Origin of the sequence: Type-D symbiont of Plautia stali (assembly GCF_001485335.1) — a bacterium.
GTDB lineage: Bacteria > Pseudomonadota > Gammaproteobacteria > Enterobacterales > Enterobacteriaceae > Pantoea > Pantoea vagans_C.
In genome coordinates this window covers 1-47,122 of the sequence record NZ_BBOC01000041.1, presented here as the reverse complement: position 1 = coordinate 47,122, position 47,122 = coordinate 1, and the positions used below count along the sequence as shown (strand labels likewise).

The following is a 47,122-nucleotide window of genomic DNA, read 5'->3' as shown; positions in this document are numbered from 1 at the left end:
ATGGCGCTCGATGGTGGCTTCAGTGCCGGAGTTGACCATGCGCACCATATCCATGCTTGGCACCAGCTCACACACCAACTCTGCCATTTTGACTTCCATCTCGGTCGGCGCACCGAAGCTCAGGCCGCGTGATGCCGCTTCAATCACCGCAGTGCGGATGGTGGCATTGTTGTGCCCGAGCACCATCGGTCCCCATGAACCGACATAGTCGATATAGGCTTTGCCATCGGCGTCAAACAGATACGCACCGTCGGCGCGTTCGATGAACAGCGGCACGCCGCCCACACCGGTAAAGGCTCGTACCGGGGAGTTCACACCGCCAGGGATCAGGCGTTGCGCTTCGGCATACAGGTTTTCTGACTTACTCATTGATCGGCTCCTGCTGTTCTGGAAAAAAATTCTGGCGCCATTCTAAGGAAGAACGGCCTGCGGCGAAAGGCGCTCCGGTGCTAAAGCCCTGAGTCACGCTATACTTTAACGCAGCGCAGGCGGCACACAGTGTCAAGCACGGCACTTGATTGCACTGGGCGGCTGGCAGATAATAGTGGCATTGAGGTTGTTTTCTGACCTGGACGTTTACCCGGAGTATAAGATGAGTGACGACGTAGCAGCACTGCCTTTGCAATTCACGGAAGCAGCAGCGAAAAAAGTAAAAAACCTGATTGCGGATGAAGAGAATCCAGAGCTGAAACTGCGCGTGTACATCACTGGCGGCGGTTGCAGTGGTTTCCAGTACGGTTTTACTTTTGACGATCAAATGAATGACGGCGACATGACCATTGAGAAACAGGGTGTGGCGCTGGTGGTGGACCCAATGAGCCTGCAATATCTGGTAGGCGGCTCTGTGGATTACACCGAAGGTCTGGAGGGATCGCGTTTTATAGTGACCAATCCCAATGCAAAAACCACCTGTGGTTGTGGCTCTTCCTTCAGCATCTGATACCGCTTCTGGCCGCCGTTCTGGCGGTCAGACACTACCATTCAACGGTCACTAATCGTGACGCCACCTGCTGTTTAGCTCTCTTTTTCAATATGCTTTCTGTGACGCGCGGCTGTGTACTGAAATGTCGCCCGCAATCGATCGATGGCAACGTTTGCTCATTCTGACGCGAAATATCGCAACGAGAGAACAAGGTCAGCGTGACGGCAATAGAACCGGTTGACGTCGCCGCACCAACAGGTACAGCCATCACGAGTCCTATGGCCAGCAGCAGGGCTCTGGTCATGTCTAATTCCTGGTGAAGTCAAAGTTGCGCTTAGCGCAAAAAGGGCACAGAGCATACGTGGCTGCCGTGCCTTGTATTTTGATTTTCGACAATTTTTGCCGAATCTTTAGTCTTAATTGGTGTTATTTTCACCGGATGTAAATCCTGGCACAGCTGTTTTGCTGCCAGCAAGATACGTGGACCCGGCCGACTGAGCCAGTCATCGTTAATCGCCAATACCGGAACCGTCAGTTGAGGCTGCCAAAACTTCACGATATTCGCGGCCTGAGTCTTGCCACCGCCAATCACTATCGCCTGCGGATGACGAGCCAGCACCTGCTCACGACTCACCTGCGGCCAACTCACGCTGCTATCGGCGAAGATATTCTTGCCGCCGCATAAGGTGATCACGTCGTTTTGCAGGGTATTCCGCGCAGCGGTAAACAGCGGCTGCTGACCAAACTGCATAAACAGCGGCGTAGGTGCCTGGCGCTGATACTGTTTGCGCAGGGCGTTCTCCTGCTCGCGCAGTGCTTGCGCGGCGGAGACAGCCTGATTGGGGTGCGGGCTCCACTGCTGTAACGCGGCCAGCGCATCGATCATTTGATCAATGGTTTGTGGATCAATCCACTCGACTTTAATGCCCAAACGTTGCAGTTGTTCGATTTGCCGTTGCGGGTTGCCACCACGCCATGCCAACACCACATCCGGCTTCAGTTGCAGGATGCGTTCCACCTTAATCCCTTGCCAGTTCGCCACCTGCTCAAGCGAAGTGGCTTGGGCGGGGTAATCCGAATACGCACTGACCGCAACGGGTGTTATACCTGCGGCAAAAGCGAGTTCAGTAAGATGTGGGGCGAGGGTAATAACGCGAGGAACTGCGGCAAGCAGGCTATTGCCAATCAGCAATAGCCCGAGCAGCCAATACTTAGCCACGCGCCAGCTGTGCCAGCAGATTTTCTACCATCAGGGAAGATTGCTTCGCCGCCACGACCAGGAACTCATCGAAGCTCAGGTGGGACTCTTTATCTGCCACGTCTGAAATTGCGCGCACCACCACAAATGGTACCTTGAACTGGTGGCAAACATGGCCAATTGCCGTGGCTTCCATCTCTACCGCAATCGCCTGCGGGAAAGTATGACGAATGCGCGCCAACGGCTCAGCACCGTTGATAAAGGCATCACCGCTAACCACTAAACCGCGCACGGCGTTGAGGTCCAACTGTTTAATGACCTGTTCAGCAGCAGCAATTAACTTCTCGTCAGCGGCGAATGCCGCAGGGCAACCCGCCATCTGGCCCGGTTCGTATCCGAATGCGGTGACATCGGCATCGTGATAACGCACTTCATCTGATACCACGATATCGCCCACTTTCAGTGTTGGCGCTAAACCGCCCGCTGAACCGGTGTTGATGATGAAATCCGGTTTGCACAGCTGCAGCAGCAGAGTCGTGCCGAGTGCGGCTGCGGTTTTACCAATACCTGACTTCAGCAGAGCCACCTCAACACCGTTCAGCGTACCGGTGTAAATTTCGCAGCCGGCGAGCGTCAGGGTCTGACGGTTTTCGATTTTGTCACGCAGCAGGGTAACTTCCTGCTCCATCGCGCCAATAATGCCTGCTTTCATAAAGAATCTCGCTGTAATGATGGATGTAAACCTCAAAAGTGAGGCATAGTCTACCATGGCTGACTGAGGATGAATTCACCAAAAAATAAGGGGTCATGATGGCAACGATCAATTTCAGGAAGAAGATCAGTTTTACCCGCCCTTATACCAGTCGCAAAGATCCGGAAGGCGAATACTTTATTACGCGTCACTTTGAAAGCGACCGCGGGCGCATTATTAACTCTGCGGCTATTCGCCGCCTGCAACAAAAAACCCAGGTATTTCCCCTGGAGCGCAATGCCGCCGTGCGTTCGCGTTTGACTCACTCGCTGGAAGTACAGCAAACCGGGCGCTACATCACTAAAGAGATTCTGCAAGCCCTGAAGACTCAAGGCGGTGGGTTGGCAAAATATGGTCTGGATGAGTTTGAAGGGGCATTTGAAAGCCTGATAGAGATGGCTTGCCTGCTTCATGACGTCGGTAACCCGCCATTTGGTCACTTCGGCGAAGCGGCGATTAATGACTGGTTCGATGATAACCTGCCTGCTGAACTGGTGGATCCGCTGGTGGCGGGCGTTGCCGATGATAGTCAGCGGACAGATTTTGACCAGCTGAATGCAATGATTCGTCAGGATTTGTGCCACTTCGAAGGTAATGCACAAGCGATTCGTCTGGTGCATACGCTGCTGCAACTTAATCTGAGCTATGCCCAGGTCGCCTGCATCCTGAAATATACCGCCCCCGCATGGTGGCAGGGCGATAAGCCGGCTGAATTTAGCGTATTAATGAAGAAGCCGGGTTTCTATTTATCTGAACGCGAATATGTTGCCGATCTGCGTGCGGCAACCAATATGGCTGAACATCATCGCTTCCCACTGACGTGGATAATGGAAGCCGCCGATGATATCTCCTATTGCATTGCCGATCTGGATGATGCCGTTGAGAAAGATATTTTTGATGTTGAAATCCTGTATAAATATTTGCTCAACGCCTGGGGCCCGGTAAATAGTGGCGATGCCTTTAGTCGCACGGTCGGTGAAGCCTGGAAAGAAGCGAATCAGAAAAAACGCCGCAGTATCAGCGATCAGTTTTTTATGTCGTTACGCGTTAATGTCCAAAATGTCTTGGTGAGTCATGCGGTTCGCCGCTTTGTGGATAATTTGCCTGCTATTTACGAGGGCAGCTTTAACCACGCTTTGCTGGAAGATGATGGCGATGAAGGCCGATTGTTGAAGCTATTTAAAACTGTGGCACGTCAGCAAGTCTTTAATCACCCTGAAGTTGAGCAGCTGGAATTACAGGGTTATCGCGTGATTAAAGGGCTGCTGGAAATATATCAGTCATTGATGTTGCTGGATTACGAGCAGTTTACCACGCTGATGAACGATGATTTTCTCCCTAAGCATCCTATCGAGACGCGACTGTTTCATAAACTCTCCGGAAAACATCGCAAAGCGTATCAACAGCAGATGCGCGCGCTTATCGTCGAACATAAATATCAACGCTTGTTATGGGAACGCTATTATCGTTCGCGGCTGATTCAGGACTATATCAGCGGTATGACAGATAATTATGCGTGGGATGAATATCGTCGTTTAATGGCGGTGGAATAATCCGAGTTTTGTAAAGATGAAGAATAAATTTTTACCTTTGCCCAAAACTTCATTAGGAACTTCGCGCTAAAAACTTAATCTCACCATCACGACCACAGCAATGGTCTGGCCGTAAATCTTAGAGAGACACAGACAAATGAAAAAAAGCACCTTAATGTTAAGTGCGCTGGCGCTTAGTCTGGGCATGGCATTGAGCCCTGTGAGTGTTTTCGCGGCGGAATCTGCTTCCTCCTCGAGCCAACAGTTGCCAAGCCTGGCACCGATGCTGGAAAAAGTGATGCCTTCCGTGGTGAGTATCAGCGTTGAAGGCAGTACCACCGTGAAAACTCCGCGGATGCCGCAACAATTCCAGCAATTCTTTGGTGATAATTCGCCATTCTGCCAGGACGGTTCGCCATTCCAAAGCTCGCCAATGTGCCAGAGCGGCGGTGATGGCAGCCAGGGTGGTGGTGACGGCGGAGCCAATACGCAGCAGCAGAAATTCCGTGCCCTGGGTTCGGGCGTAGTCATCAACGCGGATAAAGGCTATGTGGTGACCAACAACCACGTAGTCGACAACGCCACCAAAATTCAGGTGCAGTTGAGTGATGGCCGTCGTTATGACGCCAAAGTGATTGGTAAAGATCCGCAATCGGATATCGCACTGATCCAGCTGCAGGATGCCAAGAACCTGACCGCCATTAAGATCGCCGATTCTGACGATCTGCGCGTAGGCGATTACACCGTAGCGATCGGTAACCCGTACGGACTCGGTGAAACGGTAACCTCAGGCATTGTGTCGGCATTGGGCCGTAGCGGCTTGAACGTCGAAAATTATGAAAACTTTATCCAGACCGATGCGGCGATCAACCGCGGTAACTCCGGTGGCGCGCTGGTGAATCTGAACGGTGAATTGATCGGGATTAACACCGCGATCCTCGCACCGGATGGCGGTAACATCGGTATCGGCTTCGCGATCCCAAGTGCGATGGTGAAAAACCTCACCGCACAGATGATCGAGTACGGCCAGGTGAAACGCGGTGAACTGGGTATCATGGGCACCGAGCTGAACTCCGAACTGGCGAAAGCGATGAAAGTCGATGCGCAGCGCGGTGCTTTCGTCAGCCAGGTGTTGCCAAACTCTGCGGCAGCAAAAGCGGGTGTGAAAGCCGGTGATGTTGTGGTGTCGATGAATGGTAAACCGTTGACCAGCTTTGCGGCGCTGCGTGCCGAAGTCGGTTCACTGCCAGTGGGAACCAAACTGCAACTGGGCCTGCTGCGTGATGGCAAACCCGTGAATATCACGGTAGAACTCCAGCAGAGCTCGCAGGAAAAAGTGCAGTCGGCCACCATTTACACCGGTATTGAAGGTGCCGACCTGAGCAATGTCGATAGCAATGGTCAGAAGGGCGTGCGAGTCGATAACGTGAAGGCGGGCAGTGCGGCGGCGCGAATTGGTCTGAAGAAAGGTGACGTGATTATGGGCGTCAACCAGCAGGCCATCGCGAACCTCGGTGAACTGCGCAAAATCCTCGATACCAAGCCATCCGTGCTGGCATTGAACGTGCAGCGCGGCGACAGCAGCCTTTATCTGCTGATGCAGTAAGGTTTTACGTTGTTAATCACAGGCGAGCTTCGGCTCGCCTTTTTTCGTTATGATCCCGCCCCGCGGTTAGCATTAGTACCACGATGCTTTGTATCAAATTGTGCAGATGTCCGTGTCGCAATGTGACGCTCGCCTCAATTCCCGCATTATCCATCCGGCTATGTGCAGTTGCACAATGTCAGGCGTGGTGGGGATGCGTATTCTGTCAGTTCCTCTTTATCTTTGGAGCTATTGATGGCCACCTATCATCTCGATGCGCGACTGGCTCAGGATATTGTTGCCCGCACCATGCAAATTATTGACAGCAATGTCAATGTGATGGACGCGCGCGGCCGCATTATTGGCAGCGGCGATCGCGAGCGTATTGGCGAATTGCACGAAGGTGCGCTGCTGGTGCTATCACAGGGAAGGGTGGTGGACATCGACGAAGCCGTGGCTAAACATCTGCACGGCGTGCGACCGGGTATTAATCTGCCTCTGCGTATCGATGGCGGCATTGTCGGCGTGATTGGTTTGACCGGGCAACCCGCGGCGCTACGTCACTACGGTGAACTGGTGTGTATGACGGCAGAAATGATGCTGGAACAAGCGCGATTGCTGCATATGCTGGCGCAAGATAGCCGCCTGCGTGAGGAGTTAGTGCTCAACCTGATTCGCAGTGAGACGCTCTCGCCCGCGTTAAACGAGTGGGCGCAGCGTTTGGGGATCGATCTCAATCAACCGCGTGTGGTGGCGGTGGTGGAAGTGGACAGCGGCCAGCTCGGCGTTGATAGTGCGATGTCCGAATTGCAGCAGTTGCAAACGCTGCTCACCACGCCCGATCGTGACAATCTCATTGCCATCGTCTCACTCACCGAGATGGTGGTACTGAAACCGGCGCTAAATGCGCATGGGCGCTACGATCAGGACGATCATCGGCGGCGTGTCGATCAACTGCTGCAACGGATGAAAGAGAGCGGCCAGGTGCGGATGCGCATCGCGCTGGGTAATTTTTTCACCGGCCCTGGCAGCATTGCTCGCTCTTACCGCACCGCGCGCACCACCATGATGGTGGGCAAGCAGCGTATGCCGGAACAGCGCAGCTTTTTCTATCAGGATTTGGTATTACCCGTGTTGTTGGATAGTTTACGTGGCGGATGGCAAGCTAACGAACTGGCGCGGCCGCTGGCGAAGCTGAAAACCAATGACAACAATGGATTGCTGCGCCGCACCCTGGTGGCGTGGTTCAACCATAATGTGCAACCCAGTGCCACTGCGCGGGCGCTGTTTATTCATCGCAACACGCTGGAATATCGCCTCAACCGTATTTCCGAGCTGACCGGGTTGAATCTGGGTAATTTCGACGATCGTTTATTGCTGTACGTTGCATTGCAACTGGATGAGCAAAGCTAGTAATAGCAGCGGTTGGGAGAGGGTGATGCATGCATTGATGTCGCGGACGCTTTGGTTACTGCTGGGTTTGACGATCGCGGTGTCTTGCCGGGCACAGACGCCGGTGCTGGCATTCTTATCAGGCGAGCAGCTGCAGCAGGCGCGAGAAGCACTGCACAGCAAAAGCGCGGCTCCTCAGACCGCAGCCGCGTGGCAGCAGTTGCAGCACGCGGCCGACCGCGCCCTGGACCAGTCGAACCCCTCCGTTACGCAAAAAGGGATGTTGCCGCCCAGCGGATCGCGGCATGATTATCTCAGCCTGAGTGCTTACTGGTGGCCGGATCCGGCGAAGGAGGCGGGCTTACCCTGGATTCGCCATGACGGAGAGGTGAATCCTGCCAGTAAAAACGATCAAAGCGATGGCGTTCGTCTGGCGCGCTTTACTGCCGATCTGCAGGCCCTCACCCTGGCCTGGTATTTTTCCGGTGAAACGCGTTATGCGGCAAAAGCCCAATCCATGGCGCGGACATGGTTTATCGATCCTGCGACCCGCATGAACCCCAACCTCAATTATGCGCAGGGTGTGCCGGGCAGAGCACAAGGCAGGCACACCGGCGTGCTGGATGGGCGCTATTTCGCCACGCGCGTGGTGGATGCGCTGTTGCTGCTGCAAGATTCCCCCGGCTGGCGAGCGCAGGATCAGGCCGCACTGCACGCCTGGTTTCGTGATTATCTGCACTGGCTGCAGCACAGCAAACTGGCACAGGGCGAACGCGATGCGCCCAACAATCACGGAAGTTGGTACGCTGCGCAGGTCGCCGGTATTGCCTGGTATTTGCAGCAGCCTGAGGTGTTTAAGCAGATGGCTGCACTGACACGGCAAAAAATTGATGGGCAGATCCGTGCGGACGGCACCCAGCCATTTGAACTGGCGCGCACGCGCTCTTTCCATTACAGCTATTTCAATCTGCAAGCGTTGACCAGTGTGGCGCAGCTGGTGCAGCGAAGTGGGGCGGGAGATTTGTGGCATTACCATCAGCAGGGCGGTTCACTGATCGATGCACTGGATTACATGGCACCCTACAGCGATGACCGTAAACCCTGGCCGTGGAAAAATCGTGAGCGGGTGAGCGTCAGGATGATTCCGCTGTTGTCGCTGGCGGATAACAGTCTGAAGAGCCATCGTTACCAACGCTGGATCGACCACGCAAGCTGGTCGCTTCCCGAAACATCCACTTCAAAGGGTGCGGTGATGCAGGCGCAGCGTGACACCTGGCTATTGTCGTTGCCGCGGCAGCCTTAAGAGGTGGGCGTGCGTGGGCTGTGAAGCATTAAAACGGTGGACGCTTGCTGGGCGGCATCGGCATCACCCATCATGATCGCCTCATAGATTTTGCGGTGCTCATCGAGAAAGATCTCTTGTGCGCTGGTCGGCCAGGTGAAGAAACACTTGAAGGTGGTCGCCAGCAAATTGCCGAACGGCGTAAAGAAGCAATTATCCGTGGCGTGGAAAATAAGACGATGAAAGGCACTGTCTGCTTCCAGCCAGCGCACCAGGTCAAAAGGTTGGGCGGCGCAAATCGCGCTCATTTCGCGGAACAAATGCGATAACTCAACACGTTGATCATGCGTGGCGTGTAGGGCAGCCAGCCGCGTTGCCTGTGGTTCGATAACCTGGCGAAATGCTAAAAACTGCTGATACATCTCTTCCGTCGATTCAATCCCTTCCATCCACTCCAGCAACTGCACATCGAGTAAATTCCAATGGGCGCGCTCTCGCACGCGCGTGCCGAGTTTGGGGCGAGATTCCAGTAAACCTTTGGACGAGAGCAGTTTAAGTGCTTCTCGCAGCGCAGTGCGGCTAACGCCAAACCGACCGCATAACTCGACTTCGCTGGGAAGGACATCACCGACTTTCAGTGTCCCAGACAAGATTTTGCGCGCGAGGTCACTGGCAATATGGATATCAAGGCCGCGTTGGCCGGAGGTGATAGCTGCAAATTGCATGGTCATTGTCATACCGGAAGTCAGACATAGACCAATAGTAACCAGGCATCAGGGATTCAGAAAGCGCGGGGAGACTAAGAAGAGACTGATTTCAGCAAACAAAAAGGCCAGCATAGGCTGGCCTTGATAATCGTGGCAGGAATTAACGACCGTTACGGGTTAATTCATCAAGATCTGACTCGATTTCAGCGATTTTATTCGACACCACGTTTTCCAGGTGGCGCAGATCCGCGAGAATTTTGCGTTTCAGATCCACTTCAACCTGGTCACGCTGGCAAATCTGATCCAACTCGTCGATCACATAGCGCAGGTTCGGGCTGATTTCCTGAACTTCTTTATAACCCTGGCTGGTGTGGTCAGCGACAACAGTTTTACGTTGACGTGGGTATTTGAATTTCACGCTTTTGGCGAAGAATTCACCTTTGTCTTTGCGGAAGTAGATTTTCAGAATGTCGTTGCTGGCTTCCTGACGCAGGCTGTAACGGTCGATGTCGTCAGGGTTGCTGATACCTAAGCTTTTCAGGTTGTCGTACATAGCGTTTATATTCCATCTAAGAGTGGGTGAGCGCGCAGGACTATCATCATCATTCGGGATGCAGCAAAAAACGCGGCAACCGGAACGCTTACGGCATACTTAATCAACTGTAGACACAAAAACCGGGATGAACAGTGCGCGACCGGAGTTAACTGGCGCGGATTATGAACTGTTTGAAAAATAAACGCACCTGTTAATTCGCGTCGCGAAACAGGTAATTGTCATCTGAGTGTAAACAAAAAATTACGGGCCCGAATACGGACCCGTTGGCAGGAGGTTATACCTGTGCGAACGCTTAGTCGATGGTACGCAGCAACTCGTTGATGCCGGTTTTTGCCAAGGTTTTCGCGTCCACTTTCTTCACGATCACGGCGCAGTACAGGCTGTAGCTGCCGTCTTTTGATGGCAGGTTACCTGAAACCACCACAGAACCTGCTGGTACGCGACCGTAATGCACTTCGCCGGTTTCGCGATCGTAGATTTTGGTGCTCTGGCCGATGTATACGCCCATTGAGATCACTGAACCTTCTTCGACGATAACGCCTTCAACGATTTCAGAACGTGCACCGATGAAGCAGTTATCTTCGATGATGGTTGGGTTAGCCTGCAATGGCTCCAGTACGCCGCCGATGCCCACGCCGCCAGACAGGTGAACGTTTTTACCGATCTGGGCACAGGAACCCACGGTTGCCCATGTATCCACCATGGTGCCTTCATCAACGTAAGCGCCGATGTTGACGTAAGAAGGCATCAGTACGGTATTACGTGCAATGAAGGCGCCCTGACGCACGGCTGCTGGAGGAACGACACGGAAGCCGGCATTTTTGAAGCGAGCTTCATCCCAGTTGGCGAACTTCATTGGCACTTTGTCGTAGAAACGGGTTTCAGCGCCATCAATGACCTGGTTATCATTGATGCGGAAAGACAGCAGCACTGCTTTCTTCAGCCACTGATGCGTTACCCACTCGCCGTTGATCTTTTCAGACACGCGCAGCTCACCGCTATCCAGCAGGCCAATCACCTGTTCGATGGCTTCACGGGTCGCGCTGTCTACGCTGGCAGGCGTGATGTCGGCGCGGCGCTCAAAGGCAGATTCGATAACGCTCTGTAACTGTTGCATATTTAATTCCTGAGTCTGTCATAGCGGAATGTCCGTAAATTCGGACATGAGTAATTTATTGCCTACCCTAAATCATTCAGGCTGTAGGAAGGCGGCCACGCAGCGAGTGCCTGGGAGCATACATCAGTATGTGACCAGGCCGAGCGAGGAGAGCCAACGCGCCTACAGTTTGAATGATGACGGGTAGGTCACAGTTTATCGTTTGGATTAAGGGCCTCTGTCAACCTCTCTTTCAGCACATTGCGCATTTCTACATCAAGTGCGCGTCGCTCGCTGTCCGCCAGGATGAAAAGATCCTCAACCCGTTCGCCAATCGTACTGATGCGCGCACCGTGCAGTGACACGCCCAGATCGGCAAACACTTCACCCACACGCGCCAGCAAACCTGGCTGATCCAGCGCCACCAATTCCAGATAACTCCGCCGGTCGGTGTGCGTTGGCAGGAAATTCACTTCGGTATCCACACTGAAGTGCTTGAGGCGTGCCGACTGGCGACGTGTACGCGGTGGTACCCATTCAGTTTGGGTGATCGCCTGCTCCAGCGCCTGCATGATCATCGGATGGCGGTCGGCGGCCAGCGGGCTGCCGTCGGGCTCTAATACAATAAAGGTGTCCATGGCCATGCCATCACGGCTGGTGAAGATTTGTGCGTCATGCACGCTTAAATTGCGGCGATCGAGTTCGCCTGCCACCGCGGCAAACAGATGAGGGCGATCAGGGCTCCAGATAAAGATTTCAGTGCCCCCGCGTGTGGCCTGCGGGCTGACCAGCACCATCGGTTTACTGAGGTCATGATCGATTAAATGGCGCGCATGCCATGCCAGCTGATTCGGTGTATGACGCAGGAAATAGTCCGCACGGCAGCGGCTCCAGATATGATGCAGCCGCTCTTCGTCGAGGTTTTCCATGCGCAGTAACGCCAGTGCCTGCAAGCGGTGATGGCGGACACGCTCACGCAAATCGGGGCTGTTTTCCATACCGCGACGTAGCTGCTTTTCGGTGGCAAAGAACAACTCACGCAGCAGACTTTGTTTCCAGCTGTTCCACAAACTCTCGTTGGTGGCGCAGATGTCCGCAACGGTCAGGCACACCAAATAACGCAGGCGGTTTTCATTTTGCATCACTTCCGCAAATTGCTGAATGACTGTGGGGTCCTGAATGTCGCGGCGCTGAGCCGTCACCGACATCAGCAGATGGTGGCGCACCAGCCAGGCCACCAACTGCATTTCACGAGAATTAAGGCCATGCAGTTCGGCAAACTCCAGCGCATCTTGCGCGCCGAGAATGGAGTGATCGCCACCGCGTCCTTTAGCGATATCGTGCAATAGGGCTGCCATCAACAGCAACTCGGGCTGCGGCAGGCGCGGCCACAGTTCCACACACAGAGGATGCATCGGGCGCGTGGCTTCATTGGCAAAGCTCTCAAGCTTTTGCAGCACGCGGATGGTGTGTTCATCAACGGTATAGGCGTGGAACAGATCGAATTGCATCTGGCCGACAATATTGCCCCACAGCGGCGTGTAGGCCCACAGAACGCTATGGCGATGCATTGGCACCAGTGCGCGCTTCACCGCGCCGGGGTGGCGCAGGATCGCCATAAAGGTTTCGCGTGCTTCCGGAATTTGACACAGCGGTTGTTTCAGGTGGCGTCGCGCGTAGCGCAACTGGCGCAGCGTGGTGGAATAGATGCCGGTGATGTTTTCGTTACGCACCATCACGTAAAACATTCGCAGAATCGCCTGCGGCTCGCGCTCAAACAGGGTGGCATCGCGCAGGTCGATCAAATTCCCGCGCAGTTGAAAGTCATCATCAATACTGCGTGGTTTTTCGGTGGTGGAGAGGGCAAGAATCGCTTCGTCAAACAGCTGCAGGAGCATCTGATTGAGTTCGCCGATACGACGCGTCACACGGTAGAAATCCTTCATCATGCGCTCAACCGGTTCATTGCCTTCGCCCAGATAGTTGAGCCGCTGGGCAACGGTGAGCTGGCGATCAAACAGCAGGCGATTGTCGTAGCGCGTCAGGGTCAGATGAAGGGCGAAGCGAATGCGCCAGAGGAATGTCTGACACTCATTGATTTCGTTGCGTTCGGCTTCGGTGATAAAGCCAAATCCGACCATCTCATCCATAGTGGTGGCACCGAAATGGCGCCGCGCCACCCACTGCAAGGTATGAATGTCGCGCAGGCCGCCGGGGCTGCTTTTGATATCCGGTTCGAGGTTATAACTGGTGCCGTGATAGCGATGATGGCGCTCTTGCTGCTCTTCTATTTTGGCCGCGAAGAAGCGCGCAGATGGCCAGAAGCCATCACTGAAAATGTTCTTTTGCAGTTCAAGGAACAGCGCTACATCGCCGGTGAGCATGCGCGATTCAATCAGATTGGTCGCTACCGTCAGGTCTGATAAGCCTTCCAGCAAACACTCTTCCAGCGTGCGCACGCTGTGACCGACTTCGAGCTTTAAATCCCACATCAGCGTTAACAGCTCGCTGGTGCGCTGCGCGGTGGCGTCATCTAATGGCTGACGACTGAGGATCAACACATCAATGTCGGAGAGCGGATGCAGTTCGCCGCGACCATAGCCACCCACCGCGACCAGGGCGATCTCTTTTAATTTATCGAATCCATAGAAGCGCCACAGTCGGCGTAGCAAGCGATCGATAAACAGCGTACGGACATCAATCAGCGATTCCACATCCGTTCCCGCATCAAAGGCCACGCCCAGATGCTGCTGGAATTGCTCAAGATAGAGTTTTAGTTTGTCACGGGTCAGGGCTTCATCTGGCCAGCTGGCGGGGGAATCGGTCAGGCCTTTGTGTACTGCTTCGGTCACGCTACCACTCATCGACATGCCTCAATCTGCGCCATAAAAAAAGCCGACTCTAAACCTGATACCCATCACTTGCGCGAGGGGTAACAGGCTATTGGCCGGCTTGGTACTGTGTTGGAGAATTTTACGCGTTGTTTTCAAGCACCGCAGGAAGGGTGTCATCGCTACGCAGCGTTAGAATCTCACAGCCGTTTTCTGTCACCACAATAGTATGCTCATACTGCGCGGACAAGCTGCGATCTTTGGTTTTTACGGTCCAGCCGTCCTTCATGGTACGGATGCGGTAATCACCCGCATTCACCATCGGCTCAACGGTAAAGGTCATACCAGCCTGCAACACCACGCCGCCGTCATCCGCATCGTAGTGCAGCACCTGTGGCTCTTCATGGAAGCCTTTACCGATGCCGTGTCCGCAATATTCACGCACCACGGAGAAATCCTGTGCTTCAACGTACTGTTGAATCGCACGGCCCAGCTCGCGTAAGCGAATGCCCGGCTTCACCAGGCGCAAGGCGATATACAGGCTTTCCTGGGTCACACGACACAGACGCTCACCCTGGATGGTGGGTTTGCCCACAATGAACATTTTCGAGGTGTCGCCGTGATACTCGTCTTTGATCACTGTGACATCAACGTTCACTACGTCGCCATCTTTCAATACGCGATCGTCACTGGGGATACCGTGGCATACCACTTCGTTAACCGAAATACATACCGATTTCGGGAAGCCGTGATAGCCCAGACAAGCCGAGATGGCCTGCTGCTTATTGGTGATGTGATCGTGGCAGATGCGGTCGAGTTCACCGGTGGTCACGCCAGGCACAACGTGCGGTGCGATCATTTCCAGCACCTCAGCTGCCAGACGGCCTGCCACACGCATTTTTTCGATTTCTTCAGGGGTTTTGATTGAAATGGCCATTAAATAATCCGCAATCGCCGAAATTTTCGACAATAATGAGTTCTGTGGCAGTCATGTTAGCAGCCAGCAATTAGGCTGCCAAATCGGGATTGTTCACGCCTGACGCCGCGAACTTCTGTTGGCGTATTCCTGCGCATTATGGTATAAAGCGCGCCGACGATTCTCTGTCACCTTCGTGGTTGGCGAGAAACGCATAAAACTCACTTTGTGTACTAAAACACACATGTATCGACACATACGCCGGGGTGCCTTGAAAGAGGTCGGTTGTATGGGATACATGGAGGCCCAACCCCAATCATACTTTAGAGGTAATCATGGCAACTGTTTCAATGCGCGACATGCTCAAGGCTGGTGTTCACTTTGGTCACCAAACCCGTTACTGGAACCCGAAAATGAAGCCATTCATCTTCGGCGCTCGTAACAAAGTTCACATCATCAACCTTGAGAAAACTGTACCAATGTTCAACGAAGCTCTGGCTGAGTTGCAGAAGATCTCTTCACGTAAAGGCAAAATCCTTTTCGTTGGTACTAAGCGCGCTGCTGCCGAAGCGGTAAAAGAGTCAGCTCTGAGCTGCGACCAGTTCTTCGTTAACCACCGCTGGTTGGGTGGCATGCTGACTAACTGGAAAACTGTTCGCCAGTCAATCAAACGTCTGAAAGACCTGGAAACTCAGTCTCAGGACGGTACTTTCGACAAACTGACCAAGAAAGAAGCACTGATGCGTGCTCGTGAACTGGCCAAGCTGGAAAACAGCCTGGGCGGTATCAAAGATATGGGCGGTCTGCCGGATGCACTGTTCGTCGTTGACGCTGATCACGAACACATTGCTATCAAAGAAGCAAACAACCTGGGTATCCCAGTATTTGCTATCGTTGATACCAACTCTGATCCAGACGGCGTTGATTTCGTTATCCCAGGTAACGACGATGCAATCCGTGCTGTAAGCCTGTACCTGACTGCTGTTGCGACTACCGTGCGCGAAGGCCGTTCACAGGATCTGGCTGAGCAGGCAGAAGAAGCTGCTGAAGCTTAATAAGGTTCGCTCTTTCTGAGAGCCCTTAGACATCAGATGTTTTATCCAAAATAGTTCGCGTTGCAGGAAGGCGGCAACCGAGAGAAGCCCACTGAGCTGACTTGAGTCAGTGATGTGGGTGAACGAGAGCAGCCAACGCATCTGCCATGCGAAATATGCTGGATATATCTGTTAAGGGGGCCGCACAGGCCCCTTTTATTTATCTAAGTTTGTCACGCTTCCTTTGGGTAAGCGGGGCAGAGTAAATTTTCCGCAACAAGTTTCTGACAGTGTGAACGCACACAGAGACGAATCGAGGATTCTGGAATGGCTGAAATTACCGCTGCATTGGTAAAAGAACTGCGTGAGCGTACTGGCGCAGGCATGATGGATTGCAAAAAAGCGCTGACCGAAGCAAACGGCGACATCGAGCTGGCGATTGAGAACATGCGTAAATCTGGCGCGATCAAAGCCGCTAAGAAAGCAGGCAACGTTGCTGCTGATGGCGTGATCAAAACTAAAATCGCTGACGGTTACGCGATGATTCTGGAAGTTAACTGCCAGACTGACTTCGTTGCTAAAGATGCTGGTTTCCAGGCTTTCGCTGACAAAGTACTGGATGCAGCCACTGCAGGTAAAGTGACTGATGTTGAAGCTCTGAAAGCGCAGTTCGAAGAAGAACGCGTAGCGCTGGTTACTAAAATCGGTGAGAACATCAACATCCGTCGTGTTGCTATCCTGGAAGGTGCTCAGCTGAACAGCTACCAGCACGGTGCACGTATCGGCGTTGTGGTTTCAACCACCGGTGCTGATGAAGAGCTGAGCAAGCAAGTTGCTATGCACGTTGCTGCAAGCAAGCCAGAGTTCGTTAAGCCAGAAGACGTGTCTGCTGACGTGGTAGAGAAAGAGTACCAGGTACAGCTGGACATCGCCATGCAGTCTGGCAAGCCAAAAGAAATCGCAGAGAAAATGGTTGATGGCCGTATGAAGAAATTCACCGGCGAAGTGTCTCTGACCGGTCAGGCTTTCGTTATCGATCCAAGCAAAACCGTTGGCCAGGCTCTGAAAGAGAAAGGCGCAGACGTCATCAACTTCATCCGCTTCGAAGTGGGTGAAGGCATTGAAAAAGTTGAAGCTGACTTCGCAGCAGAAGTTGCTGCAATGTCCAAACAGTCTTAATGTTCCGAAAGAACCGCCGGAAGGCGGTTCTTTTTTGTCTGCGTTTTGCGTGGACCACTTTTCAGTCTCATCCCAATAGCTTTTCTCGCTTGCTAAGCGGATGATCGATCAGATTTAACTTCTCATTCATCATATCTTCCAGGAAGAATTGACCATGGCGACCAACGCAAAACCTGTATATCAACGTATCCTGCTAAAACTGAGTGGCGAAGCACTGCAAGGTGCCGAAGGTTTTGGTATTGACGCGAGCGTGCTTGACCGTATGGCGCAAGAGGTGAAAGAGCTGGTTGAGCTGGGCATCCAGGTGGGTGTGGTTATTGGTGGCGGTAACCTGTTCCGTGGCGCTGGCCTGGCACAGGCAGGTATGAACCGTGTGGTCGGTGACCATATGGGTATGCTGGCAACCGTGATGAACGGCCTGGCAATGCGTGATGCATTGCACCGTGCGTATGTGAACGCACGACTGATGTCCGCGATTCCGCTGAATGGCGTGTGTGATAACTACAGCTGGGCAGAAGCCATCAGCCTGTTGCGTAACAACCGTGTGGTGATCTTCGCCGCGGGTACGGGCAACCCGTTCTTTACTACCGACTCTGCTGCTTGCCTGCGCGGCATTGAAATCGAAGCGGATGTGGTGTTGAAAGCCACTAAAGTCGATGGTGTTTACTCGGATGATCCGGTGAAAAACCCGGATGCTACGCTGTACGAGCAGCTGTCTTATGGCGAAGTACTGGATAAAGAGCTGAAAGTGATGGATCTGGCCGCCTTTACACTGGCGCGCGACCATCAGCTGCCGATCCGTGTCTTCAATATGAACAAGCCTGGCGCGCTGCGTCGCGTGGTGATGGGTGAAAAAGAAGGCACCCTGATTACGCATTAATACCCGACGCAGGATAAAATAAGGTATATTCTGTGGGCGCGATGCTGGGTCACCGCGCCATTACTTCACATAATTTCAGTGTCAACAATGCGTTTGCAGCTCGAATTATGGTGGGTAACAGGATGATCGATGTTTATCGATACCACTTCTGGAACGCCGGATGTGGCCAGGTCAAACCGAATCCAAGGGTTTTAACGTGATTAACGACATTAAAAAAGATGCTGACACGCGCATGGAAAAATGTGTGGATGCATTTAAAAACCAAATCAGCAAAGTACGCACCGGTCGTGCTTCGCCTTCACTGCTCGACGGCATTATGGTGCCTTACTACGGTACTCCTACGCCACTGCGTCAGCTGGCGAGCGTCACGGTAGAAGATTCTCGTACGCTGAAAATCAACGTGTTTGATCGTTCATTGGGCGCAGCCGTTGAGAAAGCCATTATGGCATCTGACTTGGGGCTTAACCCGAGCTCAGCAGGCAGCGATATTCGTGTGCCACTGCCAGCGCTGACGGAAGAGCGTCGTAAAGATCTGATCAAGATCGTGCGCGGTGAAGCGGAGCAGGGCCGTGTTTCTGTCCGTAATGTGCGCCGTGATGCCAACGATAAGATCAAAGCACTACTGAAAGACAAAGAGATCAGCGAAGACGACGAACGTCGCTCGCAGGATGAGATCCAGAAAATGACCGATGCATACATCAAACACGTTGATGCAGCACTGGCCGACAAAGAAAAGGAACTGATGGATTTCTAATTCCATCAAGTTATCTATACCCGAAATGGTATGAGTCGCAGCCAATCTGGATGTGATTTTTACTATGACGGGTATAAAACGCCGTTCAGAGACGTTGTGCGACTCTGGCGGCGTTTTACATTGTGCCCGGCGCAGTTGCGGGCACGGTTCACAACCTCACAGGGATAGCATGATGAAGCGATTAACTTTGCTGGGTTCCACGGGTTCGATTGGCACCAGCACGCTGGCAGTGGTGGCGGCAAATCCAGACCTGTATCAGGTCACCGCGCTGGTTGCCGGCCAGAATGTGGCGCTGATGGCAGAACAGTGTCAGCAATTTAAGCCGCGTTATGCCACGATGTCGGATGAGACCTCGGCACAGGCCCTGCGTGAGCGACTGAGAGCACTGAACCTTCAAACTGAAGTGCTCTCCGGCGTTCAGGCAGCCTGCGAACTGGCTGCGTTGGATGAGGTCGATCAGGTGATGGCGGCGATTGTTGGCGCCTCGGGTCTCCAGCCGACACTGGCCGCGATTCGTGCCAGCAAAACGGTGCTGCTTGCCAATAAAGAATCCCTTGTCACATGCGGCCGTCTGTTTATGGAGGCGGTGCGCCATCATCAGGCTCAATTGCTGCCGGTCGACAGCGAGCACAACGCCATTTTTCAGAGTTTACCCGCTTCCATACAGCATCAGTTGGGGTACGCTGATCTGCGGGGAAATGGCATTGATTCCATTCTCCTTACGGGATCGGGTGGTCCTTTTCGTGACACTCCATTAGCCGATTTGGCGGCCATGACGCCAGACCAGGCATGTGCACATCCGAACTGGTCAATGGGGCGTAAAATCTCTGTTGATTCGGCCACCATGATGAATAAAGGTCTTGAATACATTGAAGCCCGCTGGCTGTTTAATGCCACTGACGCACAAATGGAAGTTATCCTGCATCCGCAATCGGTGATTCACTCTATGGTGCGTTACTGCGATGGCAGTGTGCTGGCGCAGTTAGGTTCGCCCGATATGCGAACGCCGATAGCGCACAGCATGGCATGGCCAGCGCGTATCTCAGCCGGTGTCACGCCGCTTGATTTCACCCGAATGAAGGCGTTGACGTTTGATGAACCGGATTATGCGCGCTACCCCTGCCTGAAGCTGGCCATTGATGCGTGCTCAACAGGGCAGGCGGCGACGACAACGCTGAACGCGGCGAATGAAGTGGCCGTGGCGGCATTTTTACAGCATCAGATTCGTTTTACCGATATTGCAGCCATGAATAGCGAAGTGCTGGCCTCTCTGCAGTGCCAGGAACCGAGCAACATTGATGATGTGATGGAAATCGATCGGTTAGCCCGAATCTGTGCCAATGAATTGCTACCACGCTTTCGTTTAGCAGGTTGATACTTACCGCTATTTGTTCGCTCAAGGTGAAAATGGTATAGTCGCTCGCTCGCGTTTCATGGCCCGACATTGTTTCGATGTCATCCGGCAGAATGGCTGGAGTTTGCCGCAGGCGCAATGTATTCAGAAACCACAGCATTTCTGATGAAAGGAATTATTACGCGTTATGTCGTCCAACAATCACAACACAATCGATGACGAGTCGTACTGTACGCCACGTCACGTGGCCATCATTATGGATGGTAATGGTCGCTGGGCAAAAAATCAGGGCAAACTGCGTATTTCAGGCCACAAAGCCGGGGTAAAATCAGTACGCCGGGCTGTCAGCTTTGCGGTTAGCCACAAGCTGGAAGCGCTCACGCTTTATGCGTTTAGCAGTGAAAACTGGAGCCGACCAGTACAGGAAGTGACGGCATTAATGGAGTTGTTTGTTTGGGCGCTCGACAGCGAAGTCAAAAGCCTGCACAAACACAACGTGCGTCTGCGCGTCATTGGCGATATCAGTCGTTTTAACAATCGTATTCAGGAACGCATTCGCCGCGCCGAAGAACTGACTCAGCAAAATAATGGACTGACCCTCAACATTGCTGCCAACTATGGTGGACGTTGGGATATTATCCAGGGTGCCAGAAAACTGGCTGAACAGGTTCAGGAAGGTTTGTTACGTCCTGACCAAATAACCGAAGAAAGCTTAGCTCCTTATCTGTGTATGCAGGAGTTGGCGCCGGTGGATTTAGTGATAAGGACCGGGGGAGAGCATCGGATTAGCAACTTCCTGCTGTGGCAGATCGCCTATGCTGAGTTTTGGTTTACCGATGTTCTTTGGCCTGATTTTGATGAACACGTTTTTGAAGGTGCACTGAATGCATTCTCTACGCGGGAGCGACGCTACGGCGGCGCTGCACCAGGTGGCGCCTGAGCAATCTGGGGGTAACCTTTGCTGAAGTCTCGTCTGATTACCGCGTTTATTTTAATTCCGCTGGTGATCGCTGCACTGTTTTGGTTACCGCTGTCTGGTTTTGCGATTATAACGATCATCATCTGCATGCTGGCCGCCTGGGAATGGGGGCAGTTTGCCGGTATGGCATCGCGTCAGCAACGTATCTGGCTGGCGGTGCTTTGCGGCCTGTTATTGGCGGCGATGCTGTTTACCCTGCAACCCTACCAACGTAATCTGCATCAATACCAGATGGAAGGCTCGCTATGGGTTTCTCTGGGCTGGTGGATCGTCGCCTTGGTTCTGGTGCTTTTCTATCCTGCTTCGGCTGCACTGTGGCGCCATTCGCGCCCGCTGCGCCTCATCTTTGGTCTCCTCACGGTTATCCCCTTCTTCTGGGGCATGATGGCGTTGCGTCAATATCACTATGATACTGACCACTTCGCGGGTGCATGGTGGCTGCTGTTCGTGATGTTCATCGTATGGGGGGCTGATTCCGGCGCCTACATGTTTGGGCGTCTGTTCGGCAAACACAAACTGGCACCGAAAGTCTCACCGGGAAAAACCTGGGAAGGCTTCTTTGGTGGCCTGCTCTCCTCCGCTATTATTGCCTGGCTGTTTGCGATGCTAGCGCCGCTGACGGTGGCGCCAGGCACGCTGGTCATCTGCGCCGTGATTGCCACGCTGGCTTCGGTATTGGGTGACCTGACCGAAAGCATGTTTAAACGTGAAGCGGGTATCAAAGACAGCGGTAACTTGATTCCGGGGCACGGTGGTATCCTCGATCGTATCGATAGCCTGACAGCTGCGGTGCCGGTGTTTGCCTGCTTGCTGCTGCTGGTGTTCCGCACCCTCTGAGGATTAGCAACCATGTTGAGCATACTCTGGAGTTTTGTCGCCTTTATCGTGGCGCTTGGCGTGCTGATTACCGTTCACGAATTCGGCCATTTTTGGGTGGCCCGCCGCTGCGGCGTGAAAGTCGAACGCTTCTCTATTGGCTTTGGTAAGGCGCTATGGCGCCGCAGCGATCGCCAGGGAACGGAATACGTCATTGCGCTTATCCCACTTGGCGGCTATGTCAAAATGCTCGACGAACGTGTCGAGAGCGTCCCTGCCGAGCTACGTCATCAGGCTTTCAACAACAAAACCGTGCTGCAACGCGCTTCCATTATTGCCGCCGGTCCTGTCGCCAACTTCATCTTTGCCGTTTTCGCCTACTGGGTGGTATTCATCCACGGTGTACCTGGCGTACGTCCTGTTGTTGGCGAAATTCTGAACGGTTCGGTGGCTGCAGAAGCGCAAATTACCTCCGGGATGGAACTTAAAGCAGTAGATGGTATCGAAACGCCTGATTGGGATGCTGTGCGTATGGCGCTGATCGGTAAAATCGGCGACAACAATGCCACGCTTACCGTCTCGCAATTTGGTGAAGATGCCACGCAGCAAAAGCAGTTGGATTTGCGCGACTGGCAATTTGAGCCCGATAAGCAGGACCCGGTCGTGGCGTTAGGTATTCGTCCACGTGGGCCGCAGATTGAAACGACCTTAGCGGAAGTTCAGGCAAACTCACCGGCAAGCGATGCCGGTTTGCAAGCAGGCGACAGGATCGTTAAAGTCGATGGTCAGCCGTTAACGCAATGGCAGGCTTTCGCGGCACAGGTACGTGACAATCCGCGTAAAAACATGGCGCTGGAAGTCGAACGAAACGGCGAATCGGTGGCGTTGACGTTAACGCCGGAAGCGAAACCGGGTAATGAGGCGGAAGGTTTTGCGGGGGTCATCCCACGCGTGATCCCGTTGCCAGACGAGTACAAAACGGTAAGGCAGTATGGACCTTTTGCCGCCATCGGTGAAGCCAGTGTCAAAACCTGGCAGCTGATGAAGTTAACGGTCTCGATGCTGGGCAAGTTGATAACCGGGGATGTGAAGCTGAATAATCTGAGCGGGCCAATTTCGATTGCGCAAGGTGCTGGGTTATCCGCTGAGTACGGGGTGATTTACTATCTGATGTTCCTGGCGCTGATCAGCGTCAATCTGGGCATCATCAACCTGTTCCCTCTGCCGGTATTAGATGGTGGACATCTGCTCTTTCTGGCGATCGAAAAGATCAAAGGTGGACCGGTGTCCGAGCGAGTTCAGGACTTCAGTTATCGCATTGGCTCAATTCTGCTGGTGTTATTAATGGGGCTTGCACTTTTCAATGATTTCTCTCGTCTGTAATAGCTGGAACGCAGACAGGCGTGGGATGTGTTAGGAAAACGCATAACAACGATGGCGATGAAAAAGTTGCTCATAGCGTCGCTGCTGTTTAGCAGCGCCACCGTGTACGGTGCAGACGATTTCGTAGTGAAGGACATTCATTTCGAAGGTCTCCAGCGAGTCGCCGTCGGCGCGGCTCTGCTCAGCATGCCGGTACGTGTCGGTGATACGGTTTCTGATGACGATGTCAGAAACACCATTCGTTCACTGTTCGCCACCGGCAACTTTGAAGATGTCCAGGTTCTGCGTGACGGAAATACCCTGATTGTTCAGGTGAAAGAGCGTCCGACCATTGCCAGCATCACTTTCTCCGGTAACAAAGCGGTGAAAGAAGATCAGCTGAAGCAGAACCTTGAAGCCTCCGGTGTGCGTGTCGGCGAAGCACTTGACCGCACGACGCTCTCTTCTATTGAGAAGGGTCTGGAAGATTTCTACTACAGCGTCGGTAAATACACCGCCAGCGTCAAAGCCATTGCGACGCCGCTGCCACGTAACCGCGTGGACTTGAAATTTGTCTTCCAGGAAGGCGTATCTGCACAGATCCAGCAGATCAATATTGTCGGTAACAAGGCATTTAGCTCCGACGAATTGATCTCGCGCTTCTCACTGCGTGATGAAGTGCCGTGGTGGAACGTGGTAGGCGATCGTAAATACCAGAAACAGAAATTGGCTGGAGATCTTGAGACCTTACGCAGCTTCTATCTGGATCGTGGTTATGCGCGCTTCAACATCGATTCAACACAAGTGAGCCTGACGCCGGATAAAAAAGGTATCTACATCACTGTTAACGTGACCGAAGGCGATCAGTACAAGATTGCTGGCGTGGTGGTGAACGGTAGCATGGCGGGTCATTCGGCTGAAATCGAAAAAATGACGCGTATTCCATCGGGTGAGCTGTATAACGGCACCAAAGTGACCCAGATGGAAGATGACATCAAAAAACTGTTGGGTCGCTACGGTTACGCCTATCCGCGTGTGGTGACACAGCCAGAAATTAACGATGCGGACAAAACCGTTAAGCTGCACATCAACGTTGATGCAGGTAACCGTTACTACGTGCGTAAAGTACGCTTTGAAGGTAATGACACCTCCAAAGATGCGGTTCTGCGTCGTGAAATGCGCCAGATGGAAGGTGCTTGGTTAGGCAGCGACCTGGTTGACCAAGGGAAAGAGCGTCTGAACCGTACGGGTTACTTTGAAACGGTTGATGTAGATACTCAGCGCGTACCAGGCTCTCCAGACCAGGTTGACGTGGTGTACAAGGTCAAAGAGCGTAACACCGGTACGTTTAACTTTGGTGTTGGTTACGGTACTGAAAGTGGCGTCAGCTTCCAGGTGGGTGTGACCCAGGAAAACTGGCTGGGCACCGGTAATACCGTTGGCATCAGCGGGACGAAAAACGATTACCAAACCTATGCGGAATTTTCACTGACCGATCCGTACTTTACGGTCGACGGTGTGAGCTTGGGTGGTCGCGTATTCTATAACGACTTTAAAGCCGATGATGCGGACCTGTCAGACTACACCAACAAAAGTTATGGTGTAGACGGTACGCTGGGCTTCCCAGTTAACGAAAACAACACCTTGCGTGTTGGCTTAGGATATGTACATAACGATCTGTCCAATATGCAGCCGCAGGTTGCGATGTGGCGTTATCTTGACTCGGTAGGTCGTCATCAGGGTCTGAATGATGACGGTGACTTCTCAGCAGATGACTTCACCTTCAACTACGGTTGGACGTACAACACGTTGGACCGCGGTTTCTTCCCTACCAAGGGTAACCGCACCAACCTGAACGGCAAAGTGACGATTCCGGGTTCTGACAACGCCTTCTACAAAGCAACGTTGGATTCTCAACAGTACGTGCCGTTGAACCGTGACGGTACTTGGGTAGTACTGGGTCGTGGCCGTGTCGGATATGGTGACGGACTCGGTGGAAAAGAGATGCCGTTCTATGAGAACTTCTACGGCGGTGGTTCAAGTACGGTTCGTGGCTTCCAGTCCAACACCATTGGTCCTAAAGCTGCGTACCTGAACGATCACTCATCCACCTGTAATCTGACGGATCCTAACGGTATCTGTAAGTCAGATGATGCGGTGGGCGGTAACGCCATGGCGATTGCCAGCCTCGAGCTGATCACGCCTACGCCGTTCCTGAGCGAGAAGTATGCTAACTCAGTACGTACCTCGGTGTTTATGGATGCCGGTACGGTCTGGGATACGAAATGGCAGAATACCGCAGAAACACGTGCGGCTGGCATTCCGGACTACAGCGATCCGAATAATATTCGCGTCTCTGCAGGTGTTGCCCTGCAATGGATGTCGCCGTTAGGTCCGCTGGTATTCTCATATGCCCAGCCGATGAAGAAAGTCGAGGGAGACAAGTCAGAGCAGTTCCAGTTTAACATTGGTAAAACCTGGTAAAGCTCTGAGCAAGGAAGTGAAAATACCGTCTTGCACCCGTGTCGCGCTGACGCGTGACACGCTGCAAACACACACGTTGAGGTAAGGAGTTTATAGTGAAAAAGTTGTTCTGTGCTGCTGCTCTGGGTGTTGCATTAGCTGCTTCTGCGGGTGCCCAAGCGGCCGATAAAATCGCCGTTGTGAACCTGAGCCAGGTTTTCCAGCAGTCTCCGCAGCGTGCCGCTGTTGCTAAGCAGCTTGAGGGTGAGTTCTCAGGCCGTGCTTCTGACCTCCAGGCGCAGCAGCAGAAAATCCAGGGCGAAATCCAGGATCTGCAGCGTAATGCGTCAACCATGAAGGCAAGCGACCGCACCAAGAAAGAGAAGCAGATTGCTTCTGAGCGTGCTGCCTTTGAACAGAAAGCGCAGGCTTTCGACAAAGACAACCAGTCTCGTCAGATGCAGGAGCGTAACAAGCTGCTGGCTAAAATCCAGACCGCTGTTCAGTCTGTAGCGAAAAGCGAAGGTTACGACCTGGTGCTGGACTCTCAGGCTGTGCTGTACTCTTCTGCTGATGCTAAAGACATCACTGCTGACGTTGTAAAACAGGTTAAATAATTGATGTCTTCAATTCGACTGGCTGATTTAGCCCAGCAGTTGGATGCAGAATTGCACGGAGATGGCGATATCGCCATCTCCGGCATTGCTTCTATGCAATCCGCCACCACTGGTCAAATCACTTTTCTTGCAAACAGCCGCTACCGCGAGCAGCTCGCTCTTGTCCAGGCTTCAGCCGTGGTGCTGACGGAAGCGGATCTGGAGTGGTGTAAAACGGCCGCCCTGGTGGTGAAAAATCCTTACCTGACCTATGCCCGTATGGCACAACTACTGGACACAACGCCACAGCCCGCGCAAAATATCGCGCCTAGTGCGGTAATCGATCCCACTGCGAAGCTGGGTAAGAACGTGTCGGTGGGTGCAAATGCGGTGATCGAATCCGGCGTTGAGCTGGGTGACGACGTCGTGATTGGCGCAGGATGTTTTGTTGGTAAGCAGACGCGTATCGGCCGTGGCTCCCGTTTGTGGGCTAACGTCACGATCTACCATGAAATCCAAGTGGGTCAGGATTGTCTGATTCAGTCCGGTACCGTGATCGGTGCTGATGGTTTCGGGTATGCTAACGACCGTGGCAATTGGGTGAAAATTCCGCAGTTGGGTACCGTTGTGATAGGTGATCGGGTAGAAATTGGTGCCTGTACTACCATTGATCGCGGCGCTCTGGATAACACTCTGATCGGCAATGGTGTTATCATAGATAACCAGTGTCAGATTGCACACAACGTTGTGATTGGTGATAACACTGCCGTTGCTGGTGGTGTGATCATGGCGGGTAGTCTGAAGATTGGTCGTTATTGTATGATTGGCGGCGCCAGCGTCATTAACGGCCATATGGAAATCTGTGACAAAGTGACCGTTACCGGTATGGGCATGGTGATGCGCCCAATCACAGAACCAGGGGTTTACTCTTCGGGTATTCCACTGCAACCCAACAAAACCTGGCGTAAAACGGCAGCGCTGGTGATGAACATCGATGAAATGAGCAAACGCTTAAAAGCCATCGAACGTAAGGTCGGCAAAGACGACTAAACGCATCTCCGCGACCCGCTTTCATAATAAAGCAGCGTACTTTGTCTCTTCATCGGCTTAACCCGAACGAAGCAACAAGTCTCTCAAGAAAGCGTTACGCCAACGAACTGATTTGCGGCCTGCGGAGGATCATTTTGATCTGTGCAGGCCGTGTTATTATTGCCATCAGATTTTTTAGGACAGGAAGAGTATTTTGACAACTGAAACGCATACTCTGAAAATCGAAGAGATTTTAGAACTGCTGCCGCACCGCTATCCGTTCTTGCTGGTTGACCGCGTGCTGGAATTTGAAGAGCATAAATACCTGCGTGCGGTGAAGAACGTTTCTGTTAATGAACCGTTTTTCCAGGGACATTTCCCTGGTAAGCCGATTTTCCCAGGCGTTCTGATTCTGGAAGCTATGGCGCAGGCAACAGGCATTCTGGCGTTTAAAAGCGTTGGGAAACTGGAACCCGGCGAGCTGTATTACTTCGCCGGTATCGACGAAGCCCGCTTCAAGCGTCCGGTCGTTCCGGGCGATCAGATGATCATGGAAGTGACCTTCGAGAAAACTCGTCGTGGTCTGACACGCTTCAAAGGCGTGGCAACAGTAGACGGCAAGATTGTCTGTGAAGCGACCATGATGTGTGCCCGTAGCCGGGAGGCATAATTAGTGATTGATTCAACCGCCAGTATTCATCCCAGTTCTGTTATTGAAGAGGGTGCCGTGATTGGCGCCAATGTTCACATCGGCCCGTTTTGCTTTATCGGTGCTAACGTGGAGATTGGTGAAGGTACGGTGCTCAAATCGCACGTGGTGGTGAATGGCCATACGCGTATCGGTAAAGACAATCAGATCTATCAGTTTGCTTCAATTGGCGAAGTGAATCAGGACCTGAAATATGCCGGTGAGCCAACCCGTGTTGAAATCGGCGATCGCAACCGTATCCGCGAAAGCGTCACCATTCATCGTGGCACCACGCAAGGTGGCAACCTGACTAAAATTGGCAGCGACAACCTGCTAATGGTCAATGCGCACATTGCTCATGACTGTGTGATTGGTAACCGCTGCATCTTCGCCAACAACGCGACTTTGGGCGGCCACGTGACGGTTGATGATTTTGCAATTATCGGCGGCATGACGGCCGTGCATCAGTGGTGCACCATTGGTGCGCACGTGATGGTCGGCGGTTGTTCAGGCGTGGCGCAGGATGTCCCGCCGTATGTTATCGCGCAGGGTAACCACGCGACACCGTTCGGCATTAACATCGAAGGGCTTAAGCGTCGTGGCTTTAGCAAAGAAGCCCTGCACGCGATTCGTAATGCGTACAAATTACTGTACCGCAGCGGCAAAACGCTGGATGAAGTGAAACCAGAGATCGAAGAACTGGCGAAACAACATAGCGAAGTGCAGCCTTTCTACGACTTCTTTGCCCGTTCAACGCGTGGATTGATTCGTTAATCCATGTCAGTGCGTCCCTTAACGATTGCCTTGGTCGCCGGAGAAACCTCCGGCGATATTCTTGGTGCAGGTCTTATTCGTGCGTTGAAAGCGCGCCATCCCGATGCCCGCTTTGTCGGCGTTGCCGGCCCATTGATGCAAGCCGAAGGCTGTGAAGCCTGGTATGAGATGGAAGAGCTGGCGGTCATGGGCATTGTCGAAGTGCTCGGCCGTTTGCGCCGCTTGCTAAAAATTCGCAAAGATTTAACGCAGCGCTTCACCGAACTCAAACCTGATGTGTTCGTCGGCATTGATGCACCGGATTTCAACATTACGTTGGAAGGTAGCCTCAAGCGCGCGGGTATTCGCACCATTCATTACGTCAGTCCGTCAGTTTGGGCATGGCGGCAAAAACGCGTATTCAAGATTGGCCGTAACACCAATCTGGTGCTGGCGTTCCTGCCGTTCGAAAAAGCGTTTTACGATCGCTTCAACGTACCGTGCCGGTTTATTGGCCACACCATGGCGGATGCGATGCCACTGCAGCCCGATAAGTCTGCAGCACGCCGTGAGTTAGGTATTGCTGATGATGCTATTTGCCTTGGTTTGCTGCCTGGTAGCCGCGGTGCGGAAGTGGAAATGCTCAGCGCTGATTTCCTGCGTGCGGCGCAGTTGCTGCGCCAACGATATCCGACGTTGGAAATTGTCGTGCCGCTGGTGAATGCCAAGCGTCGTGAGCAGTTTGAGCATATCAAAGCCGAGGTTGCGCCAGAGCTACCGATGCATTTGCTGGATGGCAAAGGTCGCCAGGCGATGATCGCCAGCGATGCTGCAATTTTGGCATCGGGGACGGCCGCCCTGGAGTGCATGCTGGCGAAGTGTCCGATGGTGGTGGGCTATCGCATGAAGCCGTTCACCTTCTGGTTGGCAAAGCGGTTGGTAAAAACACCCTACGTATCATTGCCTAATCTGCTGGCGGGCCGTGAGCTGGTCAAAGAGTTGCTGCAGGATGAGTGTCAGCCGAAATCGCTGGCCGCAGCACTGGAACCTCTGCTTCATGCAGGGCCAGAGCGTGATGCACTGATGCACACCTTCAATGAATTACACCAACAGATTCGCTGGAACGCCGATGAGCAGGCCGCGGATGCCGTGCTGGAGATCGCCAATGGCTGAGTTTATCTATCCCAACGCACAATGTATTGCGGGCGTTGATGAAGTCGGACGCGGTCCACTGGTTGGTGCGGTGGTTACGGCTGCCGTGATCCTCGATCCCGCTAACCCAATCGTGGGTTTGGCCGATTCAAAAAAGCTTTCTGAGAAACGTCGTCTGGCTTTGTATGACGAGATCAAAGAAAAGGCGCTGGCCTGGAGTCTTGGCCGTGCCGAGCCTGAAGAGATTGATCAGCTGAATATTTTGCACGCTACCATGCTGGCGATGCAGCGTGCCGTTGCAGGCTTGTCTGTCACGCCAGATTTTGTGTTGATCGATGGGAACCGTTGCCCCGCGCTGCCGATGCCCTCTCAGGCAGTGGTGAAGGGCGATAGCCTGGTGCAAGAGATCAGCGCTGCATCGATTATCGCCAAAGTGACGCGTGACCGTGAAATGGCCGAGTTGGATCAGCTGTTCCCGGAATATGGGTTTGCCCAACATAAAGGCTATCCGACCGCGTTGCACATGGAAAAACTGGCGCAGTTTGGTGCCACGCCTCATCACCGTCGCAGCTTTGCGCCGGTGCGTAATGCTTTGATTGATGCTGATGTGCTGGCCGCGCGTCAGCCTACTACGCTTTAATAGCCTGACGCTGTTTTAACCGGAAACTGATATGGCTGAACCTCGTTTTATACATCTGCGCGTCCATAGCGACTACTCCATGGTGGATGGCCTGGCGAAAACCAAGCCGCTGGTCAAAAAGGCGGCTGCGCTCGGCATGCCGGCGATTGCCATCACCGATTACATCAACCTCTGTGGTTTGGTGCGATTCTACGGTAGCGCGCACGATGCAGGGGTAAAACCGATCGTCGGTGCGGACTTCCACGTTGCCAGTGAATTGATGGGTGATGAGCTGACCCAACTGACGGTACTTGCCGCCAATAATACCGGTTACCAAAATCTGACGCTGTTGATTTCACGAGCCTATCAACGTGGCTATGGCATCGCAGGGCCGATTATCGATCGTGACTGGCTGGTTGAGTTAGGTGAAGGGCTCATCTTGCTCTCCGGCGGGCGTCGTGGTGATGTTGGTCGGAGTCTGCTACGCGGTAACAGCGCGCTGGTCGCGCAATGTCTCAGTTTTTATCAGGAACATTTTCCTAACCGCTACTACCTTGAATTGACGCGCACCGGGCGCGCCGATGAAGAGACTTATCTGCACGCTGCCGTTGAGTTGGCGATTGCCGAAGGTGTGCCGGTGGTGGCCACCAATGAAGTCTGTTTCCTCAACGAGGAAGACTTTGACGCGCATGAAATTCGCGTTGCCATCCACGATGGCTATACGCTGGACGATCCCAAGCGTCCGCGCCATTACAGTCCTCAGCAATATATGCGCAGTGAAGAGGAGATGTGTGAGCTGTTCTCGGACATCCCAGAAGCACTGGAAAACAGCGTAGAGATTGCTAAGCGTTGTAACGTCACGGTACGCCTTGGTGAGTACTTCTTGCCACAGTTCCCGACCGGTGAAATGAGTACCGAAGACTTCCTGGTGATGAAATCGCGCGAGGGGCTGGAAGAGCGTCTGGAATTTCTGTTCCCGGATGACAAACTGCGTGCTGAAAAGCGACCCGAATACGATGAACGTCTGGAGATTGAACTTAACGTTATCAACCAGATGGGCTTCCCAGGCTACTTCCTGATCGTGATGGAGTTTATCCAGTGGTCGAAGGATAACGGCATTCCAGTGGGGCCGGGCCGTGGTTCAGGTGCGGGTTCACTGGTGGCCTATGCGCTGAAAATCACTGACCTTGATCCGCTGGAGTTTGACCTGCTGTTCGAACGTTTCCTGAATCCAGAGCGTGTGTCGATGCCTGACTTCGACGTCGATTTCTGCATGGAGAAGCGCGACCAGGTCATCGATCACGTTGCTGAGATGTATGGCCGTGAAGCAGTATCACAGATCATCACCTTCGGTACCATGGCGGCGAAAGCGGTTATCCGCGACGTAGGGCGTGTGCTCGGTCATCCGTATGGTTTTGTCGATCGTATCTCCAAGCTGATCCCACCCGATCCCGGCATGACGCTGGAAAAAGCCTTTGAAGCGGAACCGCAACTGCCGGAAATCTACGAGGCAGATGAAGAGGTCAAAGCGCTGATTGATATGGCGCGTAAGCTGGAAGGTGTCACGCGTAACGCCGGTAAACACGCCGGTGGTGTGGTGATCGCGCCAACCAAAATCACCGACTTCGCCCCGCTTTACTGCGATGAAAACGGCCAGTTCCCGGTCACCCAGTTTGATAAGAATGATGTGGAATATGCCGGGCTGGTGAAGTTTGACTTCCTTGGCCTGCGCACGCTCACCATCATTGACTGGGCGCTGAAGATGATTAACCCGCGCCGCGCCAAAGAGGGGCTGGAGCCGATCGATATCGCCGCCATCCCGCTGGATGACAAGAAAAGCTTCGATATGCTGCAGCGTTCGGAAACCACGGCGGTATTCCAGCTTGAATCGCGCGGCATGAAAGACTTGATCAAACGTCTTAAGCCGGACTGCTTTGAAGATATGATCGCACTGGTGGCACTGTTCCGTCCGGGGCCGCTGCAATCAGGCATGGTAGATAACTTCATTGACCGTAAGCACGGTCGTGAAGAGATATCCTATCCGGATATTCAGTGGCAGCACGAAACCCTGAAGCCGGTGCTGGAACCGACCTACGGCATCATTCTGTATCAGGAACAGGTGATGCAGATCGCCCAGGTGCTGTCGGGTTATACCCTGGGCGGTGCGGATATGCTGCGCCGTGCTATGGGTAAAAAGAAACCCGAAGAGATGGCCAAGCAGCGTTCGGTGTTCCAGGACGGTGCCGAGAGCATGGGTGTTAATGGCGAACTCTCGATGAAGATCTTCGATCTGGTAGAGAAATTCGCCGGTTATGGCTTTAACAAGTCGCACTCGGCAGCCTATGCTTTGGTGTCATATCAAACGCTATGGCTAAAAGCGCACTATCCCGCCGAGTTTATGGCGGCGGTGATGACCGCGGATATGGATAACACCGAGAAGGTGGTTGGTCTGGTGGATGAATGCTGGCGCATGGGGTTGAAAGTGTTGCCGCCAGACATTAACTCCGGCTTGTATCCGTTCCACGTCAATGATGAAGGTGAGATCGTTTACGGCATCGGTGCGATTAAAGGCGTGGGTGAAGGGCCGATCGAAGCGATCATTGAAGCGCGAAACGAAGGCGGCTACTTCAAAGAGCTGTTTGATCTCTGTGCGCGCACCGATACCAAGAAGATCAACCGACGTGTGATGGAAAAGCTGATCATGTCGGGCGCATTCGATCGTCTGGGCCCGCATCGTGCCGCCTTGATGAGTGCGCTCAGCGATGCGCTTAAAGCTGCGGACCAGCACGCGAAAGCGGAAGCCACAGGTCAGGCGGATATGTTTGGCGTGCTGGCAGAAGAGCCAGAGCAGGTTGAGAAGTCCTATACCAATATTACGCCCTGGCCTGAACAAATTCAGTTGGATGGCGAACGTGAGACGCTCGGGCTGTACCTCACGGGTCATCCCATCAATCAGTATTTGAAAGAGATCGATCGCTACGTTGGCGGCATGCGCCTGAAGGACATGCATCCAACGGATCGTGGTAAAGTAACCATCGCCGCGGGGCTGGTGATTGCCGCCCGCGTGATGGTCACCAAGCGCGGCAACCGAATTGGTATTTGTACTCTCGACGATCGTTCTGGTCGTCTGGAAGTGATGTTATTTACCGATGCGTTAGATAAATACCAGCAGTTGCTGGAGAAAGACCGTATCCTGATCGTCAGTGGACAGGTCAGCTTTGATGACTTTAGCGGTGGCCTTAAAATGACCGCTCGAGAAGTGATGGACATCGACGAAGCGCGGGAAAAATACGCGCGCGGACTTGCTATCTCGCTGACGGACAGGCAAATTGATGACCAGCTTTTAAACCGTCTCCGCCAGTCTCTGGAGCCTCATCGTTCCGGGACCATTCCGGTGCATCTCTATTATCAGAGAGCAGATGCGCGGGCGAAGCTGCGCTTTGGTGCAGCGTGGCGAATTTCGCCCAGCGATCGTTTACTCAACGATTTGCGGTCGTTAGTAGGATCGGAGCAGGTGGAACTGGAGTTTGACTAAAACAGGAACATTATGAGTCTTAATTACCTGGATTTTGAACAGCCAATCGCAGAACTGGAAGCGAAAATCGACTCGCTGAAGTCAATTGGCCGTTCAGATGAGAAACACGATATTAATCTGGATGAAGAAGTGCAGCGTCTGCGTGAAAAAAGCGTTGAGCTGACCCGTAAAATCTTCTCCGATTTAGGTGCCTGGCAGGTTGCGCAGCTCGCGCGTCACCCGCTGCGCCCTTACACGCTGGACTATGTCCGCAACGCGTTTGATGATTTCGATGAGTTGGCAGGCGACCGCGCCTATGCCGATGACAAAGCGATTGTCGGCGGTATTGCCCGTCTTGATGGTCGTCCAGTGATGGTGATTGGCCATCAGAAAGGTCGTGAAACCAAAGAGAAGATCCGTCGTAACTTTGGTATGCCCGCTCCAGAAGGCTATCGTAAAGCGTTGCGACTGATGGAGATGGCTGAACGCTTCAAGATGCCACTGATTACCTTCATCGACACGCCAGGTGCATATCCGGGCGTGGGCGCAGAAGAGCGCGGTCAGTCCGAAGCTATCGCGCGTAATCTGCGTGAGATGTCTGGACTGAAAATCCCGGTCATCTGTACCGTGATTGGTGAAGGCGGTTCCGGTGGTGCGCTGGCGATTGGCGTGGGCGATAAAGTGAACATGCTGCAGTACAGCACCTACTCGGTGATCTCACCGGAAGGTTGTGCGTCGATTCTGTGGAAAAGTGCCGATAAAGCGCCACTGGCTGCGGAAGCGATGGGCATCACTGCCGATCGTCTGAAAGAGTTGAAGCTGATTGACTCAATCATTCCAGAGCCACTGGGCGGCGCGCATCGTCATCCAGTCGACATGGCTGGTGCGTTGAAGAAACAACTGTTGGCCGATCTGGCCGATCTCGACGTGCTGAGCACTGAAGAGTTGCTTAACCGTCGTTATCAGCGTCTGATGAGCTACGGCTACGCATAAGCAAGCTGTGAAGAGTGAAGAGAAGCGGACTTTGGTCCGCTTTTTTTATGTCTTTAAGTAGGAAGGGCTTTGCTGTGGGCCCATTGCGTGGTCCAGTAAAGGCCAGTCCGAAGTGCAAGGCGTCCATTTACTCCTTGAACTGTCCTCAATAATGAGGAGCTCAAACAGACGACTGTGGATTGGTCAGCAATAACAATCTAACCGGCCTTATCTGGACCTTGCACTCGACTTACAGCGAAACCTCTCATTAACAGCACACCTTTCCAGAACATTCACCCGCCAGTTTTCGCTATCCTTATTCAGTGCCATAACACCACAGGAGGTGAGCATTGAATATTATTGCGATCATGGGACCGCACGGCGCGTTCTACAAAGATGAACCGATTCGCGAACTGGACGCAGCGCTCAAATTACAAGGCTTCCAGACCGTTTATCCCAACAATGCCAGCGACCTGCTAAAGCTGATTGAACACAACCCGCGCATCTGTGGCGTGATTTTTGACTGGGACGATTACAGTCTGGCGCTGTGTAGCGACATCAATCAGCTCAATGAATATTTGCCGCTCTACGCCTTTATCAACACCCATTCGCAAATGGATGTCAGCATCAATGAAATGCGCATGGCGTTGCAGTTCTTCGAGTACGCGCTCAATGCGGCTGACGATATCGCCTTGCATATCCGCCAATACACCGATGAATACATCGACAAAATCATGCCGCCGCTGACCAAGGCGCTGTTCACCTATGTGAAAGAAGGCAAATACACCTTCTGCACACCTGGCCACATGGGCGGTACCGCGTTCCAGAAAAGCCCGGTGGGCAGTCTGTTTTATGATTTCTTTGGTGCCAATACGCTCAAGGCGGATGTGTCGATCTCAGTAACGGAACTCGGTTCGCTGCTCGACCACACCGGTCCGCATCTTGAGGCTGAAGAGTATGTGGCGCGAACTTTCGGCGCAGAACAAAGCTACATGGTGACCAACGGTACATCGACGTCGAACAAAATTGTGGGGATGTATGCCGCGCCAGCGGGTAGCACAGTACTCATTGACCGCAACTGCCATAAATCACTCACGCATTTGCTGATGATGAGCGACATCATTCCGATTTGGCTCAAACCGACCCGCAATGCGCTCGGTATTCTCGGCGGCATTCCACAGCATGAGTTCACCCGTGACAGCATTCAGCAAAAGGTAAACAACACGCCACGCGCCAGCTGGCCGGTGCATGCGGTGATTACCAACTCTACTTATGATGGGCTGCTGTACAACACGCAGTACATCAAAAAAACGCTGGATGTCCCATCGATCCACTTCGACTCTGCGTGGGTGCCCTATACCAATTTCCATCCGATTTACGCCGGTAAAAGTGGCATGAGCGGGGATCGCATTCCCGGTAAGGTGATTTATGAGACCCAATCAACACACAAATTGCTGGCCGCCTTTTCACAGGCTTCGCTGATTCACATCAAAGGCGATTACGATCACGACACCTTTAACGAAGCCTACATGATGCACACCACGACATCGCCGAGTTACGCGATAGTCTCATCCATCGAAACCGCAGCGGCGATGCTGCGTGGCAATCCGGGCAAACGACTGATTAATCGCTCGGTAGAGCGAGCACTGCATTTCCGGCGTGAAATACAGCGTCTACGTGAAGAGTGTGACGGCTGGTTCTTTGATATCTGGCAACCGGAACAGATTGATGAAGCCGAGTGTTGGCCGATCCAGCCGGGCGAAGAGGACTGGCACGGCTTTACGCATGCCGATCGCGATCATATGTATCTCGATCCGATTAAAGTCACCATTCTGACTCCGGGCATGAGTGAACTGGGCCACATGGCGGAAGAGGGCATCCCGGCCTCGCTGGTGGCGAAATTCCTCGATCAACGTGGGGTGGTGGTAGAGAAAACGGGACCATACAATTTATTGTTCCTGTTCAGTATTGGCATCGATAAAACCAAGGCCATGAGCGTGTTGCGCGGTTTGACAGAGTTTAAGCGCGCCTACGATCTCAACCTGCGGGTGAAAAACATGTTGCCGGATCTGTATGCGGAAGATCCCGACTTCTACCGTAACATGCGTATTCAGACCCTGGCGCAGGGCATTCACCAACTGATCCTGCAACACGATCTGCCGCGCCTGATGCTCAAAGCGTTCGATGTGTTGCCAGAATCGAAGATGACACCTCACCAGGCGTTTCAGCGTCAGGTGCAAGGATTAGTTGAAACGGTGGATATCCGCGAGCTGGTGGGACGTATTTCCGCCAATATGATTCTGCCTTATCCTCCGGGTGTGCCGCTGGTGATGCCAGGGGAAATGGTCACCGAGGAGAGCCGGGCCGTGCTCGATTTCCTGTTGATGCTCTGCACTATCGGGCGGCACTATCCTGGATTTGAAACCGATATTCATGGGGCAACGCTTACCGAAGATGGCCGTTACCTGGTTCGCGTGCTACGGGAGGAGAACCTTGACTAAGTTCGGATAATTGCCTCTTTTCAGCGCCGCGCAGAGCACGTAGGGTATGCGGCTAACGTGAAAACCGGAGCCGCTATGCTGCAGATAAAACAGATCCACCACATTGCCATTATTGCCACCGATTATCAGCGCAGTAAGGCGTTTTACTGTGACGTGTTAGGCTTTGAATTGTTGGGCGAATACTACCGAGCCGAGCGCGACTCGTGGAAAGGGGACCTGGGGCTGAATGGCGTATACACCATTGAACTGTTCTCGTTCCCCACTCCTCCCGCGCGTGTCAGTGGCCCGGAAGCCTGTGGCCTGCGCCATCTGGCTTTTTGTGTTGAGGACGTGGGGCAGTCGATTGCTGCCCTCGCGGAGAAAGGCGTGGTGTGCGAACCGATCCGTATTGATGCCTTAACCGGTAAAGCCTGCACGTTCTTCCCCGATCCAGACGGTTTGCCGCTGGAGCTGTATCAGGCGTAAACTAGCGTCCGCTGTGGGTCGCAATCAGGCGGCCCGCTTTGATGGAACGCGCTATGTCTTTTTCCCATCTTGCTTCGTTGCTGACACCCGACGCCCGCTGTGTGCTGGCGTTCAGTGGCGGACTGGACTCCACGGTCTTGCTGCATCAGTTGGTCAGTTGGCAACGCCAGCTGCCGCAGCTTTACGTGCGTGCGTTACATGTTCACCACGGATTAAGCCCGAATGCCGATAGTTGGGCCGCGCACTGCCTGCAGATCTGCCAGCAGTGGCGCATTCCCTGCGAAGTGCTGCATGTACAGGTTGACGGTTCCGCTAAGGGTATCGAGGCTGCAGCGCGTAAGGCGCGCTATCAAATCCTGTTTCAACAGCTGCAACCCGGTGAGTACTTACTGACTGCTCAGCACCTCGACGATCAATGCGAAACGCTGCTGCTGGCACTCAAACGTGGCAGTGGTCCGGCTGGATTAGCCGCGATGCCGGTGCAGCGCGAAATCGATGGGCATCTCCATCTGCGCCCGCTACTGGATGTAAGCCGCCAGCAGCTCGAAACCTATGCGGCAGAACACCAGTTACACTGGATTGAAGACGAAAGTAACGCAGACAGCCGTTATGACCGCAACTTTTTGCGTCAACAGATTCTGCCGTTGTTACATGCTCGTTGGCCGCATTTCAGTGCCGCCAGCGCGCGCAGTGCTGCCCTTTGTGGCGAGCAAGAGCAGTTGCTGGATGAATTGCTGGCGGAGCAGGTAACGCATCTTACTGACGCCCAAGGCGCACTGCATTTTCCTCCGCTGCTAACAATGAGCGAAGCGCGACGGCATGTGCTGCTGCGGCGTTGGATTGCATCGCAGGGCGGCACAATGCCTTCACGTTCAGCGTTAAAACGTATTACCGACGAAGCGATGCTCAGCCGTGAAGATGCAAATCCTTGCCTGCGTTTTGGCCTGTTTGAACTTCATCGTTATCGTGAACGACTCTATTGGCTCACTTCACAGCCATCGCTAAGTCAGCACTCGCTAACCTGGCATGACCGCAGCTACTCGCTGCCATTACCCGGTGGTATAGGAGAATTGCAGGCCGATACGGCAATGGCCCTTTTACGACAACCTTCCGCAGACGAATCGATCAACATTCGTTTTCAGGCGCGCGGCTATTATCATCTGCAAGGGCGTGCAGGTGGCCGCGACATGAAAAAACTGTGGCAGGAATTAGGTGTGCCGCCGTGGCAGCGTGAACGTATCCCCTTGATTTATTACAACCAGACGCTGATTTGCGCACCGGGAATCTTTGTTACCCGTGAAGGTGCTGCCAGCAATGAGCAAGGCTGGCAAGCGATCTGGACAAAACAACAATAAGATGGAGAGCAATGATGAAATACTGGATGGCAACCGCGTTGCTGGCTGCTGCGTTGCCGGTTTTTGCCGACGGCGATGTGAATGCGGGGGCGCAGAAAGCGGCCACTTGTCTGGCGTGCCATGGCGCGGAAGGGAAAAGTGCGGTGCCACTGTATCCTAATCTCGCGGGACAACATGCGCCCTATCTACTGCATTCGTTGCAAGCCTATAAAAAGGGCGAGCGCAGTGGCGGACAGGCCGAAGTGATGAAAGCTTTTGTTGCGGGACTGAGCGATCAGGATATGGAAGATTTGGCGGCTTACTATGGGTCGTTAAAGCCTTAAATGAGGAGGGCGGGAGGTGCTCCCGCCCAGATACAGGGGATTACTCGTCTTCGCTGACGATGACGGTGCCCAGTTCGGGATGGCTAAAGCTGGCGATGTGATCCAGCCGAAGTTCGCGGATTTCACCGGAAAGGTCGACTGTCAGGTACTCCACGTTTTTACGTGAGACCATGTCCACGGCTTTCGCTTTGAGCTGATCGCCGCTTTTTAACTCCAAAGACAGCGTCCAGTGTTTGGTGCAGGCGAGTTCGAGGCTATCGTAGTCATCGCAGTTGATGGGTTTGTAGGCTTCATTCGTCAACATAGTCGCTCACCAATAAGTTTGCAGCAGCGTAAGCTGCTTGTTCCCTGACAGAAGAGTTTAGCGCAGAATTAGCGGCAATATCGTTGAGTGCGTTTAGCGCGCAACCTATCGCGTCTGGCACATACCCCAGGTCGCCACTACCAATTTCGGCATACTTCTGGCGAACTAACTCACAATACTTTTGCACATACACCTCCTCAGCAGAGCTTAAATACTCTGGTTGATACGCGACTATATCACAGGATTTTCATGGAAATCAGCCTGGGAGGCGCGGGATGTTTGCAAAGAAAAGTGTAAAAGTGACAGATAGCGCTGGTCTTAAGCATTTAGACGGCGCACAAAAGGTTAAGTTGATGAACAGGTTATTACACGGCACAACGTCGTACTTAAACGCAGGTGACAGATGATCGTGCTGTCTCGAACGGTTTCACTTGCGGATAATGAAGTCGAGCTCAGTGCCATCCGCGCACAGGGCGCGGGCGGCCAGCATGTGAATAAAACATCCACCGCCATTCATCTACGTTTCGACATTCACGCATCGTCGTTGCCGCCGTTTTACAAGGAGCGGCTCCTTGCGGCAAGCCACCATTTGATTACCGCAGAGGGCGTGGTGATTATCAAAGCTCAGGAATATCGCAGCCAGGAAATGAACCGCGAGGCGGCCCTGCAGCGGTTAATCAATCTGATTCGTGAACTTACTACGGTTGAAAAGGCTCGGCGGGCAACGCGTCCGACACGCGCATCAAAAGAGCGCAGGTTGGAGAGTAAAACACGACGCAGTAACGTGAAGGCGATGCGTGGGAAGGTGCAATAAAAACGCCTCCCGAAGGAGGCGTTCAGTGTTACTTATTCAGGGCTGCAGCCAGGAAGTTGACGATGTCGTGTTGCTTGATCATCTGTTTCTCGCTGGCTGAACGCGATTTGTACTCGATCTCTTGATTATCAAGGTTACGATCGCCAATCACGATAGTGTGCGGCACGCCAATCAGTTCCATATCAGCGAACATCACGCCAGGGCGCTCTTTGCGATCGTCCAGAATCACATCGATGCCTTTAGCACGCAGTTCGTTGTACAGCTCTTCCGCCAGCTCTTTCACGCGGAAAGATTTGTGCATGTTCATTGGCAGAATCGCGACTTCGAACGGTGCCAGTGCCGCTGGCCAGATGATACCGCGCTCGTCATGGTTCTGCTCAATGGCTGCCGCGACGACGCGGGTGATGCCGATACCATAGCAACCCATGGTCATAATTTGATTACGGCCATCTTCACCTTGTACCGCCGCTTTCATCGCATCTGAGTACTTGGTACCCAACTGGAAGATGTGACCGACTTCGATACCACGCTTGATCTGTAGCGTGCCTTTACCATCTGGGCTTGGATCGCCTTCCACCACGTTACGAATATCTTCCACGCGTGCTTCTGGTAAATCACGTACCCAGTTGATGCCGGCAAAGTGCTGACCATCAATGTTAGCGCCCGCTGAGAAGTCGCTCATTTTGGCCACGGTGCGGTCAGCAATCACTGGCATGTTCAGGCCGACAGGGCCGAGAGAACCGAAACCAGCACCGATTGCGGCACGAATGGCTTCTTCGCTGCCCATTTCAAGTGGAGAGGCAACGATATCCAGATGTTCGGCTTTGATCTCATTAAGTTCATGATCGCCGCGCACCAACAGCGCAACCAGCGAATGGCCACTCTCTTCGGTCGCTTTGACAATCAGCGTCTTCACGGTTTTTTCAACCGGGATCTGATGCTGCTCGACCAACTCTGCAATGGTCTTGGCATTTGGCGTTGCGAACTGCGTCAGTTCCTGCGTAGCAGCTGGACGATCGCCTGCTGGCGCAACCGCTTCTGCTTTTTCAATGTTGGCAGCATAATCGGACTCGCTCGAGAAGATCACATCATCTTCACCGCTCTGTGCCAGAACCTGAAACTCGTGAGAGCCGCTACCGCCAATGGAGCCGGTGTCAGCCTGAACCGCACGGAAATCCAGACCCATACGGCTGAAGCTCTGGCTGTATGCGCGGTACATCGCATCATAGGTTTCCTGCAGCGATTCCTGCGAGGTATGGAACGAATACGCATCTTTCATGATGAACTCGCGTGAACGCATCACACCAAAGCGCGGGCGAACTTCATCACGGAATTTGGTCTGGATCTGATACAGGTTCAGCGGCAGCTGTTTGTAGGAGCTCAGCTCGTTGCGGATCAGATCGGTCACCACTTCTTCATGGGTTGGACCCAATACGAATGGACGGTCGTGGCGATCTTTAATGCGCAGCAGTTCCGGGCCGTACTGCTCCCAACGACCGCTCTCTTCCCACAAATCGGCAGGCTGAACCACCGGCATGGAGATCTCAATCGCGCCCGCGTTGTTCATCTCTTCGCGTACGATGTTTTCAACTTTTCGCAGGACGCGGACACCGGTCGGCAACCAGGTGTAAAGGCCAGAAGCCAGTTTACGGATCATCCCGGCGCGCAGCATCAGCTGGTGGCTGATCACTTCCGCATCGGAAGGCGTCTCTTTCTGAGTAGAGAGCAGATATTGAGTAGTACGCATTGATTACGATTCCAGTTGTACGGAAGGACACTGACAAAAATTTTTCTGGCGGCTAGTGTACCAGCGAGACCAATCACTCAAAAGCTTGTTTTAGCGCGGATCGAGGGCGATCACTTCGGTGCCGGCCTCATCAATACGCCAACGCACATTAAAGTCGAGTAGCCAGGCAGCATACTCACGATCTTCCGCTTCACCTTTTCGATAGGCAGGGCGGGGATCTTGCGCCAATACTTCAGCAATAAATCGCGCCAGCTGTGGGTGCTTTTTCTGCTGTTGGATTTGGCTTTGCGCTAACGCGGAGAAGCGCACCGGCATGCTCGCATCCGGGGCGCTTTGGGCAAATCCTGCGCGTGCATCGGGAAGGGCTTCAGCAAATGGCAAGTAGGGTTTGATATCCACTACGGGCGTGCCATCGACTAAGTCCAGGCTGCCAAGCTGTAAAATCACCTGCTGCTTTTCACACCGGATGCCTTTTAACTCGACCAGCGACATGCCAATGGGATTGGGGCGAAACGTTGAGCGCGTGGCAAATACCCCCATGCGCGCGTTGCCGCCTAAGCGAGGAGGTCGCACGGTTGGACGCCAGCCACCTTCCATGGTTTGGTGGAAGACAAACAGCACCCAGAGGTGACTAAAGTCTTCAAGCCCGCGCACCGCCTCCGGCTGATTATAGGGCGGCAGCAAGTGCAATTCGCCGCTACCATCCTGCACTAAGCCGGGCTGGCGTGGCACGGCAAATTTCTCTTTCCACGGCGAACGAATAACGCCGATTTGCGCAAAGGCAAAATCACTCATTGATTGGAAACTTTCAGTGCAGAGCCTTGGCAAATCGCCTGGCGATAGCAGCCCGGCGTGCTGGTGACGATTTCGCACTTGTGCAGCAATACCGCATTGGCTTTCATGTTCGCCGCTTTGATCTGCAGACGCTTGCGCGCGGTGTTGATGTTGGGTGGAGAATCCTGGCTGCTGCTCTGGCAATCATCAGCGGAAACTTCACCCAGATCGCGGAACGGGTTGCTGACCAGATCGGTAGCGTCGGTATAAATTTTCACCGGCGCAGGGCGTGGAGTGGGTTTGCGTTCAGGTTCGCTGGATGACGCCTGTGGACGAACTGGGGCGCTGCTTATCGGGTGATATTCACGTACACACCCCGTTAGCATTAATGCCAACAAGCAGAGCGGTAAAAAACGCATATCAACATCCTCATAAATAAAAAGTGGCGTTATTGAATCAAGGACCGGATTAAATAACAAGTCAGCAAAAAGAAAGGGCGGCCGAAGCCGCCCTGCATGGCATGAAAGGCGAAAATTACCAGCCTTTCACTGCACCGCCGTTGAAGATTTTATTCGCGGCTTCTGAAACTTCATCAGACTGATAAGCCTGAACAAATTTCTTCACGTTCTCCGCATCTTTATTATCTTCACGGCTGACGATCAGGTTGACGTATGGAGAATCTTTATCTTCCACAAAGATGCCATCTTTCGCTGGCGTCAGGCCAATCTGGCTAGCGTAGGTGGTATTGATCACGGCCAGGGCGATTTGTTGGTCGTCCAGTGAACGTGGCAGCTGCGGCGCTTCCAGCTCAACAATCTTCAGGTTTTTCGGGTTCTCAACGATATCCAGTGAGGTTGGCAGCAGGCCAACGCCATCCTTCAGTTTGATCAGGCCCACTTTCTGCAGCAGCAGCAGAGAACGACCAAGGTTGGTTGGATCGTTAGGGATAGCAATCTGCGCACCGTTTTGCAGTTCATCCAGAGATTTGATTTTTTTCGAGTAGCCAGCAATCGGGTAAACAAAGGTGTTGCCGACTGGAACCAGCTTATAACCACGATCTTTGATCTGCTGGTCCAGGTACGGTTTGTGCTGGAAGGCATTAACATCAATATCGCCTTTGCTCAGTGCTTCGTTTGGCAGCACATAGTCGTTGAACGTCACCAGTTCGACATCCAGGCCATATTTCTCTTTGGCAACTTTAACAGCGGTTTCTGCAACCTGTTGCTCAGCACCGACAATCACACCCACTTTGATGTGGTTTGGATCTTTAGCTTTCTGATCGCATCCTGCCAGCGCAATTGCGCCAATCAGAGCACCCACAGCGGCAATCTTTTTAAATGTGAAAGACATATCCTTTCCTTAATAGAGGACTATTGATGTTGTTTGCTTATTTATGGGACACAGCACGTACAATGCGGTCGCCACAGAATTGAATTAAGTACACCAGAACAACCAGTAAAATCAGTACGGTATTCATCACGGTGGCGTTATAGCCAATGTAACCGTACTGATAACCAATCTGACCCAGACCGCCAGCACCCACGGCACCGCCCATGGCGGAATAGCCGACCAGCGTAATCAGGGTAATTGTAGCGGCATTCACCAGACCCGGCAGGGCTTCCGGCAGCAACACCTTACGCACGATTTGCAGCGGGGTGGCACCCATGGCACGTGAGGCTTCGATCAAACCCGTCGGCAGCTCCAGCAAGGCGTTCTCAACCATACGTGCAATAAAGGGAGCCGCGCCGACCGTCAGTGGCACAATGGCGGCCTGTAGACCAATCGAGGTGCCCACAATGGCGCGCGTGAACGGAATCATCCATACCAGCAGAATAATGAAGGGAATTGAGCGGAAGATATTCACCAGCGCAGACAACACGCGATAAAGCACGCCATTCGCCAGAATCTGCCCTGGACGTGTGACGTACAGCAACACGCCTACTGGCAGGCCAAGGACAAAACCAAAGAAGCCGGAGACAAAGGTCATCATCAGCGTTTCCCAGACGCCACGCGTCAGTAACCACATCATCGCTTCAGACATAACCCAGTACCTCTACTTTCACATGATTTTCTTGCAGCCAGGCGATCGCTGCCTGTGTATCTGTTTCACTACCATCCATTTCGGCCAGCATGATGCCGAACTTCACGCCACCGGCGTAATCCATCTGGGCACTGATAATGTTGTTATTCACATTGAAACGGCGAGCGGCTTCTGAAAGAAGTGGCGCATCCACCGATTTGCCGGTGAATTCCAGACGCAGCAGAGGCACACTTTCGGCGGTGGCTTGTGGTGTCATACGCTGCTGATAATCGTCCGGGATATCCAGATGGAGCGTGGACTGAATGAATTGCTGAGCCAGCGGGGTTTTAGGGTGCGAGAACACTTCGCTGACGCTGTCTTTCTCAATCAACTCACCATTACTGATCACCGCAACTTGATCGCAGATGCGTTTTACCACATCCATTTCATGCGTGATCAACAGAATGGTAATACCCAGACGGCGGTTGATGTCTTTCAGCAGTTCGAGGATTGAACGCGTGGTGGCCGGGTCCAGTGCACTGGTGGCTTCGTCACACAGCAGAACTTTTGGGTTACTTGCCAGCGCACGCGCAATCGCGACACGCTGCTTTTGACCACCAGAGAGATTGGCTGGCCAGCTGTCGTGTTTATCCGCCAGTCCAACTAACTCTAACAGCTCAGCTACGCGTTTTTTAATCTGGTCACGTGACAGATTGCCCAACTCAAGCGGCAGTGCGACGTTGCCAGATACAGTACGTGAGTTCATGAGATTAAAATGCTGGAAGATCATGCCAATTTGGCGGCGAGCCAGCGTGAGTTGCCCGGAGGAGAGGGCGGTTAACTCTTGGCCATCAACCAATACGCGGCCAGATGTTGGACGTTCTAATAAGTTAACGCAGCGAATGAGCGTGCTTTTACCGGCACCGGAAGAACCGATGACGCCATAAATCTGCCCAGCAGGCACATGCAGGCTGACGTTTGACAGCGCCTGAATAGTGCGTGAACCTTGCTGGAACACTTTGGTAATATTTTCGAGTTTAATCATTAGTTTAATAGTTATCGTGTTGCGTTGTCCGTGGTGTATCGGGTTTCATGCCGTTGCGCAGCGTGAAATTTGGATGGATGTTAAGGCATCCAGACGGCTAAATCAATCGAAGTCATTCAATCTGCCATTCTCTCGCTATACGCAATCATGCGATACTGAGCGGCACTATTTGCAGCAGGAGTTTCTACGTGACGAACAAAGTCCCGGCTATTTTCCTTGATCGTGATGGCACCCTGAATGTCGATCACGGCTATGTCCATGAAATCGATAATTTTGAATTTATTGATGGCACCATTGAAGCGTTACAGGCGCTTAAAAAGATGGGTTACGCATTGGTGCTGGTCACCAACCAGTCGGGTATTGCGCGCGGCATGTTTACTGAAGACCAGTTTATGCAGCTCACCGAATGGATGGATTGGTCGCTGGCGGATCGCGATGTCGATCTCGACGGTATCTATTTCTGTCCGCATCTACCCGATGCAACAGTAGAAGAGTATCGCCAGGCGTGCGATTGCCGTAAGCCGCAACCCGGCATGCTGCTGTCTGCACAGAAGCATCTGAACATCGATATGGCTGCTTCTTATATGGTAGGCGACAAAATTGAAGATATGCAGGCTGCGCAGGCGGCGGGTGTCGGCACAAAAGTGCTGGTGCGCAGCGGAAAACCAGTAACTGCAGAAGGTGAAGCAGCGGCTGATTGGGTGCTTAATAGCCTGGCAGAGTTGCCTGGACGGCTTAAAAAGGCCTAAAAATGGGCCTTTTGCACAAAACTTAATCGAACAGTAAAAAAGTTGAAATTTACGCTTGCGCTTCCTCAGAGTCTGCCTATAATGCGCCACCACTGAGACGGCAAAGCGGCAAT

At 53.1% G+C, this 47,122-nt stretch carries 45 protein-coding genes; 28 read left to right on the top strand and 17 right to left on the bottom strand.

Going from position 1 to position 47,122, the window contains the following annotated elements; translation table 11 throughout:
* A partial coding sequence (locus PSSD_RS14335) for an aminotransferase class III-fold pyridoxal phosphate-dependent enzyme (protein ID WP_153011441.1) occupies positions 1 to 369 on the bottom strand: 369 nt, incomplete at its 3' end.
* Between the two features lie 223 nt (positions 370 to 592).
* Here PSSD_RS14335 and erpA point away from each other — a divergent pair.
* On the top strand, positions 593 to 940 hold the full coding sequence (gene erpA, locus PSSD_RS14330) for an iron-sulfur cluster insertion protein ErpA (protein WP_034829523.1): 348 nt from the start codon (positions 593 to 595) through the stop codon (positions 938 to 940).
* 34 nt (positions 941 to 974) lie between these two features.
* Here the strand turns inward: erpA and PSSD_RS14325 are convergent, their stop codons facing one another.
* Genes PSSD_RS14325 through mtnN form a run of 3 tightly spaced genes read right to left on the bottom strand, consistent with a single transcriptional unit; the run spans position 975 to position 2,832 of the window.
* On the bottom strand, positions 975 to 1,226 hold the full coding sequence (locus tag PSSD_RS14325) for a hypothetical protein (RefSeq protein WP_058972685.1): 252 nt from the start codon (positions 1,224 to 1,226) through the stop codon (positions 975 to 977).
* Between the two features lie 30 nt (positions 1,227 to 1,256).
* Positions 1,257 to 2,141, bottom strand: a complete 885-nt coding sequence (gene btuF / locus PSSD_RS14320; protein ID WP_082672315.1) for a vitamin B12 ABC transporter substrate-binding protein BtuF — start codon at positions 2,139 to 2,141, stop codon at positions 1,257 to 1,259.
* Positions 2,134 to 2,832 carry a 5'-methylthioadenosine/S-adenosylhomocysteine nucleosidase gene (gene mtnN / locus PSSD_RS14315; RefSeq protein ID WP_039331240.1) on the bottom strand — a complete coding sequence of 233 codons (699 nt, stop codon included), beginning with the start codon at positions 2,830 to 2,832 and terminating at the stop codon, positions 2,134 to 2,136. The genes btuF and mtnN overlap by 8 nt, the downstream gene beginning before the upstream one ends.
* Positions 2,833 to 2,930: 98 nt before the next feature.
* Here mtnN and dgt point away from each other — a divergent pair, with 98 nt between their 5' ends.
* The 4 genes from dgt to PSSD_RS14295 all read left to right on the top strand — a co-directional run bounded on the left by dgt (position 2,931) and on the right by PSSD_RS14295 (position 8,683).
* Positions 2,931 to 4,424, top strand: coding sequence for a dGTPase (dgt, locus tag PSSD_RS14310; protein ID WP_058972684.1), 1,494 nt, complete (start codon positions 2,931 to 2,933; stop codon positions 4,422 to 4,424).
* 136 nt (positions 4,425 to 4,560) lie between these two features.
* A complete protein-coding gene (degP, locus tag PSSD_RS14305) occupies positions 4,561 to 6,009 on the top strand; it encodes a serine endoprotease DegP (protein WP_058972683.1) in 1,449 nt (482 codons plus the stop codon).
* Between the two features lie 234 nt (positions 6,010 to 6,243).
* The gene (locus tag PSSD_RS14300; protein ID WP_039331234.1) at positions 6,244 to 7,401 is read left to right on the top strand and encodes a CdaR family transcriptional regulator; all 1,158 of its coding nucleotides are present in this window, start codon (positions 6,244 to 6,246) and stop codon (positions 7,399 to 7,401) included.
* A 37-nt stretch (positions 7,402 to 7,438) separates the two neighbouring features.
* Positions 7,439 to 8,683 (top strand): alginate lyase family protein, encoded by a 1,245-nt coding sequence (locus PSSD_RS14295; RefSeq protein ID WP_082672316.1) that lies wholly within the window; start codon positions 7,439 to 7,441, stop codon positions 8,681 to 8,683.
* Here PSSD_RS14295 and PSSD_RS14290 read toward each other — a convergent pair.
* The 5 genes from PSSD_RS14290 to map all read right to left on the bottom strand — a co-directional run bounded on the left by PSSD_RS14290 (position 8,680) and on the right by map (position 14,789).
* Positions 8,680 to 9,393: a FadR/GntR family transcriptional regulator gene (locus PSSD_RS14290; protein WP_058972681.1), complete on the bottom strand. Its 714-nt coding sequence runs from the start codon at positions 9,391 to 9,393 to the stop codon at positions 8,680 to 8,682. The two genes, PSSD_RS14295 and PSSD_RS14290, sit on opposite strands and share 4 nt — an antisense overlap.
* A 136-nt stretch (positions 9,394 to 9,529) precedes the next feature.
* Complete coding sequence (locus PSSD_RS14285) at positions 9,530 to 9,922, bottom strand: DUF3461 family protein (RefSeq protein WP_039331232.1); 393 nt, start codon at positions 9,920 to 9,922, stop codon at positions 9,530 to 9,532.
* A 295-nt stretch (positions 9,923 to 10,217) separates the two neighbouring features.
* Positions 10,218 to 11,042, bottom strand: a complete 825-nt coding sequence (gene dapD, locus PSSD_RS14280; protein ID WP_058972680.1) for a 2,3,4,5-tetrahydropyridine-2,6-dicarboxylate N-succinyltransferase — start codon at positions 11,040 to 11,042, stop codon at positions 10,218 to 10,220.
* Positions 11,043 to 11,230: 188 nt separating this feature from the next.
* On the bottom strand, positions 11,231 to 13,885 hold the full coding sequence (gene glnD, locus PSSD_RS14275) for a bifunctional uridylyltransferase/uridylyl-removing protein GlnD (RefSeq protein WP_039331227.1): 2,655 nt from the start codon (positions 13,883 to 13,885) through the stop codon (positions 11,231 to 11,233).
* A 109-nt stretch (positions 13,886 to 13,994) separates the two neighbouring features.
* Entirely contained in the window at positions 13,995 to 14,789 is a 795-nt protein-coding gene (map, locus tag PSSD_RS14270; RefSeq protein ID WP_039331225.1) for a type I methionyl aminopeptidase, read from the bottom strand.
* 314 nt (positions 14,790 to 15,103) lie between these two features.
* Between map and rpsB the strand changes: the two genes are divergently transcribed.
* The 21 genes from rpsB to PSSD_RS14165 all read left to right on the top strand — a co-directional run bounded on the left by rpsB (position 15,104) and on the right by PSSD_RS14165 (position 39,556).
* On the top strand, positions 15,104 to 15,823 hold the full coding sequence (gene rpsB, locus PSSD_RS14265) for a 30S ribosomal protein S2 (RefSeq protein WP_034829491.1): 720 nt from the start codon (positions 15,104 to 15,106) through the stop codon (positions 15,821 to 15,823).
* Positions 15,824 to 16,129: 306 nt separating this feature from the next.
* Positions 16,130 to 16,981 carry a translation elongation factor Ts gene (tsf, locus tag PSSD_RS14260; protein ID WP_039331222.1) on the top strand — a complete coding sequence of 284 codons (852 nt, stop codon included), beginning with the start codon at positions 16,130 to 16,132 and terminating at the stop codon, positions 16,979 to 16,981.
* 154 nt (positions 16,982 to 17,135) lie between these two features.
* Entirely contained in the window at positions 17,136 to 17,861 is a 726-nt protein-coding gene (gene pyrH / locus PSSD_RS14255; RefSeq protein WP_039331221.1) for a UMP kinase, read from the top strand.
* Positions 17,862 to 18,057: 196 nt separating this feature from the next.
* Positions 18,058 to 18,615: a ribosome recycling factor gene (frr, locus tag PSSD_RS14250; protein ID WP_039331333.1), complete on the top strand. Its 558-nt coding sequence runs from the start codon at positions 18,058 to 18,060 to the stop codon at positions 18,613 to 18,615.
* Positions 18,616 to 18,787: 172 nt separating this feature from the next.
* The gene (ispC, locus tag PSSD_RS14245; protein WP_201023817.1) at positions 18,788 to 19,990 is read left to right on the top strand and encodes a 1-deoxy-D-xylulose-5-phosphate reductoisomerase; all 1,203 of its coding nucleotides are present in this window, start codon (positions 18,788 to 18,790) and stop codon (positions 19,988 to 19,990) included.
* A 166-nt stretch (positions 19,991 to 20,156) separates the two neighbouring features.
* Positions 20,157 to 20,909 carry a (2E,6E)-farnesyl-diphosphate-specific ditrans,polycis-undecaprenyl-diphosphate synthase gene (gene ispU, locus PSSD_RS14240; protein ID WP_039331217.1) on the top strand — a complete coding sequence of 251 codons (753 nt, stop codon included), beginning with the start codon at positions 20,157 to 20,159 and terminating at the stop codon, positions 20,907 to 20,909.
* An 18-nt stretch (positions 20,910 to 20,927) separates the two neighbouring features.
* Entirely contained in the window at positions 20,928 to 21,785 is an 858-nt protein-coding gene (gene cdsA, locus PSSD_RS14235; protein WP_039331213.1) for a phosphatidate cytidylyltransferase, read from the top strand.
* Positions 21,786 to 21,797: 12 nt separating this feature from the next.
* Complete coding sequence (gene rseP, locus PSSD_RS14230) at positions 21,798 to 23,147, top strand: sigma E protease regulator RseP (protein ID WP_058972678.1); 1,350 nt, start codon at positions 21,798 to 21,800, stop codon at positions 23,145 to 23,147.
* A 51-nt stretch (positions 23,148 to 23,198) separates the two neighbouring features.
* On the top strand, positions 23,199 to 25,610 hold the full coding sequence (gene bamA, locus PSSD_RS14225) for an outer membrane protein assembly factor BamA (RefSeq protein ID WP_058972677.1): 2,412 nt from the start codon (positions 23,199 to 23,201) through the stop codon (positions 25,608 to 25,610).
* Between the two features lie 95 nt (positions 25,611 to 25,705).
* Positions 25,706 to 26,206, top strand: coding sequence for an OmpH family outer membrane protein (locus tag PSSD_RS14220; RefSeq protein WP_039331207.1), 501 nt, complete (start codon positions 25,706 to 25,708; stop codon positions 26,204 to 26,206).
* A 3-nt stretch (positions 26,207 to 26,209) separates the two neighbouring features.
* A complete protein-coding gene (gene lpxD / locus PSSD_RS14215) occupies positions 26,210 to 27,235 on the top strand; it encodes a UDP-3-O-(3-hydroxymyristoyl)glucosamine N-acyltransferase (protein ID WP_058972676.1) in 1,026 nt (341 codons plus the stop codon).
* Positions 27,236 to 27,428: 193 nt separating this feature from the next.
* The gene (gene fabZ / locus PSSD_RS14210) at positions 27,429 to 27,884 is read left to right on the top strand and encodes a 3-hydroxyacyl-ACP dehydratase FabZ (RefSeq protein ID WP_013507953.1); all 456 of its coding nucleotides are present in this window, start codon (positions 27,429 to 27,431) and stop codon (positions 27,882 to 27,884) included.
* Between the two features lie 3 nt (positions 27,885 to 27,887).
* The gene (gene lpxA, locus PSSD_RS14205) at positions 27,888 to 28,676 is read left to right on the top strand and encodes an acyl-ACP--UDP-N-acetylglucosamine O-acyltransferase (RefSeq protein WP_058972675.1); all 789 of its coding nucleotides are present in this window, start codon (positions 27,888 to 27,890) and stop codon (positions 28,674 to 28,676) included.
* 3 nt (positions 28,677 to 28,679) lie between these two features.
* Entirely contained in the window at positions 28,680 to 29,828 is a 1,149-nt protein-coding gene (gene lpxB / locus PSSD_RS14200) for a lipid-A-disaccharide synthase (RefSeq protein WP_058972674.1), read from the top strand.
* Positions 29,821 to 30,447 (top strand): ribonuclease HII, encoded by a 627-nt coding sequence (gene rnhB / locus PSSD_RS14195; RefSeq protein WP_058972673.1) that lies wholly within the window; start codon positions 29,821 to 29,823, stop codon positions 30,445 to 30,447. Before lpxB ends, rnhB begins: the two co-directional genes overlap by 8 nt.
* 31 nt (positions 30,448 to 30,478) lie before the next feature.
* Positions 30,479 to 33,961, top strand: a complete 3,483-nt coding sequence (gene dnaE, locus PSSD_RS14190; protein WP_058972672.1) for a DNA polymerase III subunit alpha — start codon at positions 30,479 to 30,481, stop codon at positions 33,959 to 33,961.
* Positions 33,962 to 33,973: 12 nt separating this feature from the next.
* Positions 33,974 to 34,933, top strand: coding sequence for an acetyl-CoA carboxylase carboxyl transferase subunit alpha (gene accA, locus PSSD_RS14185; protein WP_039331196.1), 960 nt, complete (start codon positions 33,974 to 33,976; stop codon positions 34,931 to 34,933).
* 329 nt (positions 34,934 to 35,262) lie between these two features.
* The gene (locus tag PSSD_RS14180; protein ID WP_058972671.1) at positions 35,263 to 37,413 is read left to right on the top strand and encodes a lysine decarboxylase LdcC; all 2,151 of its coding nucleotides are present in this window, start codon (positions 35,263 to 35,265) and stop codon (positions 37,411 to 37,413) included.
* A gap of 75 nt (positions 37,414 to 37,488) precedes the next feature.
* Positions 37,489 to 37,878, top strand: coding sequence for a VOC family protein (locus PSSD_RS14175; RefSeq protein WP_058972670.1), 390 nt, complete (start codon positions 37,489 to 37,491; stop codon positions 37,876 to 37,878).
* Positions 37,879 to 37,931: 53 nt separating this feature from the next.
* Positions 37,932 to 39,233: a tRNA lysidine(34) synthetase TilS gene (gene tilS, locus PSSD_RS14170; RefSeq protein ID WP_058972669.1), complete on the top strand. Its 1,302-nt coding sequence runs from the start codon at positions 37,932 to 37,934 to the stop codon at positions 39,231 to 39,233.
* 14 nt (positions 39,234 to 39,247) lie between these two features.
* Positions 39,248 to 39,556, top strand: a complete 309-nt coding sequence (locus PSSD_RS14165) for a c-type cytochrome (protein WP_039331188.1) — start codon at positions 39,248 to 39,250, stop codon at positions 39,554 to 39,556.
* Positions 39,557 to 39,596: 40 nt separating this feature from the next.
* Here PSSD_RS14165 and rof read toward each other — a convergent pair whose 3' ends face one another.
* Positions 39,597 to 39,860: a Rho-binding antiterminator gene (gene rof / locus PSSD_RS14160; RefSeq protein ID WP_039331186.1), complete on the bottom strand. Its 264-nt coding sequence runs from the start codon at positions 39,858 to 39,860 to the stop codon at positions 39,597 to 39,599.
* Positions 39,847 to 40,047 (bottom strand): YaeP family protein, encoded by a 201-nt coding sequence (locus PSSD_RS14155; protein WP_013507964.1) that lies wholly within the window; start codon positions 40,045 to 40,047, stop codon positions 39,847 to 39,849. The genes rof and PSSD_RS14155 overlap by 14 nt, the downstream gene beginning before the upstream one ends.
* Before the next feature lie 216 nt (positions 40,048 to 40,263).
* On the opposite strand from PSSD_RS14155, the gene arfB reads away from it, so the two are divergent.
* Positions 40,264 to 40,674 (top strand): alternative ribosome rescue aminoacyl-tRNA hydrolase ArfB, encoded by a 411-nt coding sequence (gene arfB, locus PSSD_RS14150; protein WP_058972668.1) that lies wholly within the window; start codon positions 40,264 to 40,266, stop codon positions 40,672 to 40,674.
* A 28-nt stretch (positions 40,675 to 40,702) separates the two neighbouring features.
* Here the strand turns inward: arfB and proS are convergent, their stop codons facing one another.
* The 6 genes from proS to metN all read right to left on the bottom strand — a co-directional run bounded on the left by proS (position 40,703) and on the right by metN (position 46,260).
* Complete coding sequence (gene proS, locus PSSD_RS14145) at positions 40,703 to 42,421, bottom strand: proline--tRNA ligase (RefSeq protein ID WP_058972667.1); 1,719 nt, start codon at positions 42,419 to 42,421, stop codon at positions 40,703 to 40,705.
* Between the two features lie 90 nt (positions 42,422 to 42,511).
* Entirely contained in the window at positions 42,512 to 43,216 is a 705-nt protein-coding gene (tsaA, locus tag PSSD_RS14140; protein ID WP_058972666.1) for a tRNA (N6-threonylcarbamoyladenosine(37)-N6)-methyltransferase TrmO, read from the bottom strand.
* A complete protein-coding gene (gene rcsF / locus PSSD_RS14135; protein WP_039331175.1) occupies positions 43,213 to 43,614 on the bottom strand; it encodes an envelope stress sensor lipoprotein RcsF in 402 nt (133 codons plus the stop codon). The genes tsaA and rcsF overlap by 4 nt, the downstream gene beginning before the upstream one ends.
* A 115-nt stretch (positions 43,615 to 43,729) precedes the next feature.
* A complete protein-coding gene (locus PSSD_RS14130; RefSeq protein WP_039331173.1) occupies positions 43,730 to 44,545 on the bottom strand; it encodes a MetQ/NlpA family lipoprotein in 816 nt (271 codons plus the stop codon).
* Positions 44,546 to 44,582: 37 nt separating this feature from the next.
* A complete protein-coding gene (locus PSSD_RS14125) occupies positions 44,583 to 45,236 on the bottom strand; it encodes a methionine ABC transporter permease MetI (protein ID WP_058972665.1) in 654 nt (217 codons plus the stop codon).
* Positions 45,229 to 46,260 (bottom strand): methionine ABC transporter ATP-binding protein MetN, encoded by a 1,032-nt coding sequence (gene metN, locus PSSD_RS14120; RefSeq protein ID WP_058972664.1) that lies wholly within the window; start codon positions 46,258 to 46,260, stop codon positions 45,229 to 45,231. Before metN ends, PSSD_RS14125 begins: the two co-directional genes overlap by 8 nt.
* Before the next feature lie 188 nt (positions 46,261 to 46,448).
* On the opposite strand from metN, the gene gmhB reads away from it, so the two are divergent.
* Complete coding sequence (gene gmhB / locus PSSD_RS14115) at positions 46,449 to 47,009, top strand: D-glycero-beta-D-manno-heptose 1,7-bisphosphate 7-phosphatase (RefSeq protein ID WP_058972663.1); 561 nt, start codon at positions 46,449 to 46,451, stop codon at positions 47,007 to 47,009.
* Positions 47,010 to 47,122: the final 113 nt, after the last annotated feature.

Excerpts from the sequence above, each read along its gene's own strand:
- lpxB (WP_058972674.1), top strand. The coding sequence starts at position 28,680 with ATGTCAGTGCGTCCCTTAACGATTGCCTTGGTCGCCGGAGAAACCTCC.
- dnaE (WP_058972672.1), top strand. The coding sequence starts at position 30,479 with ATGGCTGAACCTCGTTTTATACATCTGCGCGTCCATAGCGACTACTCC.
- PSSD_RS14290 (WP_058972681.1), bottom strand. The coding sequence starts at position 9,393 with ATGACCATGCAATTTGCAGCTATCACCTCCGGCCAACGCGGCCTTGAT.
- accA (WP_039331196.1), top strand. The coding sequence starts at position 33,974 with ATGAGTCTTAATTACCTGGATTTTGAACAGCCAATCGCAGAACTGGAA.
- rpsB (WP_034829491.1), top strand. The coding sequence starts at position 15,104 with ATGGCAACTGTTTCAATGCGCGACATGCTCAAGGCTGGTGTTCACTTT.
- PSSD_RS14300 (WP_039331234.1), top strand. The coding sequence starts at position 6,244 with ATGGCCACCTATCATCTCGATGCGCGACTGGCTCAGGATATTGTTGCC.
- arfB (WP_058972668.1), top strand. The coding sequence starts at position 40,264 with ATGATCGTGCTGTCTCGAACGGTTTCACTTGCGGATAATGAAGTCGAG.
- tsf (WP_039331222.1), top strand. The coding sequence starts at position 16,130 with ATGGCTGAAATTACCGCTGCATTGGTAAAAGAACTGCGTGAGCGTACT.
- ispU (WP_039331217.1), top strand. The coding sequence starts at position 20,157 with ATGTCGTCCAACAATCACAACACAATCGATGACGAGTCGTACTGTACG.
- erpA (WP_034829523.1), top strand. The coding sequence starts at position 593 with ATGAGTGACGACGTAGCAGCACTGCCTTTGCAATTCACGGAAGCAGCA.
- map (WP_039331225.1), bottom strand. The coding sequence starts at position 14,789 with ATGGCCATTTCAATCAAAACCCCTGAAGAAATCGAAAAAATGCGTGTG.
- glnD (WP_039331227.1), bottom strand. The coding sequence starts at position 13,885 with ATGAGTGGTAGCGTGACCGAAGCAGTACACAAAGGCCTGACCGATTCC.
- mtnN (WP_039331240.1), bottom strand. The coding sequence starts at position 2,832 with ATGAAAGCAGGCATTATTGGCGCGATGGAGCAGGAAGTTACCCTGCTG.
- dapD (WP_058972680.1), bottom strand. The coding sequence starts at position 11,042 with ATGCAACAGTTACAGAGCGTTATCGAATCTGCCTTTGAGCGCCGCGCC.
- PSSD_RS14325 (WP_058972685.1), bottom strand. The coding sequence starts at position 1,226 with ATGACCAGAGCCCTGCTGCTGGCCATAGGACTCGTGATGGCTGTACCT.
- PSSD_RS14175 (WP_058972670.1), top strand. The coding sequence starts at position 37,489 with ATGCTGCAGATAAAACAGATCCACCACATTGCCATTATTGCCACCGAT.
- PSSD_RS14295 (WP_082672316.1), top strand. The coding sequence starts at position 7,439 with ATGTCGCGGACGCTTTGGTTACTGCTGGGTTTGACGATCGCGGTGTCT.
- dgt (WP_058972684.1), top strand. The coding sequence starts at position 2,931 with ATGGCAACGATCAATTTCAGGAAGAAGATCAGTTTTACCCGCCCTTAT.
- rnhB (WP_058972673.1), top strand. The coding sequence starts at position 29,821 with ATGGCTGAGTTTATCTATCCCAACGCACAATGTATTGCGGGCGTTGAT.
- tilS (WP_058972669.1), top strand. The coding sequence starts at position 37,932 with ATGTCTTTTTCCCATCTTGCTTCGTTGCTGACACCCGACGCCCGCTGT.
- rof (WP_039331186.1), bottom strand. The coding sequence starts at position 39,860 with ATGTTGACGAATGAAGCCTACAAACCCATCAACTGCGATGACTACGAT.
- PSSD_RS14125 (WP_058972665.1), bottom strand. The coding sequence starts at position 45,236 with ATGTCTGAAGCGATGATGTGGTTACTGACGCGTGGCGTCTGGGAAACG.
- lpxD (WP_058972676.1), top strand. The coding sequence starts at position 26,210 with ATGTCTTCAATTCGACTGGCTGATTTAGCCCAGCAGTTGGATGCAGAA.
- rseP (WP_058972678.1), top strand. The coding sequence starts at position 21,798 with ATGTTGAGCATACTCTGGAGTTTTGTCGCCTTTATCGTGGCGCTTGGC.
- proS (WP_058972667.1), bottom strand. The coding sequence starts at position 42,421 with ATGCGTACTACTCAATATCTGCTCTCTACTCAGAAAGAGACGCCTTCC.
- ispC (WP_201023817.1), top strand. The coding sequence starts at position 18,788 with ATGAAGCGATTAACTTTGCTGGGTTCCACGGGTTCGATTGGCACCAGC.
- PSSD_RS14165 (WP_039331188.1), top strand. The coding sequence starts at position 39,248 with ATGAAATACTGGATGGCAACCGCGTTGCTGGCTGCTGCGTTGCCGGTT.
- bamA (WP_058972677.1), top strand. The coding sequence starts at position 23,199 with ATGGCGATGAAAAAGTTGCTCATAGCGTCGCTGCTGTTTAGCAGCGCC.
- degP (WP_058972683.1), top strand. The coding sequence starts at position 4,561 with ATGAAAAAAAGCACCTTAATGTTAAGTGCGCTGGCGCTTAGTCTGGGC.
- metN (WP_058972664.1), bottom strand. The coding sequence starts at position 46,260 with ATGATTAAACTCGAAAATATTACCAAAGTGTTCCAGCAAGGTTCACGC.
- PSSD_RS14285 (WP_039331232.1), bottom strand. The coding sequence starts at position 9,922 with ATGTACGACAACCTGAAAAGCTTAGGTATCAGCAACCCTGACGACATC.
- rcsF (WP_039331175.1), bottom strand. The coding sequence starts at position 43,614 with ATGCGTTTTTTACCGCTCTGCTTGTTGGCATTAATGCTAACGGGGTGT.
- PSSD_RS14130 (WP_039331173.1), bottom strand. The coding sequence starts at position 44,545 with ATGTCTTTCACATTTAAAAAGATTGCCGCTGTGGGTGCTCTGATTGGC.
- pyrH (WP_039331221.1), top strand. The coding sequence starts at position 17,136 with ATGGCGACCAACGCAAAACCTGTATATCAACGTATCCTGCTAAAACTG.
- tsaA (WP_058972666.1), bottom strand. The coding sequence starts at position 43,216 with ATGAGTGATTTTGCCTTTGCGCAAATCGGCGTTATTCGTTCGCCGTGG.